At 60.5% G+C, this 57,313-nt stretch carries 54 protein-coding genes (2 of these 54 cut by a window edge); 23 read left to right on the top strand and 31 right to left on the bottom strand.

The window, feature by feature from the left end; translation table 11 throughout:
* Together msrA and BDB13_RS05140 are read right to left on the bottom strand one after the other, a co-directional pair.
* Positions 1-376 carry the 5' portion of a peptide-methionine (S)-S-oxide reductase MsrA gene (msrA, locus tag BDB13_RS05145; protein ID WP_094270692.1) on the bottom strand. The gene continues 338 nt to the left of window position 1, outside the view, so the window shows 376 of its 714 coding nt (coding positions 1-376); the start codon lies at positions 374-376; its stop codon lies off the left edge, out of view.
* Positions 294-1,493, bottom strand: coding sequence for an acyltransferase family protein (locus BDB13_RS05140; protein ID WP_176459530.1), 1,200 nt, complete (start codon positions 1,491-1,493; stop codon positions 294-296). The genes msrA and BDB13_RS05140 overlap by 83 nt, the downstream gene beginning before the upstream one ends.
* Before the next feature lie 224 nt (positions 1,494-1,717).
* Here BDB13_RS05140 and BDB13_RS05135 point away from each other — a divergent pair, with 224 nt between their 5' ends.
* Positions 1,718-2,341 carry a superoxide dismutase gene (locus BDB13_RS05135; RefSeq protein ID WP_094274690.1) on the top strand — a complete coding sequence of 208 codons (624 nt, stop codon included), beginning with the start codon at positions 1,718-1,720 and terminating at the stop codon, positions 2,339-2,341.
* Here BDB13_RS05135 and BDB13_RS05130 read toward each other — a convergent pair.
* The 4 genes from BDB13_RS05130 to BDB13_RS05115 are packed head-to-tail and all read right to left on the bottom strand — an operon-like array spanning position 2,338 to position 6,828.
* Complete coding sequence (locus BDB13_RS05130; protein ID WP_094270690.1) at positions 2,338-3,708, bottom strand: YhgE/Pip domain-containing protein; 1,371 nt, start codon at positions 3,706-3,708, stop codon at positions 2,338-2,340. The genes BDB13_RS05135 and BDB13_RS05130 overlap by 4 nt on opposite strands.
* A gap of 43 nt (positions 3,709-3,751) precedes the next feature.
* Positions 3,752-4,918 carry an AI-2E family transporter gene (locus tag BDB13_RS05125; protein ID WP_094270689.1) on the bottom strand — a complete coding sequence of 389 codons (1,167 nt, stop codon included), beginning with the start codon at positions 4,916-4,918 and terminating at the stop codon, positions 3,752-3,754.
* Positions 4,908-5,480: an HdeD family acid-resistance protein gene (locus BDB13_RS05120; protein WP_094270688.1), complete on the bottom strand. Its 573-nt coding sequence runs from the start codon at positions 5,478-5,480 to the stop codon at positions 4,908-4,910. The genes BDB13_RS05125 and BDB13_RS05120 overlap by 11 nt, the downstream gene beginning before the upstream one ends.
* Positions 5,481-5,496: 16 nt before the next feature.
* Entirely contained in the window at positions 5,497-6,828 is a 1,332-nt protein-coding gene (locus BDB13_RS05115; RefSeq protein ID WP_094270687.1) for a DUF1254 domain-containing protein, read from the bottom strand.
* Between the two features lie 159 nt (positions 6,829-6,987).
* Here BDB13_RS05115 and BDB13_RS05110 point away from each other — a divergent pair, with 159 nt between their 5' ends.
* The 5 genes from BDB13_RS05110 to BDB13_RS05090 all read left to right on the top strand — a co-directional run bounded on the left by BDB13_RS05110 (position 6,988) and on the right by BDB13_RS05090 (position 11,431).
* Complete coding sequence (locus tag BDB13_RS05110) at positions 6,988-7,515, top strand: peptidase (protein ID WP_094270686.1); 528 nt, start codon at positions 6,988-6,990, stop codon at positions 7,513-7,515.
* A gap of 271 nt (positions 7,516-7,786) precedes the next feature.
* Positions 7,787-8,506: a TMEM165/GDT1 family protein gene (locus BDB13_RS05105; protein WP_094270685.1), complete on the top strand. Its 720-nt coding sequence runs from the start codon at positions 7,787-7,789 to the stop codon at positions 8,504-8,506.
* A gap of 32 nt (positions 8,507-8,538) precedes the next feature.
* Positions 8,539-9,261 (top strand): FadR/GntR family transcriptional regulator, encoded by a 723-nt coding sequence (locus BDB13_RS05100; protein ID WP_094270684.1) that lies wholly within the window; start codon positions 8,539-8,541, stop codon positions 9,259-9,261.
* Positions 9,258-9,908 (top strand): sterol desaturase family protein, encoded by a 651-nt coding sequence (locus tag BDB13_RS05095; protein ID WP_094270683.1) that lies wholly within the window; start codon positions 9,258-9,260, stop codon positions 9,906-9,908. Before BDB13_RS05100 ends, BDB13_RS05095 begins: the two co-directional genes overlap by 4 nt.
* Before the next feature lie 110 nt (positions 9,909-10,018).
* Positions 10,019-11,431, top strand: coding sequence for an amidase (locus tag BDB13_RS05090; protein ID WP_094270682.1), 1,413 nt, complete (start codon positions 10,019-10,021; stop codon positions 11,429-11,431).
* 23 nt (positions 11,432-11,454) lie between these two features.
* On the opposite strand, the gene BDB13_RS05085 is transcribed toward BDB13_RS05090, so the two are convergent.
* Genes BDB13_RS05085 through BDB13_RS05065 form a run of 5 tightly spaced genes read right to left on the bottom strand, consistent with a single transcriptional unit; the run spans position 11,455 to position 17,077 of the window.
* Entirely contained in the window at positions 11,455-13,653 is a 2,199-nt protein-coding gene (locus BDB13_RS05085) for an acyl-CoA dehydrogenase (protein WP_094270681.1), read from the bottom strand.
* A 4-nt stretch (positions 13,654-13,657) separates the two neighbouring features.
* Positions 13,658-14,524, bottom strand: a complete 867-nt coding sequence (locus tag BDB13_RS05080; RefSeq protein WP_094270680.1) for an SDR family oxidoreductase — start codon at positions 14,522-14,524, stop codon at positions 13,658-13,660.
* A 24-nt stretch (positions 14,525-14,548) separates the two neighbouring features.
* The gene (locus BDB13_RS05075) at positions 14,549-15,415 is read right to left on the bottom strand and encodes a MaoC/PaaZ C-terminal domain-containing protein (protein ID WP_094270679.1); all 867 of its coding nucleotides are present in this window, start codon (positions 15,413-15,415) and stop codon (positions 14,549-14,551) included.
* Between the two features lie 6 nt (positions 15,416-15,421).
* Positions 15,422-15,853 carry a type II toxin-antitoxin system Rv0910 family toxin gene (locus tag BDB13_RS05070; protein ID WP_094270678.1) on the bottom strand — a complete coding sequence of 144 codons (432 nt, stop codon included), beginning with the start codon at positions 15,851-15,853 and terminating at the stop codon, positions 15,422-15,424.
* A 33-nt stretch (positions 15,854-15,886) separates the two neighbouring features.
* Complete coding sequence (locus BDB13_RS05065; protein ID WP_094270677.1) at positions 15,887-17,077, bottom strand: lipid-transfer protein; 1,191 nt, start codon at positions 17,075-17,077, stop codon at positions 15,887-15,889.
* Positions 17,078-17,194: 117 nt separating this feature from the next.
* On the opposite strand from BDB13_RS05065, the gene BDB13_RS05060 reads away from it, so the two are divergent.
* Positions 17,195-17,893 (top strand): TetR/AcrR family transcriptional regulator, encoded by a 699-nt coding sequence (locus BDB13_RS05060; protein WP_094270676.1) that lies wholly within the window; start codon positions 17,195-17,197, stop codon positions 17,891-17,893.
* A 63-nt stretch (positions 17,894-17,956) separates the two neighbouring features.
* On the opposite strand, the gene BDB13_RS05055 is transcribed toward BDB13_RS05060, so the two are convergent.
* The 3 genes from BDB13_RS05055 to BDB13_RS05045 form a co-directional block, all read right to left on the bottom strand.
* Positions 17,957-19,195 (bottom strand): HNH endonuclease signature motif containing protein, encoded by a 1,239-nt coding sequence (locus BDB13_RS05055; RefSeq protein ID WP_094270675.1) that lies wholly within the window; start codon positions 19,193-19,195, stop codon positions 17,957-17,959.
* A gap of 106 nt (positions 19,196-19,301) precedes the next feature.
* Positions 19,302-19,784 carry an NADAR family protein gene (locus tag BDB13_RS05050; RefSeq protein ID WP_094270674.1) on the bottom strand — a complete coding sequence of 161 codons (483 nt, stop codon included), beginning with the start codon at positions 19,782-19,784 and terminating at the stop codon, positions 19,302-19,304.
* 9 nt (positions 19,785-19,793) lie between these two features.
* The gene (locus BDB13_RS05045) at positions 19,794-20,459 is read right to left on the bottom strand and encodes a DUF6308 family protein (RefSeq protein ID WP_094270673.1); all 666 of its coding nucleotides are present in this window, start codon (positions 20,457-20,459) and stop codon (positions 19,794-19,796) included.
* 145 nt (positions 20,460-20,604) lie between these two features.
* Between BDB13_RS05045 and BDB13_RS05040 the strand changes: the two genes are divergently transcribed.
* A complete protein-coding gene (locus tag BDB13_RS05040) occupies positions 20,605-21,372 on the top strand; it encodes an SDR family NAD(P)-dependent oxidoreductase (RefSeq protein ID WP_094270672.1) in 768 nt (255 codons plus the stop codon).
* Positions 21,373-21,384: 12 nt separating this feature from the next.
* Here the strand turns inward: BDB13_RS05040 and BDB13_RS05035 are convergent, their stop codons facing one another.
* From BDB13_RS05035 to BDB13_RS05015, 6 genes are all read right to left on the bottom strand, one after another.
* On the bottom strand, positions 21,385-23,718 hold the full coding sequence (locus tag BDB13_RS05035; protein ID WP_094270671.1) for a putative bifunctional diguanylate cyclase/phosphodiesterase: 2,334 nt from the start codon (positions 23,716-23,718) through the stop codon (positions 21,385-21,387).
* Between the two features lie 865 nt (positions 23,719-24,583).
* Positions 24,584-24,895 (bottom strand): TPR repeat region-containing protein, encoded by a 312-nt coding sequence (locus tag BDB13_RS33785; protein ID WP_441347175.1) that lies wholly within the window; start codon positions 24,893-24,895, stop codon positions 24,584-24,586.
* Between the two features lie 12 nt (positions 24,896-24,907).
* A complete protein-coding gene (locus tag BDB13_RS31635) occupies positions 24,908-25,690 on the bottom strand; it encodes a hypothetical protein (RefSeq protein WP_141210615.1) in 783 nt (260 codons plus the stop codon).
* The gene (locus BDB13_RS05025; protein ID WP_254922718.1) at positions 25,680-27,671 is read right to left on the bottom strand and encodes a TPR repeat region-containing protein; all 1,992 of its coding nucleotides are present in this window, start codon (positions 27,669-27,671) and stop codon (positions 25,680-25,682) included. Before BDB13_RS05025 ends, BDB13_RS31635 begins: the two co-directional genes overlap by 11 nt.
* 287 nt (positions 27,672-27,958) lie before the next feature.
* Positions 27,959-28,396, bottom strand: a complete 438-nt coding sequence (locus BDB13_RS05020) for a hypothetical protein (RefSeq protein ID WP_094270668.1) — start codon at positions 28,394-28,396, stop codon at positions 27,959-27,961.
* Positions 28,397-28,470: 74 nt separating this feature from the next.
* A complete protein-coding gene (locus BDB13_RS05015) occupies positions 28,471-30,027 on the bottom strand; it encodes a TM0106 family RecB-like putative nuclease (RefSeq protein WP_094274689.1) in 1,557 nt (518 codons plus the stop codon).
* Between the two features lie 124 nt (positions 30,028-30,151).
* Here BDB13_RS05015 and BDB13_RS05010 point away from each other — a divergent pair, with 124 nt between their 5' ends.
* Genes BDB13_RS05010 through BDB13_RS04990 form a run of 5 tightly spaced genes read left to right on the top strand, consistent with a single transcriptional unit; the run spans position 30,152 to position 33,515 of the window.
* Positions 30,152-30,805, top strand: coding sequence for a DUF6474 family protein (locus tag BDB13_RS05010; RefSeq protein ID WP_094270667.1), 654 nt, complete (start codon positions 30,152-30,154; stop codon positions 30,803-30,805).
* A gap of 6 nt (positions 30,806-30,811) precedes the next feature.
* The gene (locus BDB13_RS05005) at positions 30,812-31,330 is read left to right on the top strand and encodes a hypothetical protein (protein ID WP_094270666.1); all 519 of its coding nucleotides are present in this window, start codon (positions 30,812-30,814) and stop codon (positions 31,328-31,330) included.
* Between the two features lie 46 nt (positions 31,331-31,376).
* Positions 31,377-32,036 carry a YcnI family copper-binding membrane protein gene (locus tag BDB13_RS05000; RefSeq protein ID WP_094270665.1) on the top strand — a complete coding sequence of 220 codons (660 nt, stop codon included), beginning with the start codon at positions 31,377-31,379 and terminating at the stop codon, positions 32,034-32,036.
* Entirely contained in the window at positions 32,033-32,569 is a 537-nt protein-coding gene (locus BDB13_RS04995; RefSeq protein WP_094270664.1) for a copper resistance CopC family protein, read from the top strand. Before BDB13_RS05000 ends, BDB13_RS04995 begins: the two co-directional genes overlap by 4 nt.
* Positions 32,570-32,573: 4 nt before the next feature.
* A complete protein-coding gene (locus BDB13_RS04990; RefSeq protein ID WP_094270663.1) occupies positions 32,574-33,515 on the top strand; it encodes a CopD family protein in 942 nt (313 codons plus the stop codon).
* Here the strand turns inward: BDB13_RS04990 and BDB13_RS04985 are convergent.
* Together BDB13_RS04985 and BDB13_RS32050 are read right to left on the bottom strand one after the other, a co-directional pair.
* Positions 33,466-36,687 carry an acetyl-CoA carboxylase family protein gene (locus BDB13_RS04985; RefSeq protein WP_094274688.1) on the bottom strand — a complete coding sequence of 1,074 codons (3,222 nt, stop codon included), beginning with the start codon at positions 36,685-36,687 and terminating at the stop codon, positions 33,466-33,468. The two genes, BDB13_RS04990 and BDB13_RS04985, sit on opposite strands and share 50 nt — an antisense overlap.
* A 141-nt stretch (positions 36,688-36,828) precedes the next feature.
* The gene (locus BDB13_RS32050; RefSeq protein WP_176459529.1) at positions 36,829-38,358 is read right to left on the bottom strand and encodes a hypothetical protein; all 1,530 of its coding nucleotides are present in this window, start codon (positions 38,356-38,358) and stop codon (positions 36,829-36,831) included.
* Between the two features lie 614 nt (positions 38,359-38,972).
* Here BDB13_RS32050 and BDB13_RS04975 point away from each other — a divergent pair.
* From BDB13_RS04975 to BDB13_RS04965, 3 genes are all read left to right on the top strand, one after another.
* Positions 38,973-40,349 (top strand): M20/M25/M40 family metallo-hydrolase, encoded by a 1,377-nt coding sequence (locus BDB13_RS04975; RefSeq protein ID WP_094270661.1) that lies wholly within the window; start codon positions 38,973-38,975, stop codon positions 40,347-40,349.
* Positions 40,346-41,908: a YfcC family protein gene (locus BDB13_RS04970; RefSeq protein WP_094270660.1), complete on the top strand. Its 1,563-nt coding sequence runs from the start codon at positions 40,346-40,348 to the stop codon at positions 41,906-41,908. Before BDB13_RS04975 ends, BDB13_RS04970 begins: the two co-directional genes overlap by 4 nt.
* 73 nt (positions 41,909-41,981) lie before the next feature.
* Positions 41,982-43,211, top strand: a complete 1,230-nt coding sequence (locus BDB13_RS04965; protein ID WP_254922717.1) for a hypothetical protein — start codon at positions 41,982-41,984, stop codon at positions 43,209-43,211.
* 14 nt (positions 43,212-43,225) lie between these two features.
* On the opposite strand, the gene BDB13_RS04960 is transcribed toward BDB13_RS04965, so the two are convergent.
* The 3 genes from BDB13_RS04960 to BDB13_RS04950 all read right to left on the bottom strand — a co-directional run bounded on the left by BDB13_RS04960 (position 43,226) and on the right by BDB13_RS04950 (position 47,226).
* Positions 43,226-44,731: an acyl-CoA synthetase gene (locus BDB13_RS04960; protein ID WP_094270659.1), complete on the bottom strand. Its 1,506-nt coding sequence runs from the start codon at positions 44,729-44,731 to the stop codon at positions 43,226-43,228.
* A gap of 38 nt (positions 44,732-44,769) precedes the next feature.
* Positions 44,770-46,395: an acyl-CoA dehydrogenase family protein gene (locus BDB13_RS04955; protein WP_094270658.1), complete on the bottom strand. Its 1,626-nt coding sequence runs from the start codon at positions 46,393-46,395 to the stop codon at positions 44,770-44,772.
* Positions 46,396-46,461: 66 nt separating this feature from the next.
* Positions 46,462-47,226 carry a PaaX family transcriptional regulator C-terminal domain-containing protein gene (locus BDB13_RS04950; RefSeq protein ID WP_217902117.1) on the bottom strand — a complete coding sequence of 255 codons (765 nt, stop codon included), beginning with the start codon at positions 47,224-47,226 and terminating at the stop codon, positions 46,462-46,464.
* 145 nt (positions 47,227-47,371) lie between these two features.
* On the opposite strand from BDB13_RS04950, the gene BDB13_RS04945 reads away from it, so the two are divergent.
* The 3 genes from BDB13_RS04945 to BDB13_RS04935 all read left to right on the top strand — a co-directional run bounded on the left by BDB13_RS04945 (position 47,372) and on the right by BDB13_RS04935 (position 48,863).
* On the top strand, positions 47,372-47,809 hold the full coding sequence (locus BDB13_RS04945; protein ID WP_094270657.1) for a DUF6325 family protein: 438 nt from the start codon (positions 47,372-47,374) through the stop codon (positions 47,807-47,809).
* Positions 47,806-48,096 carry an SHOCT domain-containing protein gene (locus BDB13_RS04940; protein ID WP_094270656.1) on the top strand — a complete coding sequence of 97 codons (291 nt, stop codon included), beginning with the start codon at positions 47,806-47,808 and terminating at the stop codon, positions 48,094-48,096. Before BDB13_RS04945 ends, BDB13_RS04940 begins: the two co-directional genes overlap by 4 nt.
* Before the next feature lie 125 nt (positions 48,097-48,221).
* Complete coding sequence (locus tag BDB13_RS04935; protein WP_094270655.1) at positions 48,222-48,863, top strand: TetR/AcrR family transcriptional regulator; 642 nt, start codon at positions 48,222-48,224, stop codon at positions 48,861-48,863.
* Here the strand turns inward: BDB13_RS04935 and BDB13_RS04930 are convergent, their stop codons facing one another.
* The 3 genes from BDB13_RS04930 to BDB13_RS04920 all read right to left on the bottom strand — a co-directional run bounded on the left by BDB13_RS04930 (position 48,864) and on the right by BDB13_RS04920 (position 51,193).
* The gene (locus BDB13_RS04930) at positions 48,864-49,319 is read right to left on the bottom strand and encodes a PAS domain S-box protein (protein WP_254922716.1); all 456 of its coding nucleotides are present in this window, start codon (positions 49,317-49,319) and stop codon (positions 48,864-48,866) included.
* 96 nt (positions 49,320-49,415) lie between these two features.
* Positions 49,416-50,150: an ABC transporter ATP-binding protein gene (locus tag BDB13_RS04925; protein ID WP_094270653.1), complete on the bottom strand. Its 735-nt coding sequence runs from the start codon at positions 50,148-50,150 to the stop codon at positions 49,416-49,418.
* Positions 50,147-51,193 carry an ABC transporter permease gene (locus BDB13_RS04920; RefSeq protein ID WP_094270652.1) on the bottom strand — a complete coding sequence of 349 codons (1,047 nt, stop codon included), beginning with the start codon at positions 51,191-51,193 and terminating at the stop codon, positions 50,147-50,149. The genes BDB13_RS04925 and BDB13_RS04920 overlap by 4 nt, the downstream gene beginning before the upstream one ends.
* A 114-nt stretch (positions 51,194-51,307) precedes the next feature.
* Between BDB13_RS04920 and BDB13_RS04915 the strand changes: the two genes are divergently transcribed.
* The 3 genes from BDB13_RS04915 (at position 51,308) to BDB13_RS04905 (ending at position 54,498) form a co-directional block, all read left to right on the top strand.
* Entirely contained in the window at positions 51,308-52,510 is a 1,203-nt protein-coding gene (locus BDB13_RS04915) for a sensor histidine kinase (protein WP_094270651.1), read from the top strand.
* Positions 52,507-53,124, top strand: a complete 618-nt coding sequence (locus BDB13_RS04910) for a LuxR C-terminal-related transcriptional regulator (protein ID WP_094270650.1) — start codon at positions 52,507-52,509, stop codon at positions 53,122-53,124. The genes BDB13_RS04915 and BDB13_RS04910 overlap by 4 nt, the downstream gene beginning before the upstream one ends.
* A 135-nt stretch (positions 53,125-53,259) precedes the next feature.
* Positions 53,260-54,498 carry an HNH endonuclease signature motif containing protein gene (locus tag BDB13_RS04905; RefSeq protein WP_094270649.1) on the top strand — a complete coding sequence of 413 codons (1,239 nt, stop codon included), beginning with the start codon at positions 53,260-53,262 and terminating at the stop codon, positions 54,496-54,498.
* Between the two features lie 80 nt (positions 54,499-54,578).
* Here BDB13_RS04905 and BDB13_RS32810 read toward each other — a convergent pair whose 3' ends face one another.
* Positions 54,579-54,983, bottom strand: coding sequence for a hypothetical protein (locus BDB13_RS32810; RefSeq protein ID WP_254922715.1), 405 nt, complete (start codon positions 54,981-54,983; stop codon positions 54,579-54,581).
* Between the two features lie 171 nt (positions 54,984-55,154).
* On the opposite strand from BDB13_RS32810, the gene BDB13_RS04890 reads away from it, so the two are divergent.
* Complete coding sequence (locus BDB13_RS04890) at positions 55,155-55,505, top strand: proline dehydrogenase family protein (protein WP_141210614.1); 351 nt, start codon at positions 55,155-55,157, stop codon at positions 55,503-55,505.
* A gap of 61 nt (positions 55,506-55,566) precedes the next feature.
* Here the strand turns inward: BDB13_RS04890 and BDB13_RS04885 are convergent, their stop codons facing one another.
* Together BDB13_RS04885 and BDB13_RS04880 are read right to left on the bottom strand one after the other, a co-directional pair.
* Positions 55,567-56,010: an SRPBCC family protein gene (locus tag BDB13_RS04885; protein WP_094270646.1), complete on the bottom strand. Its 444-nt coding sequence runs from the start codon at positions 56,008-56,010 to the stop codon at positions 55,567-55,569.
* A gap of 3 nt (positions 56,011-56,013) precedes the next feature.
* On the bottom strand, positions 56,014-57,313 hold the 3' portion of the coding sequence (locus BDB13_RS04880; protein WP_094270645.1) for a succinic semialdehyde dehydrogenase. The gene runs 254 nt beyond the window's last position; 1,300 of the gene's 1,554 nt are visible here — the last part of the coding sequence; its start codon lies off the right edge, out of view — the gene reads right to left on this strand; its stop codon occupies positions 56,014-56,016.

The raw sequence follows: 57,313 nt of genomic DNA, 5'->3' as shown, positions 1-57,313 counted from the left end.
CCCAGAAATGAGCCAGAATCTGCTCGTACGAGATGACTGCCGGATCAAAAACCACCAGCACTACTTCGGTGTGACCGGTTCGCCCGGAGCAGGTCTCCTCATACGTGGGGTTGGGGGTAAATCCACCCGCATAACCCGCGGCAGTGCTGTAGACGCCCGGAAGCTGCCAGAACTCCTTCTCGGCACCCCAGAAACAACCCATACCGACGACGACGGACTGCATTCCTTCCGGAAACGGCGGCACGAGCGGATGTCCGTTGACGTAGTGGGCGGCCGGCACCGGCATCGCCGTCTCACGCCCGGGTAGTGCGTCCTCCGGGCTGATCAGTGTGGATTTTGCGGACGCTCGCCCGAGGATGTCGTCGTACCAGCTCATTCTTGGATTCTACGCGTGATCGCTTCTCTCGCCACGCTGTCACAGCCCGGGCTCCCGGCAGTTCCACCCATCGGTATCCGAATTCGGCGACAACACCGGTGACAACGAGGAAGAGTCCGACGGCGAGCGTCGGACCCACCGTCGGGGCAGTGTTCTCGACGACGCGATACAAGATCAACGTGTGGACGAGGTAGATGAGGTAGCTGCGCGTCGACAGCCACTTCACGGCAGCCCATCGCGTCGGGGCACCGTCGTAGCGGCCGATCAGGACGACGGCGGCGGCCACCACGGTGATGGTCCACAGGTAATGCTCGCCGGCCCAGTAGACGCGGAACTCGGTGGCCACGAGAATCACCTGAATCTGCGCCAGAACCGCGACGATCAGCCACCGGCCCGGCGCCAACCGCGCCCACGCGAGGTACATGATCTGGCCGAGGAACACCGCCGGTAGTGTCGCGGCGATCTTCGACAGCATCGGAATCGTGTACGGCATCGGTGCGTAGATGTTGTACAGCAGAACCAGCGAGCACAGTGCGGCTCCGCCGAGCGGCATGATGATCGGCCTCACCCGCAGAATCGGCCGAGCCGCGACACAGGCGAGGTAGAAGAGAAATTGGACAGTCAATGTCCAGGTCACGCCTAGTACAGCCACTTCGGGTTTGAGAAAGAATCCGCCGAGAAAGAAGCTCATCAGCGCTTCGGTATTGGAAATTCCGTCTTGCCCGCTGAACATCCCGTTGATGCCGAGGCGGACCAGCAGAATGGCGATCGCGATGGCAACCCAGAAAGCGGGTAGAAGTCGGCTCAGTCTGTTGGTCAGAAACTTTCCGGGGCGATCACGGATCGCGGATCGTGTAACCAGAGCACCGGTCAACATCATGAACGTGGCAACGCCGACAAACGACAGGTGCTGATTGAGCTGGGCCGGTTCGATCAAAGCGCCGTAGACGACGTCGATCAGCCACCAGCCGGACCCGAGGTCGTCGATGACGTAGAACGAGATGTGGGAGTAGATAACGGCCGCCACAGCGAGTGCGCGCAGCAGGTCAGCGCCCGGAAGATTCACCCGAGGCGGGGACGCCTCCGATGACTCCGGGAGAAAAACTGGTGCAGGCATCGAGCAAGTTTAAGGTTCCGTTCACCGGTTGGACGAATTTCCGTGTGTCGGATTGCTTCAGATCACACAGTTTTCGTTTACCCGAACTTTATTTTAAGGTGAACACTACCTGCGCTGAACTGTTGCAGACCGTGTACGAATGTTATTGGGTGGATACCCGAAGAATGATCCATCCGCATTCGCGAAAGAAGCCGGGCTCACAAGCCCACAAAGAAGGGACCCTCGTGTCTGTTTACACGCTGCCGGAACTCCCCTACGACTATGCAGCCCTCGAGCCGCACATCTCGGGCAAGATCATGGAGCTGCACCACGACAAGCACCACGCGGCTTACGTCGCCGGCGCCAACGCTGCACTCGAGAAGCTGGCCGAGGCTCGTGAGAACGACACCATCGCCGCGCAGGCCAACCTGCTCGAGAAGAACCTGGCGTTCCACCTCGGTGGCCACACCAACCACACCGTTTTCTGGAACAACCTCAGCGCTGACGGTGGCGACAAGCCCGAAGGCGAACTCGCCGCAGCGATCGCGGACAACTTCGGTTCGTTCGATCTCTTCCGCGCTCACTTCTCCGCTAACGCCAACGCCATCCAGGGCTCCGGCTGGTCCATCCTCGCGTGGGATTCCATCGGCGCACGCCTCGTCATCGTCCAGCTCTACGATCAGCAGGGCAACATCTCCATGGGCCTCACGCCTCTGCTGATGCTGGACATGTGGGAGCACGCTTTCTACCTCGACTACCAGAACGTCAAGGGCGACTACGTCAAGGCATTCTGGAACATCGTGAACTGGAACGACGTCACGGCACGCTTCGAGCGCGCTCGTACCCAGACCGCAGGTCTGATCGTCTAATCACGATCTTCATGCACTAGTTCTTCATGCTCTACGCGGCGGCGCTCCTGTACCAGGGGCGCCGCTGTTTGTATCAATAGTGCGCCACCCAGGAGCGCAGTCATGGTGCCGAAGATCAAAGCGATTGTGCGGGAATCCGTTCCACCGGTTGTCGTCGCCGTCTGATTGACCGCCACCGGATCCGACAGGACCGACGTCAGTTTGACCTGCTGCGGAGTTGTCATTGCCGGCAGTCCGGCCTTTGCGGTGTCGAGTCCGGTCACCAACGAGGTGGCAACACTTTTCAGGGTCCCGAATCCCTGCGTGATCTGATCCGTCACGCCGGCGAGCATCTGCGGCGCCTGATCCGCGATCGGGATCAGTCCGTCGTTCAATTGCCCGGAGGCACTGCTCAATTGGTCGCTAGCACCCTGCAATTGGCCGACGGCATTGCGAACCAGATCACCCAGCGCGGTATCCGGCCCGACCGATCCGCCCAACATGCCGGGGACAGCACTCAATTGCGCGTTGAGAGCACCGAGATCCGAACTCACACCCGCGAGTTGCGTCGTAACGTCCGGCGGAACCGGAAGCCCGGTCAAGGCGTTCTGCAACGAGTCGATGCGGGCCTTCAAATCTGCGGTCGACGACGTCGCCTCTCCCAAGGTCATACCGAGCGAGTCTGCACGCGTTGCCAATTCCTCTGCGGCGCCCGACGCCTCATCCACCACACCGGAGACTTGACTGGCAACACTACTGAGCTCCAATGCTCCCGATCGCGCCGTTTCCAAGTACGGCAGCAGCGTGTCTGCGCTGGCCTTGACCTGGTCGATCGACTTCTCTGCCCCACTTGTTCCGGCCACCAACATCTGTGCGGTGGTGAGGTTTTGATCGAATGCGCGGCGGGCCGCCGACGTCTGTGCCATCAGCCCTTTGATGCCGTCCGCGCCGACCTGGGCGGACACCGCACGCGAAAGTTCAGCCGATTTCGCACTGTCCGATCCCTGAACTTCGAGATCGACGCTCGCCTGCCTCGGGTCGGTACCGAACATCGAGGCCACCGACTCACTGAAGTCTTCCGGCACGGTCAACGTCGCAAAGTAGTTGCCGCCGGGACTGTCCACGACTTGGAAGTCGAAATCTTCACTCTTACCCAATGTCTCGACCAGTGTGTCACCGGCGCGCAGTTCTTTGCCGTCGAGCATGGTTCCGGCGTCGGCATTCACAATCGCGACTGTCCGCGAGTTGTTCTCACCGCCGGTGAACCACACCCAGCCCGTTCCGACGACCGCACCCAACACCACAGCTGCCAGCCCGCCCACGGCCAGTCTCCGTCCCATCGACGACGGCTGGCTGTGGGCTGGTTCAGTACTGTGCTCGGCGCTCATGGCCGAGACGATAGATGCACAACTTGTAGAAATACTGAGAGAGCTACGGGAGATCCTTCTCGAGGCTTTCCGGGAGGCCTTCCTTGGGGCTCTCCTCGGGGACTTCCGCTGGGACTTCCTTGGGAACTTCCTTAGGACCACTGATCAAGATGTCGGCCCATCGTGTTGTCGGGTCGATATCGAGAAGCACCGCCTTGACCAGCAGCGACAGCGGTATGGCCAGGAGCGCGCCCAAGGCACCCAACACCCACGACCAGAAGACCAGCGACAGGAACGTCATAGTCACGGAGATCCCGACGGCGTCACCGACAAATTTGGGCTGGATGATGGATTGGATGACGAAGTTGATGACGGAGTAGACGACGATCACCCACAACATCAGCCAGGGACCACCTTGGAGCAGTCCGAGTAGCGCCGGCGGAATGACGCCGATGACAAAACCGATGTTGGGAATGTAGTTGGTGATGAACGAGAGCAGTGCCCACAGGACGGGTAGCGGGATTCCCATCAACCACAGTGCGCCGCCGTCCAGGACTGCGACGATGAGCCCGAAGACCGTGGATACCACCAGGTATTTGCGGGTTCCCGATGCGAAAGTAGAAAGAGCGTAGGAGATTTCGGGTCGAACCTCGGCCAGTATGCCCAATCGGGAGCGGATACTCATACCGTCGAAGGCCATGAAGAGCAGCAGCGCAAAAATGAACACGAGGTCGGAGAGCACACCGAGCAAGCTCTGCAGTGCGGTCTCGACAACTGCCAGGACCTTGGTGAGATCGACACTGCTGACTGTATTTTGGATCTGCTGCGTATCAACTCCGAAGTCGGCCAGACTAGTTCGGGCTTGGTTCAGCAACTCGCCCATCTTGTCGGAGTACTCGGGAAGAATTGTCGCCAACTGAGCCGTCGAGACGACCAACGACGCAACCAGTCCGATCAGGATCAGATACACCGTGACCAAGGCCCCGAGCATGCCGATCCACTTGGGCCAGCCGCGCTTCTGCGCCCAATCTTGTATCGGCTGAACGGCAATGGTAAGCATCAGCGCCAAAAATACCGGGCCCAGAATTCCGCTGAAGGACTTCATTCCAGCCACGGCAACAACCGTCGCAGCGGCGCCGAGGAGCACGATCAGGCCACGAGGAATCGACCAATGGCCACTGTCGGAAACAGTCGGAACGACGACCGGCCCAGCCGGGCGCTTAGAGAACACCGGCTTCCTTTGCCCGGCTCCGAATCTGGACTGCGCCCACGATCAACAAAATGCCGAACAATATCGCGTACCAGCCCACCAGCCAGATCAATCCGAGAATGCCTTCCCCCGGCACGATCAGGAGGATGATTCCCAGAATCACGGCGAGCACCGAGGCAGCCATCAGCCATCCCCAGCTTGAACCCGGCAGTCCCTTGAGTTTGAAAGCTCCTACTACGCCCATGATTCCGAAGAGAATGGCGTAGAACGCGATGATGTACAGCAGAACCAGGGCAGTGATCCCCGGCCAGACCAACGCAACAACACCGGCGCCCACTGAAACGACACCGCCGAATACCCACCATCCCCAGGAGCTGAGATGGGTCCGGTCACGGACCGCCCTGATGACGGTGACAAGTCCGTCGATGATGGAGTAGATACCGAACAGGTAAACCAAGGCGACAACCGTGATTCCCGGCCAGACCAATGCCATGACTCCGAAAGCGATCCCGAAGATTCCACGGATCAGGATCATCCACCAGATCTCTTTGCCGTACACCAGGAACGGGCTCTGCGTGACCATCAGTTGCCTCCGAGCATCAGTTCGTCGGACGAATACCAGGTGCAGTCCACGATCCCGAGAGCACCGAAGCCTTGGGCCAATACAGGCGTAAGAATACGTTGAATCCGGCTGCGGGGCTGGGTAACCAGTTGTTCTCCTTCTCCGCGCCTGGGGACTCGTGTTGAATGTAGATGTTCAGGGAACCGTCGTCTTCATACACGAGGTCACTACGGTCACCGATTACGTAGCGATCAATCGGATTGTCTACGAAGAACTGTCGCTCGTTCATCATCGTCAGAGACCAGAATCCCTCGACGGGAGGAAGTTCGCCCTCCTCGAAGCGCAACACATAATTCTTCGCCCCCGTCAGCGCATTGCCGTCGATGTCGGTGGTCGCATGCGGGTACACGGCATCCGCGTCGAGATTCGCGCCGAATCCCAGCCACACGATCAAGGCACGCTGCTCGTAGTGCGTGCCGTAATGCCCGAGGCCGCGGTGCATCGTCCACCCGTTTTTGGGCGTGCTTTCGGATTCTGCGGCGATAGTGTGCAGGACGTTCATTCCTGACCGCGCAGCTCGGTCGAGAGCGTCACGAACTTCCGCCGGCCGCACATCCCAGGCAAGCCCCGAACCGATTCCGATATCGCCCAACAGATGCATGATCTCGGCATCCTCGGGCCGCGGCGGGTTGACATCGAGCAGAGCGTCGAGCGCGGTGAAAAACGTTCGCCCGTCCATTGCGGCAACCTGGTCGACGGGTGGCGTGTGCGTGTCGATTGTCGGATCGACGGAACCTTCCGGCGGCAAATAGTCCTCCGGATTGCCCGTCCACTTCGACAACGGCGTCAACCGAGTCTGATCTTGCAATGTGTGGACTTCGGCGAGATCTGTACCGCCCGAAGTTGCGTAGCGCGCCACGATCCAGTTCATCACCGTCGGTGAGCGGAGCAGCGTCATGCCCTTGGGCACTTCACCTTTCCACGTCGGCCCGGCCACTACATAGGGTCCGCCGGTACGTCCCACCGTCCGCGAACCCGGCACGGTGAACACGTCACTCCATGCATCGAGGATAGGCGCCAGCCAGTACCTCGTTCCGAAATCCGGCAACGTCAGGACCTGCGGTTCCGTCGTCAAATCGAGCCACCCGGACGAATACAACGTATCGGCGTTTGGTGAGACGACGTCTGTGAACGATGCGTCGGGAGTCGTGCGCGCATAGGCGAACTGATTGACGGGGGCCTTCATGCCGGTTGGTGACGACACCGCTGTCATCACGTCCCGTGAAACTGCCGCGATCAACAGTGGGTATCCGAATATCCAGGCTTGTGTTGCCAGATCTTCCAACTGAGAGCGCTTCGAGGCAGCCATGACCTGCGGTTACCACCACGCTCACCTGGACAAACCTTGGCTGGCACTCCGATGGCCTTGTGTGCCAGCACCGGAAGGCGCATATTTCTTCTATACCCAACGAAGTGTGCCGGACCTACCTGTCACCACGTCCAACCAACACCTCGGGGAGGAACAGAGATGAGAAGAAACGAAGCGATTGGCATCTCACCGTTCCAGTCGGCCGGGGCACTGCAAGGTTTTGTCATTTCCGGGCGTTGGCCGGACACCACAAAAGAGTGGGCGCAACTTCTTGCACTGACGGTCCGGGTAGCCACCTTGCCAGGTCTGTTGCCGACGACGACGGTCTTCGGCGTCCGCGAAGACGTCCCGGATGATCCGGAACCGGGAACAATCGGACTGGTTGTTGCCGAGGGGCCCGTGCTCGGCGACTTTGCACTTCCGCCTGGCCGCTTTTCCGACCACCAGCCGCCCGCGTTGATCATGTTGCATCCCCCATCGGAAACTACATCCAGCCTGCCCGAATGCGAGGGCAGCGCCTCCGGCTGCGTGCTGCTTCCGGGCCTGCCGTACCTGGGTTTGGATCACCGCGCTGCCTGGGTGGAAGCGGAGGCCGACGGGACGGTCGTCTCGATGATCAGCCGGGTCGGCATCGATCCGATCAGTGATCCCGACACTGCCGTTTTGGCGATGCTCCTCGCCTGCTGACGGCAACGGTAATGCAAAAGTTCGGATCGCCAAACTTACTGTGCGCTTTGCGAATTCGAGAAACCCAGGCTAACCTCGGTACCAACGAAGGGGAGTAGCCCCCAATCGTCAGGTCGACATACTGGTCCCGACTGTTCGCGCGCCTCGCCGAACACGACGTACCCGGCCTGCGAACCGCAGTTCATGGCCAGACGGCTCATGACCATCGGTGGGCGAGACCTTCGGCCGGACAGGTGTCATCCGCGCCTGCCCAGGACCGGAGGGGTAAACCTTGCTTGCTGCAATACTTTTGAGCTTCGGCGTCATCTTCGTCGCTGAACTCGGCGACAAGTCGCAACTGATGGCAATGACCTTCGCGTTGCGTTATCGCTGGTGGGTAGTTCTCGGCGGCATCACCATCGCCACCACTCTTGTTCACTTGGTTTCTGTTGGCGTCGGCCACTATCTGGGCGTCGCATTGCCGACCGCCGCGATCAGCATCGTCGGCGGTATCGCCTTCCTCATCTTCGGCCTCTGGACCCTGCGCGGCGACGACCTCACCGAGGACGAGCAGAACAAGGCCGGGCGAGTCACCCGATCCGCCTTCATTGCCGTCGCATCCGCATTCTTCCTCGCCGAACTCGGCGACAAGACCATGCTGGCCACCATCACTCTCGCCACCGACAACGATTGGGTGGGCATCTGGATCGGATCCACCATCGGCATGGTGGCCGCCGACGCACTGGCAATCATCGTGGGTTCTGTTCTCGGCAAGCATCTTCCGGAAGGCTTCATCAAGATCGGTGCGGCTGTACTGTTCTTCGTCTTCGGCATCTGGCTGCTTCTCGAGGGCATCTTCCCAGGCTCTTCCGCCGGCATCATCGGCGGCGCGATTGTCCTCGGCACCGCCATAGCGGGCGCACTGATCCGGCTGATGTGGAAGCGCGCCCACCCGGTACAGCTGCCCGAGTCCACCCCCGAAGCCGTGGAACAAACTGGTAAGACCACTTGACCACTAGCGGCTGACGGGTCTACCGTCGATACATGTTCCAACCCGTTGCACGCACCTCGGCATCCGGCGCCGTCTTCGATCAGATCTCGGTAAAAGTGCTGGCCGGAGAGTTGGCAGCCGGCGAGGCCTTGCCCAGCGAACGAAAGCTGGCCGAGGCGTTCGGCGTTTCCCGGCCCGCGGTGCGGGAAGCAATGCAGAAGCTCGCCCAGGCCGGATTGGTGGAAGTCCGGCAGGGAGAGTCGACGTCGGTGCGCGATTTCCGACGGCAGGCCGGGCCGGAACTTCTGCCACAGCTTCTTGTTCGGGGCGGCGTCCCGGATCTGTCAGTTGTCCGCAGCGTCCTCGAAGCCCGCGAGTTGATGGGACCGCAGATCGCTGCCTTGGCTGCCCGACGCGTTTCACCGGAACACGGCATTGAACTCCACGCTGCCGTCGACCATCTTGCCGCCACCGATGATCCCGTGGAACAACAGAACCGCGCACTCGCGTTCTGGGAATTTGTTGTCGACGGTGCCGATTCCATCGCGTTCAGGTTGATCTTCAACAGTCTCCGCACCGCCTACGAACCTGCGATGACGGCCCTGGCCGCGGTCATGGTTGCCGAGGTCGGCCAGACCGAACTGTATCGAAAACTGGCTACTGCCATCACCACACACGACGAGCCCACCTCTGCGGCGCTGGCCGGGGAGCTTCTGCGCTCGGGCACGACGGCGATCGGTGAGGCCCTCACGTTCCTGGAAGGACTGAAACCATGAGCACGCCACTGACACTCTCCGATGCCGCTCGAACCTTCCGCAAGTCGCCCACCCCGTGGATGATCGGGGCAATGTTGGTCGCTGCGACAGCATCACGAATTGCACTGGGCAACTGGCAGATCACCGATGCCCTGGTTCCCCTCGTGATGATTGCCGTATTTCCGTTCGTGGAGTGGACTATTCACGTCGTCATCCTGCATTGGAAACCTCGGAAGATTGCCGGCATCACCATCGATTCGCGGCTGGCACGCAGCCATCGCGAACACCATGCGTCGCCGCGCACGGTTCCCTTGATCTTCATTCCGTGGCAGACCCTCCTGATCGTGATTCCAGTTCTGGCCGCCGTCGCCCTACTCGCGTTTCCTCGCATCGAACTCGCCCTCACGTTCCTGACCTGTATTTCCGTAATCGGACTGATCTACGAGTGGACTCACTTCCTGATCCACAGCGACTACAAGCCGAAAACTGCTCTCTACAAATCGGTTTGGCGAAATCACCGCAACCATCACTTCAAGAACGAGCACTACTGGTTCACCGTCACAACAGCCGGGACAGCCGACCGCGTACTGGGCACCTACCCCGCCCCGAAATCTGTGGAAACCTCTCCCACTGCCAAGAACTTGCATGGCGCCACATCGAACCTGTGAACCTGGCCGCTTTCCTGTCTTCGGCAGCTGATACTCGCATACCGGCACCCTCGGGTCGTCCGTCCAATACCCTGGACGGACGACCCTGCCGCCGTTGATCAAGGAATCCGATGTCTACGAATTTGCCTGTTCACGCATTCACCGACGACGCCTTGGGCGATCTCGACGCCACGGGTGTTGCTGCCCGGATCGCATCCGGTGAGGTGACTGCGCGGGAGGTCATGGAGGCCTCGATCGCCCGCGCCGAAGCGATGCAGGGGCAAATCAACGGCCTTGCGTACACAGATTTCGACCGTGCTCTGGTGCGGAGCAAGAGGCCGACCACGGGAATCTTTGCGGGTGTCCCCACCGCAATCAAGGACAACACCGACAGCGCCGGTCTGCCCACCCAGCAGGGAAGCACGGCCTTCACCGCCCTCCCCGCCATGGCGGACAGCGACTTCGCGAAGCAGTTCCTGTCCACCGGCGCAATTTCCATCGGAAAGTCCCGGCTGCCCGAGTTCGGATTCAACGCTTCCACCGAGTTCATGACCGAAGAACCAGTCCGCAATCCCTGGAACCCGGCCTACTCGGCGGGTGCGTCGTCGGGCGGTTCCGCAGCATTGGTCGCGTCGGGCGTCCTCCCCTTCGCGCATGCCAACGACGGCGGCGGTTCCATCCGCATCCCCGCTGCCGCGTGCGGGCTGGTCGGCCTCAAAACCACCCGTGGCCGGACCGTCGCCGATCCCGCGGACAAGTCCTTGCCGATCCGGATCATCTCGCAGGGCGCCGTCACCAGGACTGTCCGCGACACCGCACGTTGGATGTCGGCAGCCGAAGGTTACTACCGCAATCCACGACTCGCCCCGGTTCGCCTGATCGAAGGCCCCAGTCCCACTCGTCTACGCGTCGGCGTGATCACTGATTCCGTAACCGTCACCAAGACGGATGACGAAACCCGTAAATCTGTTGCAGCCACAGCGGAACTGCTCGCCGAACTCGGCCATCATGTCGAAGACGCCGTGCATCCCGTGGGGCAAGAGTTCGTCGAGGATTTCGGGATCTACTGGGGATTCCTGTCTTTCGCAATATCTACCGGCGGCAAGCAGATGTTGGGCTCCGACTTCGACAAGTCCGCTACCGACAATCTCTCGCGCGGTCTGTACTCGCTGTACCGGAAGAATCTCGCGAAGACTCCGCGGGCATTTTATCGGCTACGCCGCGTCCAGCAGCAGTATTCGGCAATGTTCCAGAAGTACGATGTCGTGCTCTCCCCGACACTCGCCCACACTACGCCCGAGCTTGGATACCTTTCCCCGGCTCAGCCTTTCGAGGAACTGTTCGACAAGCTGATCGCCTACACGTCGTTCACCCCCCTCAACAACATCTCCGGTGGTCCCGCAATCTCGTTGCCGATGCACCAAACCAGCAACGGCCTACCACTGGCTTCCCATTTCTCGGCAGATCTCGGCGATGAGCGCACTCTGCTCGAGTTGGCCTTCGAACTGGAAGAGGCCCAGCCCTGGAATCGAATCCAGGACTGAGCCACCACCTCCGGAAGTAACGATCAGTCGCGCGGCAACCCGAGCATGCGCTCACCGATCACGTTGAGCTGCACCTCGGTGGTGCCGCCGTAGATGGTGGTGGCGCGGCCTGAGATCAGCTGCTCCATCGCCTTGTCGCTGGGCTTACCCGGGATGCTGACCGCTCCGGCAGCACCTAGTTCCGCGACCACGAACTCGGCGATCGACTGGCTGATCTTCATGGCCAGAAGCTTGCCGACGCTCGACGTGGTACTTACATCGATTCCCGAAAGTTGTTTGAGCACAACGCGAGAACCGATGAGATCGATGGCCTGACTTTCGGCAACAAGCTCGCCGACGCGGTAGCGCCCGATCGGGCTGAGGTGTGCAGACTTCGCGAACTTCAGCAGATCCGTGTCCGACGCATAAGCCTCCATCTTCTGACTCAGCGCGACGCGCTCACCGGCCAGGGTTGTACGTGCGACGTTCCAGCCGTCGTTCACTTCTCCGACCACATTCTCGTCGGGAATGAAGACGTCGTCGAGGAATACTTCGTTGAACAGCGCCGAGCCCGTCATTTCACGCAACGGACGGACAGTGATTCCCGGCGTCGACATATCCAGCACGAAGTAGGTGATGCCTTGATGTTTCGGCTTGGCGGCATCCGTGCGGGCAATGAGCATCGCCCAGTCGGAGAACTGCGCCACCGTGGTCCAGATCTTCTGACCGGTGACTTTCCAACCGCCGTCTACCTTTTCGGCCTTCGTCGACAACGAGGCGAGGTCGGAACCGGCGCCGGGCTCACTGAACAGCTGGCACCACACCAACTCGCCCTGCAATGTGGGTACTGCCAGTTCCTGCTTCTGTTTGTCAGTGCCGTGAGCAACAACCGCCTGAACGGCCCAGCCGCCCATCAGGAGTTGCGGCATCGCGATGCCGGCCGCCTTGATCTCCTGCGAGATCACAATCTGCTCGAGCGGAGCGGCGCTGCGGCCGTACGGCTTCGGTAGATGCGGGTGGACCCAACCTCCATCACCGAGAGCGATCAACTGATCGTCCTCGTCCAGATCGACCAGCTTCGCGAGTTCGCTTGCGATCTGGCCGCGAATAACCTCGGCCTCGAGCGGCAATTCGAGAACCGAAGCCCGGCTGATGCCGTCGATCGCCTGCTGCGCAACACGATTGGCACGATCCTCGCGAGTTCCGAGAATGCCACGAATCGACAGCGCCCGACGGTAGTACAAGTGAGCGTCGTGCTCCCACGTGAAACCGATGCCCCCGTGGACCTGGATGCAATCCTGCGCCACCTGCACCGCTGCGTCGGGGACAATGACGGCGGCGATGTCCGCAGCAAAATCTGCTGTGTCGTCACCCTTGTCCAGGGCACTTGCGGCATCCCACACCACGGCACGAGCTTGCTCGAGCGCAATGCCCATCTGAGCACATTTGTGCTTGACACCCTGGAACTGGCCAATGGGACGTCCGAACTGCACACGAGTCTTGGCGTACTCCGACGCCGTGGAAACACACCAGGACATGACGCCGACGTCCTCGGCGCCCAAAACCACGGCGGCGATGGATCGTACGCGAGTTGCGGTCAAACCGTCGAGCACTCGATCGGCGCTTATCTGCACACTGTCGACTTCTAGGCGTGCACTACCGCGCAGCACATCGATACTGTCCTGCACCGTGATCGAGACTGCACTGCTGTCGAGTACGACGTACCGAACGCCCTCGGGTAACGCCGCTGGTACCAGCAGCACGTCGGCATGTTCGCCGCCAAGAACAGCGTCGAGTACACCGGTTATGCGGTAGCCGCCGTCAGCAGCTTCCGCCACCAAGGGTGTACCCAAAGCAACGGCTGCCGTGTGTGTTCCGTCGAGTAGGCCCGGCAAGAACTCCAGTCTCGCCTTCGAATCTGCGGCACCGAGAACTGCACTCGCCAGAACAGTCGAAACAAAAGGTCCGGGAGAGACAGTGCGGCCCAAGGCTTCCAGAGCCACAGCGAGGGTGAGAAGACCCGCGCCGTGGCCGCCCTGAGCCTCGGGGACCGCGAGCCCCAGCAGATCCTGACCGACCAGGGCGGGCCAGAATTCCGGGAACTTTTCCTCGGACCGGGACTCTACCGCCGCCCGAACCTGTTCGGCAGTGATGGTGCGCTCGGCGAAGGCCCGCACCGAATCTGCGAGTGCTGTGTGTTCTTCACTGAGCCCGAGGCCGAGTTCGTACGCATTGCGCGCCATGGCTTTACAGACGCTCTGCGAGGTCTGCGACGGTCCAGGGACCTTCGCTCTCGATGGTGTTGACGTCATGCCAACCGGCCAACTCGGTGATAGCCCCGCCCTGTACGGCATAGACCTTGCCGGTGAGTTTGCAGTCCGGCCCCGCGAGATACGCCACCAATGGCGAGATGTTGGACGGAGCAAAAGCGTCGAACTCGCCCTCGGGAACTTCGGCTGCAAATAGCGCACCCATTCCGGGGGTCGCCAAAGTCAGTCGGGTACGCGCGATCGGGGCAATTGCGTTGACGCGCACGCCGTACCGATCGAGTTCGTCGGCAGCTACCAGGGTCAGGGCTGCGATGCCGGCCTTCGCTGCGCCGTAGTTGCCCTGACCGGCGTTCGGCATGAATGTGCCTGAGGCCGAAGCAGTATTGATGACCGACGCATTGACGGTCTCCCCCGCCTTGCTCTGCGCTTTCCAGTACGCGGCAGCGTGATGGAGCGTCGCAGCATGTCCTTTGAGGTGAACGGCAATGACCGAGTCCCACTGGCTTTCGTCCATGCCCGCGATAAAGGCGTCGCGAAGGATGCCGGCATTGTTGACGAGGATGTCGAGTCGACCGAACTCGCGGATGGCCTGCCTGACCAGACCTTCCGCGCCGTCCCACGTCGCGACGTTATCCGTGTTGGCAACAGCTGCGCCGCCGGCGGCGATGATTTCGTCGACTACCTGCTGCGCCGGGCCGGCATCCGCACCGGAACCGTCGTTGGCACCGCCGAGGTCGTTGACTACGACGCTGGCGCCTTCGCGGGCGAAGAGCAATGCATGCTCACGGCCGATGCCGCGTCCGGCACCGGTGATGATCGCTACGCGACCGTCCAGACTTCCCATAAGTTCAGTTCTCCTCGAGTGGTTTCAGATGTCGCTGATGACGGCAAGACCGTCCTTGATGACGAGGTCACCGACCGCGCTGGTTTCATACGAATACGAGGTAGCTCCGTCGGCCGATCCGGACTTGTAGAAGGTGGTCTCCATGTCCTGTGTCGGGAGCACAGGCTTCGCGAATCGCACTGCGAGACGGCGTAAACGCTCGGTCTGGCCGTCGGCTAGTTCCGTGAGGGCGCCCCACGACGTGAATGCCATCGTGCACAGTCCGTGGTTGATGATTCCCGGAAGGCCGGACAGGCGGGCGATCTCGTCGTCGAGGTGAATCGGCATCGGATCCCCGGAGGCCGGTGAGTACCGGAACGTCTGATCCTCGTCGATGTGCTGATTCACGACTGCGGCGGGAGCGGCGTCCCGAAGTGCTTCGCCGAAGCGATGATTCGGCGCCTTCTCGCCCAGACCGGTGCCGGCGTCGACCTTGCGGAAGAATGCCGTCATCCACTGCTCATTGACCAATTCGCCCTTGTCGGTTTTGGTTTCGACATAGATGACTACGGTTGATCCGTTGTCACGGCCCTCGAATCCGATGGGCTTTGCCCGCGCCACCAGGTGATCGCCGGGGTAGATGGGACGATGGAACAGGAAATCCTGCTCACCGTGCACCAGCTTCATCAGCAGTTCCACCGGCGCCACCGACAGTGCTGCGGGTGCCATCGACATGAAGACCGGCACCACCGCGAACACGGGCGGGGCGATTTCGCCGCGCAAGTGCCGCTCGATGGGATCGTTGGTGGCAGCCGCATATTCGGCAATACGCTCGGCTGTTACCTCGAAGTGTTCCGGATCAGTCCAGACGTCCAGACCGGAAGTATCGAATTGGACGGTGGGTGTTGTCATAGTGCTTTATCCGACCAACTCGGCGAACTTCGCCAGCGAAGCCTCGAGATCCACCTTGGCATTCTTGGCAACTGCTTTGCCGATCGGCCCGACGATCATGGCGCCCTTGAAGCTGGCGTCGACAGTGGCACGAGATCCCGTGCCGTCAGCTTCGACGGAGAGAACGAATTCTACAGTGACACCTGCCATTCCGGTGCCCCCGATCTTGACCATCTTGGGAACCTCGACCTCTTCGACGGTCCACTCGATCTTGTTGGCCATACCCATCACGGAAACAACTTCGGTGAACTTGGCGCCCAGCGAGACCGTGGTGGGCAGTTCACTCTTCCAGCCCTGGTGGATAGTGAGCCATTCTTCCCAACGCGAGAGATCAGAGAGTGTGTCCCAAGTCTTTTCGGGAGAAGCGGGCAGTACGGCTGAGACGGAAACGGAAGCCATGGTGAAACTCCTTGAAGGTAGTGGGTTTTCGATTCAACGCATGTAGGGCTTGTAAGCCGTGACGACAACTGCGCCGCCGAGGCCGATATTGTGCTGCAGAGCAACTTTCGCGCCGTCAACCTGACGCTTGTCGGCAGTTCCCCGGAGTTGCCAGGTGAGTTCGGCACACTGGGCGAGGCCGGTAGCGCCCAGTGGGTGACCCTTGGAAATCAAACCGCCGGACGGGTTGACGACCCATCGGCCGCCATACGTGGTGTCGTCGGCGTCGACGAGCTTGCCACCGTCTCCTTCGGCACAGAGACCGAGTGCTTCGTAAGTGAGCAACTCGTTGGTGGAGAAGCAGTCGTGCAGTTCGATGACGTCAACGTCGGCTGCCGTGATTCCGGCTTGCGCATAGACCTTTTCGGCGGCCTTACGAGTCATGTCGGCACCCACGAGGCTGATGGCACTCTTGTCCTCGAAAGTGCTGTTCATGTCGGTGACCATGGCCTGGCCGACAATCTCGATGGCGCGGGCGGCCAGTCCGTGCTTCTCGACAAATGCTTCGCTGGCCAGAATCGCAGCGCCGGATCCGTCGGAAGTGGGTGAGCACTGGAGTTTGGTGAGCGGTCCGTGGATTTTCTTCGCTTCGAGGATCTGCTCGAGCGTGTACTCGTCCTGGAACTGCGCGTACGGGTTGTTCATCGAGTGCTTGTGGTTTTTAACTGCGATCTTCGCGAACTGCTCGACTGTGGTGCCGAAGCGTTCCATGTGCTCGAGGCCGGCGGCGCCGAACATGTACGGGGCGGGCGGCATCGCAAATTCCTGAAGCTCAGCCAGCGCGAGCAAGTGACGCATCAACGGCTGTTCGCGGTCGTCGTACATGGTGCCCAGCGAGCCGGGGAGCATCTTCTCGAAGCCCAGAGCCAACGCGCAGTCTGCCTGCCCACTCTTGACGGCTTGCACTGCCAGGTACAGAGCGGTCGAACCCGTCGAACAGTTGTTGTTGACGTTGACTATGGGAATGCCCGTCATGCCGAGCTCGTAGACAGCGCGCTGACCTGCCGTGGACTCGCCGTACACATAGCCGACAAACGCCTGCTCAACCTGGCTGTACTCGATACCCGCGTCTTCGAGCGCCTTGGTTCCGGACTCCCGCGCCATGTCGGGATAGTCCCAGTCACGGGCTCCCGGCTTCTCGAACTTCGTCATGCCGACGCCGACGACAAAAACCCTGTTGCTCATTGCCACTCCTGAAGAGACGGTATCTGTGTGTGACACGCTGTCCCACCAAAGTATGTGAGACATCATGTCCAGTCAATGGTTGGTAGGTATCGGGGCTCGGTAGGTATCGTTCGACAAATGACGAATACAGCTGAGTCGGCGCAGCCCGACGGGCGCAGCACTCGCTGGAACGATCACAAGGAGCAACGCCGAGCACGGATCCTCGACGCGGCCCTCGACGCCGTCAACGAGGGCGGCGCCGACATCGGCGTTCAACTGATCGCGGAGCGCGCCGATGTACCCCGTTCGGTCGTGTATCGGATCTTCAAGGATCGTGCCGATCTCGACGAACAGTTGCGGGTCCGGATCCTCGACATGATGATGAGTGATCTGACGCCCACCCTCACCCCGGCGGGCACAGTGGGCGACACCATTTCGCGGGCAGTCCACACCTACATCCAATGGATCATGAAATATCCACGGCTGCACCACTTCTTAGGCAAGGGTTCGCCGAGCACACGGACAACGGGCTCGAAGGTAGTCGGTTCCAAAGTTGTCACCGGAACGAAGACCGCCATCGCCGTTCAGTTGGGCAATCTGTTGGGCGCAATTCTGGCGAGCCGCGGAAAGCCGTCAAAGATGGCTGAGCCGTTAGCTTTCGGGCTCATCGGACTGGTCGACGTCAGCGTCAATCGATGGCTCAGCCAACCGGGATCCGACGTCTCGAGCACCGAATTGGCCGACTTCCTCGAACTTTCCATCTGGCAGGTCCTCGACGGCAATCTCCGCCGGATGGGTATCGATATCACCCTGAAGACCCCCATTTCGGAGTTGTAAACAGCAGCGCGTGCACACCGGGGCATGTTTCTTTCCCGGTGTGCACGTTGCGTATTCGGCTGTTCAGGCTGCTGTCGGCGGACTGTTCCCCGATATCGGAACCTGATACGGATCTACCGACATCGGTGGATAGAACCGAGTTTTCCGATCATCCCCGATCTCGACACTCCACTCGGTATGGTGCAGCAACCGATGATGGTGACCGCACAAAAGTATGAGATTGTCGAAATCCGTTGGACCACTGTCTATCCAATGAACAATATGGTGGGCGTCGCACCATCCGGGCGGAGTGCCGCAGCCGGGAAACGCGCATCCGCCATCCCTGACAGCCAAAGCTCGCCGCTGCGGGACCGTCGCGGTTCGCTCGTCGAGCCCATGATTGAGCGGAACACCGTTCTTATCGAGCAGGATTCGGGTGACCATACAATCGCAGGCCAGCATGCGGGCGCTGTCGAGGCTGATAGGCCCGGCCCAGTTGGTGATCGCATACCCGAGTTCCTCAGTGGACGGCAAAAGGTCTTTCAATGCCTGCAGGTCCGTGAGGTCTTTCGCGGTAGCAGTAATCGTCAGGTGCGGTTTGACGCCACCTTCGACGGGGCCGAGGCCGGCCATCTCGAAGCGGCGCAGTAGTTCACAGAAACCGTCAGCCCGTCGAAGTGCCGGGGTGCGAAGATCTTTCACACCGTCGATTTCGGGAGTCGGCTTCGAGAGTCCGGACAGTAGGGCAATGAGGCGGGCTCCGTTGACGGCGTCGAGGTCGCCTTTGACGCTGACGCGGCCGTACAAACCTTTCGAGGCATAGAACTCGTTGCGCTCGGAATCCTCTCCGATGGGGACGCCGTCGTCGCGGTTGCCGTACTTCTTTTCGATGCGCCGGATGGCTGCTCGGACTGCCTCGCAGTCGGAAACTTTTTTCGAGGCGAGGTCCAGAAGGATTTCCCGAGCCTTTTCGATGTCCGCGATATGCATATTCTTGGGTGGGCGCTGGCAGAACTGTGCCACCTGACGGGCCTTCTGCATATCGATGTCACCATCGTGAAAGGACTGTGCGACTACAGGTTCAAGCATGAACAACCGTGCGAGGCTGACCAGTTGGCTGCATTCGCCGATCTCGAGATTGGTGGACCGGTGCAACCACTGGGCGATAGCCCGAAAGCCCGTATCCGGGAGAGCATCACGCGTGAACATCTCGACAACGAGGTGCACCATGCGCGATTGCATGTCATGGCGGGCGCGGACCAGGTCGAGAACCTCCGCCTTGAGACCCTCACCGTCCAGTTGCCACGCTTCCCGATTTCCCATGCTCCAATTCTAATCGAACAGGATTTCGATTCCTAGGGACATTTCGGACAGGTTTTCGAGCACTTGTGCTCGAGAGTTGTTGATATACAGAGCAATTAGACTCAGACTACACGGCACCCAACCTCATTCTGACCCCCATGAGGATGATGCCGAGTGCGTTCTCACCCGGAATGTCTCGATGCCGCGAGCAACTACAGCTCCCCCAGATCTGGTCATGCCAGATGTTGCCTTCGACGAGCAGTGAGCCTGATGTCGTGCGGAGCTGATCTGCAAGTTCAAGATTGTAGGTGAACTTTGCACCGACAACAGATTCCATCACCCGAAACTTCATTGCTTCCCAGTCAGCAATCAGCTCGGCACTGCGACCGAGCTTCTTTGCCTCAGCTGGATCATCGGTGGAGAGAATCGCCCGGATCACCCTCTGATCCAACGTTTTCGCCGCAGCATAGGCATGCTCGCTCGAAGGGAAAAGTTGACCCCGATAGAGGGTAGGTGCGGGATACAGGTTTGACATGTATTCGTGGTCGCCGACGAAAGAATTGATGACCGGGGTCGGAAGCTCTCCCAGCTGCCACTGACGTTGCTCCATCGGGTCTCCCTACGTCAGATTCGGCTTGTAGCCCTTACCTTGCATCCAGGCCAGCACGTCCAGGATCCGCACCGCCGGCACTGACTCGTCGATCTCCGCACGGTTACGCAGGTCGAGCAGCTTCCGATGCAGTTCACCGTCGCGCTCCCGCATCGCCTGTCGCACCGGTTCCACGTGAGCAGATTTTGTCCGGAGTTCGCGGCCCAAGACATCGTCGTAAATCGGGTAGAGCCTGGGGCGCTTACGTGCAATGAGCTTGGACGCCACGATGCGGCCGACGCCATGGATGTCCCGCAAGGCTGTTTCCAGCCGTCCTGTCGGGGATTCTTCCGTCATCGGCTCGGACTCGTCGACCAGGTCGCGGTCCGGACCGACAGCAGCCAGGAGTTGGTTCAGTTTCGCGTTCTCGTCTCCGAGCAGAACGAATACACCTTGCGCGGGCACCTGCACAGACAGGAATGTCACGGCGACAAGATCTTCCGCAGTGAAAACATCGGTATCGCGCGCACGGGTACCGCTGGGATCCCATGAATCCCACAGCGCACCGGTCCGCAGATAGCCGGTCTTCGGGACTGCCCTCGTGAAGTACTCCTCGAGCACGTCGAGCGCCCCGGCGTCGTCGCCATCGCGCAAAACTCGCGGCAACCGGATCGACACCTGATCAGCCTCGTCCACAGCCGTTCACTCCCTCTCGTTGCATGAGGTCCAAAGTACTCAGGACTCCCGCGAACTCACACGTTCGCCCTCACATCCCCGTCCGCGTTATGGTTCTCACCACGCACCACCGCCCTACCGATCGCTAACTCGAGGAGTAAACGAAGTGGAAATCAAGGGAACCGCAGCACTGGTCACCGGCGCAGCGTCGGGCCTCGGCGCAGCAACCGCCAAGCGCCTCGCCGAGGCCGGAGCCACCGTCTTCGGCTTGGACCTGCCCGCCTCCATCGAGCGTGCCGGCGACAATGTCCCCGCAGGTGTCACGCTCATCCCCACGGACGTGACCAGCGGCGAAGAGGTCGAAGCTGCAATCAAGCAGATCGTCGAGTCGGGTTCACCCCTGCGCATTGTCGTCAACTGCGCCGGTGTCGGCTGGGCCGGTCGCATCCTGTCCAAGAACGGCCCGCATGACCTGGAACTGTTCCGCACGGTCATCACCGTCAACCTGCTGGGCACGTTCAACGTGATGCGCCTGGCTGCCGACGCTATGTCCAAGACGGACACCGTCGACGAGTCCGGTCAGCGCGGCGTTGTCATCAACACCGCTTCCGTTGCCGCGTTCGAGGGCCAGATCGGCCAAATCGCGTACTCCGCCTCCAAGGGCGGCGTGCACGGCATGACGGTTCCCGCTGCCCGCGACCTCGCGCAGTTCGGCATCCGCGTCAACACGATTGCTCCCGGCATCATCGACACCCCGATGCTCGCGGGAGTCACGGACGAGTACCGCAAGGGTCTCGAAGCCGGCGTTCCGTTCCCGTCTCGTCTGGGCCAGCCGTCGGAGTACGCGCAGCTCGCGCAGATGATCGTCGAGCACGATTACCTCAACGGTGAGACCATCCGCATGGATGGCGCTCTCCGCATGACGCCGCGCTAGTCAGACAGCGGACTAGGGGCCACTGCCAGGGAAACCTGCAGTGGCCCTGTTGTTTTCCAGGTAGTCCGCAACTTTGGATTCCGGAAGCGGACGGCTGATGTAAAAGCCTTGGATGAGTTCACAACCGGCAGAACGAAGTTGATCGAGTTGCCCTACTGTTTCTACTCCTTCGGCGAGGGACCTGATCCCCATCGAACGGGAAACTTCGACAAGCGACTCGACGACGGCGGAGTCTTGGTGCAGTTCCGAGACGAATAGTCGGTCGATCTTCAGCACGTCGAGAGGTAGTCGCCGGACGGTCTCGAAAGATGAATAGCCCGTACCGAAGTCGTCGAGTGCAATCGATATTCCAGATCCGCGGAACGCGACCAGCTGCGCGACAGCGCGATCGTCGACGGTACCGGTTTCGGTGATCTCGAGCTGTAGTCGGGACCCCGGAAGCCCTGATTTGGCAAGTGCTTGCGCCACTTCCGCACCAAAATCCAAGGACGCCAATTGCATTGGTGAAACATTAACCGCGACCAGAATGTCGTCGGGCCAGGTCATAGCTGCGGCACAAGCCATTTCCAATACCTGCACACCGAGCGGGACAATCAGTCCGGTTTCTTCGGCGACGTCGATGAAATGACCCGGTGCCAGCATTCCCCGGTCCGGGTGGTTCCAGCGCAGCAACGCCTCGAACCCCTCGATTCGGCCTGTTGCCGCATGGATTTGAGGTTGGTAGTACAGCTCGAATTCACGCGCCTCGATGGCCCGCCCCAGCTCTTGCAACGCAACCGCCCGCTCGCTGGCCCGCGCTCGAAGGACCGCCGAAAACCTGCCGACGCGATCCCGGCCCGCAGCTTTTGCGTCGTACAACGCCAAGTCAGCGAACATCACCAAACCATCCGATTCTTCGGAATCAACTGGGCTGCTGGCATATCCGATGCTTGCGCGCACTTCGATTCTGTTGCCATTCACCAGGAACGGTTCACGCAATGCCTCCAGATAGTCTGCAAACCGAGCTGTGCTGATGTCTTCTGCCGGGGAACGGTGAATAAGCCCGAACTCGTCTCCACCGATGCGAGCACAGAGACCTTTCTCGGCTACTTCATCCAACCTCGCCGCGACTGCGATCAGCAGTTTGTCACCGACCGAATGCCCCAGTGTGTCGTTGACGGATTTGAAGTTGTCGAGGTCGAGAATGGCGACGTGAACATGCTGGTCGATCCGAGTGCTGTCGAGCGCAGCGTCGAGTTCTTCGCTGAATGCTCTCCGGTTCGGCAGCCCGGTCAATGCGTCGGTTGCCGCGAGCCACAAGATCTTCTGTTCAAAATTGTATTTTTCCGTTATGTCCGATCCAATTCCACGCCAGCCACGGTTCGAACCGTCTTGGGCAACTAGCGGATTACCTGACAACGACCACCATCGATCGCCGTCGTCCACACGAACCGGAACAACCACGTCACGGAACGGAACCAGTGCTTCGAGGTGGCCAACCAGCGCCTCCAGTGCCTGTGCTCCACCCCGGGTGGATCCGATCTCGAGCCGTTCGAGGAGTCTGCGAAAGGTGAGCTCCCGCAACTCCGCGACAGGAATTCCTGATACCTGCGACAGTCGCGTCGAAGCGCGCGACATTTTGCCGTCGATGCCGACTTCCCAGAGCCAATCGCGCGATCCGCCCTCAAAGTCATCGAGGAGCAGTCCCACCGTTTCGCGCTCCGCCGCAGCCTCGAATTCTGCAAGACAACGAGCCCGGAACGAAGACGAGAGATACACCGCCGCAACACACAATGCAAACGTGTACATGACGAGTTGGAATGCCAGATAACGATATTCCACTTCAGGCCTCAGGAGTATAACGAGCAGGAGGCCTAGCCCGTGCACGAGGATCCACGCCAAACTAATGGATCGAACCGTCGACAGAGCCACGGCGCCGGCGCCCATGAGCCCGGCTATCGTGGCCGTCAACACCATTCGGCGAGGGCCATCCACGACCGGAAGCATTTTTGCGGCAAAGATGGTCATGAGAACCCCGAGAAGGATCACCTCGATCATCAGCGCCCAGTAGTCGTACCGAGTTGTGTGCGCCCGTGCACGCCACACGGAGACATACTTACTCCGCGGCAGCCATACTCGAACCGAATTTCCTGCCACCAAAATGGCGGCGGCTCCCCAGAGTATTCGGAAGTTCTGATGGTCCGACGGTACGACGTACATCAGCAGCGCACACAAGCTGAAGATATTGGCAATGTTGGATAGTGGTGCAACAGTTGTCGCTTGGCCCATTTGCCTCGCAAAGAGATCTTGCTGCTCGATTTCCGACAATTCGGATACGGCTCCACCGGTGTCCACGTTGCTCGACATTCAACAGCCCTCCCCTACGCAGCTACCAACACAGGCGCCTACGGAAGTAGTGTTCCAGACCTCTGACCAATTGCGGTCCCGAAAGTTACATCTATACCCGAAACCCGGACATATCAACCAAATTGAGACCTTTGGCGGTCTCGGTACACACTGCTGTCGAAAGCCGCCGCGATCCGGCTTCCACTATCAGAGCCCACGAATTCCGCCATCAGGGCAGTCCGTCCTTGCACTCGGATCAGCCGACCGCACTGTTGTGTACAGAATCTCCGAAATACGCGGCATCAGGCCCAAGCGCCGGAGTTTCATGTCATGGCTACTACTGACGAAATCCCCACCCTCGAAATCATTTCGGGCGCCAAGCTCGCCGCGCCCCGGATCGGAATCGGTCACACCCGGCAGACCCGCGGCCTCTCACCGATCCACTTGTGGCAGTCGTGGTACGGACCCAGTAGATGCAGATCGTGCCGGAGACAGTGGTATCGGTTGCCGAATAGTTGGTGATATGAGTAAATTCCGTCTGCTCGACTGGAGCTAAAAACTCCGATCTGTTTTCAAATCTGGTGTTGCCGAATATATTACGACCATGTCCGAGCGATTTGGTTTACCCAGGGAAAAAATCATCGACCTCGTGAATGACAGGCCAGTAATAGCCCGCCTCGTACGCAGTGCGCAACAACTCCGATCCGCGAGAGAACAAGTCGATATCAGCATCCTCAGACCACACATGCGGCGCAAAGCGATCGGACACCGGAACTCTGTCGGCCGTATCGACACCGCCGGAGTCTGATGTACCACAGGAAGATACGATCAGAACTACGGAAATTGACAGAGTCGCCCAAGCCGAACATGTTTACCTGCTTACCACTCAGCATCTTGAGCATCGTTGCGGCACAGCACTCGGCTTCTTCCCAATAATGGACTGCTGCAAGGAATCTCCCGATCCATCAAGCCGTGCAGTATGCCTGCTCTCATCAGTTCCGCCCCGCGGCCGGACAAGATGCGTGAACGCCCGCGCATCCGGTGGCAGTTTCGAGAGCAGGTCCTCGATCTGCTGAGGCGTTTTGCCGTCCAGCGACCGACTGAGTTGGTTGAGGTATTCCATCTGCGAAGCCGGAATTGCCGCGGTATCACCACATTCCAGCCGAGAAGCCGACGAAATACGTACCTCTGCAATCACTTTCGCAGCCGACTACGACACATCAGTTGGACCGATCCACTCCGGATACTGCACGGCCATCGGCATCGTCGGCATGACATAGCCGGGAGGTGACCTCAATGCTCTGCTCCCGGAAAAACTTGTGGTAAACATCGGAAATTCCAGTTTCCACCAATCGATACACTGCTGCGGGATCGCGTCACTCCGAATCGATGTGTACTCGGTGATTTTCCAGTTTCCGAAAACATTCCACACCGGCGGCCGTTGCGCACGAGGATCATGACCATCCACATCGGTATCTACAATCCCCGGCTTGCCCGGAAGTTCCGCAGCATTCACCAAAGTGATCCGTACAGAATCAGAAAGAACGGCCTCCCCTGGCCTTTCGCTCGGTTTCTGAAATAACCGATAGCTACACACTGTGGCCGATACTGAATTCGAATTCACCGAGTAATCAACTACATGCCGAAACCAGGTATGTACGCGTCCATAGTTCGTCCCCCCTTCGGTGCGGAAACCTGGATTTCCGGGAGTAATCCAGCTATTACTGTCACGAACCGCATCAAAATAACCCGGATAGGTAGTTTCAGGCCCGGCAGCGAAAGTGTATTCAATAGATTCCTCGGCAACACGAATCAATTCCGCACCGCGTCCGATCAAATCGATACCAGGATCAGCCGACCACACAGTCGTGTAGGGAAATGGCAAGACCGTCGCAATATCGACAGAAACTGCAGGTGAGTCACCACCACATGCTGTTGTAGATGCCGCACATACCAGGGCTACGGCCGCCGCCATCACACGTCTAGTGATCATAGAATGTCGCCTTGTCATAGCTGTCCTGCATTCTCGAATAATGACTATCGCTTGGACGACCGAACGTCGAGAACATCGTGTTGATGTCACCTAACTTAGCCTTATTATTCCCGGCCGAAACCTGAAGATCATCCCATGACTTCAAGGTTCCGTCATGATTGAATGCCCAATCGTAGGTCTTGAATTCAGGCGGCAATTCTGGCGCAGCATTCAAAATATTGTAAGCCTGTTTAGCTGAATCGAAACCTGAAAGTTTAGCCGAATCAGCACCTGTAGGTTGCGCACCGATTATCGACTCCTTCAACGGATCTCCCCCGGCACCGAGCATGGCATTGATGTAATCCCCGCCGGATAGGTTGCCGATCCCCAACGTTCCGAGGCTCATCAAAGCACCGTACGCATTGTTCTTACGCGCATACATTTCGGCTGCCTGCGCTGCCGTATCGTCGTAACCATCCTGGGTGCCGCGAAGCAACCCGACATCAGCCAGTCCGGCAAGGGTTCCAGCAGTATCCAAATTGTTGACTACGCTTTCACCCATAGGGTTCAGCGCATACTCACCCTGCTTCGCGAGCATCTCCTGATACGCCGCTTGCGTAAAATTCGTCCCAGCTGTTTCATCGGTATTCATCAACGCGAACACGTTTGCCGAACCAGTGTAATGCTGCATCCCGTCCGGATCAGCCCATCCATCAGTGTCGAAACCGGGAAGGTTCTCAGGAACTGCCCCAGCCAGATGGGACACATACGGGCTCATACTGCTCGAAACTGTCTGCAACAAATCAGGATTGAGCTGACCAACCGACTGACGATCAGCTTCGGGAACATTCGACAACAGTTTCCACGCATCGCCGGTACTGACCGCCTCACCAACAGCTGACATGATGCTGCCGGAACGAGTTGCCGTCGCCACATCCGTCGGGTCATTCGGATTCTCCACCGTGGCATCACCATCCGGGAAATCGAAGAGCGTCGACGCAGCCTTGCCGTCGTCAGTCCAGTTGTGCGACAGCACATCCTTCACAAAATCACTGCCGTTCTCGGGATTGTTCACAGCAGCATCGACAGCAACCTTGTCATCTCCCACAGCGGCGAAGATCCGCTCGGTGAGCCCCTTGTCCGGACTGCCCCCGTCGGCAAAGAAGCCGGCTCGCTCAGAGGGCCTGAGCTGCTCCTGAGCGACCTCCGCATTCAGATACTGCCTACCAACCTCCAACAGCGACTTATCGAGTTCACTGCCGGTCTTGTATTGATCGTCACCCATCGCGACGATGTCAGCGATAGCCAGATTGTCGGCAACACCATTGAGTTCGACTGTACGGATGAAGCTCTGGCCACTGACCTGGAAGTCGCCCGTAACCAAGTCATCCCGAGTCAACGATTCACGCATCTTGTCCGGCAGTACGTCCAGTCCGCCCTTCGTCGGAATTTCGGAATCACCTTCCACCGACGCGGTCACGTGCTCGTTGGAGAGAATCTGCAACGAGTTGGCGACCGACGCCCGCGCATCCGGTGGCAGTTTCGAGAGCAGGTCTTCGATCTGCTGAGGCGATTTGCCGTCCAGCGACCGACTGAGTTGGTTGAGGTATTCCATCTGCGAAGCCGGAATTGTCGCGGTATCACCGCGTTCCAATGCAGCAGCCTGCTCCGGCGTCAAGTGCCCGCTTTCCGAAATCCGCTGCAGTTGCTCCGGCGTCATCGACTCCGGATGCTTGGCCATCGCATCAAAATCACTCTTACCCTGTTGTCCACCCGACGTAGCTGCCGAAGTGAATTTCACCCGCAATCCGTCACGCGCAGCTGCCAGGGAACTTCGGAGGTCGTTGTCGGCTGTTTCTGCCGCATTTGCCTTGTCGGTAAGTTCACGTTGACATTCCTGCATCAACGCCACGCGAGCGGCGTCCGGTTCTGCGCTCGAGTCAGTGAGCACAAGGGATTCAGAGACCGAGAAATTGTTGCTAGCCGCTGTATCGATTGCCAAACGGGCATCCCTCAAGGGAGATTCGATCTCGTAGTAGCCGTTCCTCGCTGTAGCTGCGAGAGCCTCGAGTGCGTCGGCAATCTCCCCGGCCGTCTTTTTGTCCGCGGCCGCTCTGTCCTGAGCTGCTTCGGCAGTCTTCCCTTCCCAGTAGTTACCGTTGATCATCGTCACACTGCTGAGATACCTGGCGAACAGGTCCTCTGCCTTGCTGCCCAAAGAAGTCCATGAATCGGCAATAGTGTTCAGGGCGGCCGGATCCCACGAGTTGAGCTGCGCGCGCGTCGGGGTCATTCGATGGAATCCTGAGTGTTCCAGTCACCGGTTGCAGAGGTGTACGTAGTGGCCAGATCTGCAGCCGACTGCTCGTCGCGGCTTCGAAATTGTTCAGCAACGTTGACCATGATGTCGCCGGCCTCGCCGAGCCGCTCTGTCAACGAAGGAACCAATACACCGTCGATGAGCTCAGACGAGATGGATGAGGCTTCGAGATAGGAGCTGAGCACACTCGAGGAAGACCCAGCCGATGGGTCTCCGAACATCGGTGTGAATGGCAGAGGCTCGGACGGCATCGAATTGCTGTTGAACCAGGAGCCGAATGAACCATTCACGCCCGAGGCGCCACCGGCTGGCGGACCCACCGACAGCTGCGCTGCTTCGTCAGCGAGCCCGTGCAGAACACCGCCCAGCTTTTCGAGTTCCGCGATATCTGCCGCAAACGTACCCACAAGCCCCCCTCGGACTTACGAGCCAGACCCCCCGACTCGCACAATGTCGCCCAGTATAGGACGAACGGTCGAGTTCAGAGATCCGACGCCAAGGGAATCTCCTTCACCGCACGATCAGTCATCCATTCACGTAGGACCTTGGTGGCGATGACGTCGTCCTCGTTGTACTGCAGGATCCGTGTCCGTTGCGACTCGTCGGGCTCTCCGTCGTAACCGACTGCTTCGCGGTACCAGGCCATGGACGCCTCGCCGCCGGCCTCGGCGTCACGCCAATTGAATCCTGCAACCGGAGCAACCTTCTTGAGCCCCTTACCTTCTGGGCAGATGAACTGATCGCTGACTGCCTGATAGATATCCACCCATTGTGGGCTGTCGATGAACTCTCGGATCTCGTCTTTGGTTGGTATGCCCGGTTCTCCGGCAAATCTTCGAGCCGAATCCAACAACCACTTGTCCTCAGCTGATCGCGAATAGCAGTATGCGGCAAAGGTTTTACCGGAAGCAGCAGCAGCAGCACGCTCCGCCATCAACCAACCCCAGAATTCGGCGAACGACCGCGCCTCGTCACGCGTCGGCAACGGATCCCACGTCGCGAAACCTCGATACATCGAGAAGCCACCAACATTGAGCAAAGTCCCCCACAGGTAGGCACCGTGCTCCTGGTAGCTCTCCATGTCGACATCGATTTCGATATCGGCGCGAGTCACCGAAATTTCCTCGAAGCGTCGCACCAACGGAGCGCCCACCAGCCAGGCTTTCGCGATCACGACGGCGTCGTCGAAGTTCCCGTGCGGCCAATCCTCGAGCGGCTCGCCTTCCCACGCGGCAAGTTGATCGATGGTGTTGCACCCGGCGTCACGCAGCAGCTCGGCCCGCGAGCCGACGGCCACCAGACTGACATCCCGATTGCGAACCAATTCTTGCTTGCATTCCGTCCACCACGGGCACGATTTGCACTCACTGATCTGCGAAGGCGAGGTCAAGATCTCACCGCGCGCCACGGCAATTCTGTCGTCGTAACGCTCGTCGTAGTCCTCGAGAATCGCACTCAGGTCGTACACGAGAATGCAGTCGCCGTTGTAGCCGACGGCACCGGCTTGCAACGACGGACTCGCCAGTCCCCGGCGCTCGAGCATTCGATAAACCTGGGCGACACGCATCTGGTCGCGGACCTGGCTTCGGACCTTGCGCTTCGGATCCGTCTCGGGCTCCCACTCGAACAATCCCGACGTGATTGCGCCCTGCCCGGGATCGGTGACTTTGTGGTTGACGACGATCACCGGGATGTAGCCGCCACCGTCGACGTCGCGGATGAGCATTTCGCAACGACCCTTGCGCCCGGTGTCGCGCTCGACGGGCAGCACCGCGCCCCAGATTCTGTCGGCGCCGGCCTCACAGGCCGCGAGGGTGTCGCGGGCCTGCGCTGCCGTGGACTGGTCGGAATCGATGCGCACCCACCGCTCCGGATCCGCGCTGATCACGAGATCCGCGATCTCGGCGCGCTTGGCGATCGCCGATTCCTGACGTTGCTTGACTCCGGTATCGACAGGTTCCGACGCCGACTTCCCCGGAAATAGTCCGTCGAGACGGACCCGGTGGCGGCAACGAGTCAACGCTCCCGAATCGATCAGCGGGAGCTTGGGCGCGAGGTTGTTATCGGAACACACGATGACGAAGATTATGTGCTCCCCTAGGCTGAAGCCGAAGCGCAGGTACCTGGCAGCGCACAAACACCTGGAAACGGGGTCCTTTTCGATGGGGTTGTTCAAGAAGCGGAAGTCTCGTGCCACCCGCAAGGCAGAGGCGAAGGCTCTCAAGCACAAGGCTGAGGTCGAGGCAAAACTCAACGCCAAGAGCCAGCGCAAGCGCGATAAGGTCGAGACCAAGTCGATCAAAAAGCTGGAAAAGACCGAAATCGACTCGACGCACAAGATCGAGAAAGCCCAGCTCGCAACACTGAAAGCCCAGGAAAAGGCTGCCGCGAACCAGGGCCTGACCGTCGCCAAGGTCCGTAAGTACCTCGGTGTCGCTCGCCTCTTGGCACCAGTTCTGCTGCCGATCGTTTATCGAGCGGCAACCACCATTCGTGGCCAGTTGGACACTGCTCGAGCTCAGAAGATGGGCATTGCCGTCGACCAATTGGGCGATTACACCGGGCACGGTGCCAAACTCAGCGCCCGGATCGCGGGAGCCGAAAGTTCGGTCACCGAAATCCTGAGCCACAAGCCGAACGATGCCGAGACACAGCGTTTTGCCGCGGCAATCCGTGAGCGTCTGAGCGATCTGAGCACCGCAGTTCGGGCATCCGAGCAGATGCCGCAGGCACGACGCAAGGCTGCGCACCACGCCATCGCTACCGAACTCGACGGCGTCGAAGCAGATCTGCTTGCGCGCCTCGGCGTGCGCTAGAGAAAAGTGTCTTCACTCGGCGCGCCCGCGACAGCACCCCTTCGGGGCAGTGTTGTCGGGGCCGCGTCGGGTGCCCTGGCGATAGCAGCGCACGGGATGGGCGGCGGTGAAATTCCGCCGGCGTCGGCGATGACTTTGCTGATCGCCGTCAGCGTGGCGGTTGGCGCGATCACCGCAACACTCCCGGCACTGACACGAGGCCCGTTGCCCCTGATTGCGGCACTCGGTGCCGGTCAACTCGCGGCGCACGCTGCCATGACCGTCTCCGTGCACTCTCATTCATCCGCTCCCGGCCTCATGATGCTCGGGGCGCACGCAGTGGCTACCGCGGTGTGCGCGGTACTCGTCCTCGCCGCTGAGCAGTTTTTCCGCGTCGTCACCACGGTCATCCGAGACGTACTGGCTCCGATTGGGCCGATTGCCCGAGTTCGCCGACGCATCTCCTACAACGGCACCCACCCCAGCACCGTCGACGCTCTCCTTCGCGCCAGCATCTCGCGGCGCGGTCCTCCTGTTCTGGTTTGAAGAACTCGTCACTCATCGAAACCTTCACCAGAGGACACAACCCAACATGAAGAACACCCTGATTTCGCGTGCACTTTTCACGGCAACAGCCACCGGCGGAGCCCTTCTCATCGCCGGCGGAATTGCGTCGGCGCACGTCAGCGTCGTAGCTCCCGGGGCGACGCAGGGCGGATACACCGTTCTGACCTTCCGCGTTCCCACCGAATCCGACGCCGCCTCCACCACCAAGGTGACGGTGGCACTGCCCGACCTGAAGTCGGCTCGCACCGAACCGATGCCCGGTTGGACATCCGTCGTCGAGAAGGATCCGACGTCGTTGGTCGCCAAGTCCGTGACCTGGACAGCAGATCCCGGCGTCGGAGTCGGACCCGGCCAGTTCCAGCAGTTCGTCCTTTCTGCCGGCCCTCTCCCGACGCAGGACGAGGTCGAGTTCAAGGCAGTGCAGACGTACAGCGACGGCAAGGTCGTCAACTGGGATCAGGAAGCTCTCGCCGACGGCAGTGAGCCCGACAAGCCGACACCGACGCTGACGTTGGCAGCTTCGACCGGCGACGCCCATGGGGCAAACACCGCAACTGCGACGGAATCTACGACAGAATCAGCGAACGACAACACAGCCCGCTGGCTCGGAGGAGCCGGACTGGTGCTCGGCGCCCTCGGCGCCGCACTCGGTCTGGGCGCACTGGTGAGGAGCAAGCGTTCATGAGTACACGCATCAAGGTAATTACGGTCGGTCTACTCGCCATGCTCGCGTCGATGATCGGAGTGGGCACCGCCAGTGCACATTCCGCCGTCACCAGTTCCAACCCCGAGAACGGAACGTCGATCCAGGTCGCCCCGGACAACGTCTCCGTCAGCTTCAACGAGGCCTTGCAGGCGCAGTTCGCCGCGTTGACGGTCACCGGCCCCGGCGACAGTCGCGACCAGTGGACCAAGGGCGACCCCTCGGTGGAGGGTGCAACGGTAAGTGTGGATCTCGGGGATCTGGGACCCGCCGGTGTGTACACGATCGCGTATCGCGTGACCTCTGCCGACGGCCACCCGGTTCAGGGAACGTTGAACTTCACGCTCACCGAAGCCGGCCCGGGCACTCCCACCACTCCGACGGCGGGTGGCGGTGAGAGTTCGTCGTCATCCTCGTCGTCGAACAGCATTCCAGTGTGGGCCTTCATCGTCGCCGGTGTAGTCGTCTTCGGCGGCGCACTGTTCTTCGTGCTCCGCAAGCCCAAGTCGAGCTGATCCGATGACCGGTACGGCAAACAGATGGTGGTTGCTGTTTGCCGTACCTACAGCTCTCCTGGGAGTGCTGATCGCCTGGGGGTTGGCAACTCCCGCCGGCCCCGAGGCGTCCAGCACCGTCCGCGCCCTCGCCATCGGTAGTGGTTCTGTGACACTGGGAATCGCGACCTTGGCGTGGATGGGACGCGGGGAGCGTCGACCCGCAGCACCCGCAGCCACCATGTGGACTCAACTCACCGCCCTTGCTGCAGTGTGGTTCGTTGCCGAAATCGCCCTCCTCGCATTGGGGGCCGCGGCCGCCGACGGAACGCCGATAACGTCGTTGACAGTCGGCAACTTCGGAACATTTGTCAGCGAAGTCAACGTCGGCCGCGTCGGTGTCGCCATCATCGTGTGCGCGTTTTCCGTCGTCTGCTACGGCGTCTACGGGTTCAAGAACCCTGAAACAGCGCCTGTGGCACCGGCATTGGTCGTCACGGCGCTCGCCCTCGCCGCCCGTCCCATCACCGGCCACATGGCGCAGCAGAGCTTCGGTTCCATCCTCGACGCCGTCCATGTGCTCGCGGCCGCACTGTGGTTCGGTGTCCTTGCCGCCCTCGCCCTGGCAATGCCCGCTCGCGGCGCCTGGGCACTCTGGTTGCCCAAATACTCCGAACTCGCCTGGCGATGCGTTCTCGCACTTGTCATCACGGGAACGGTCAACGCTGCCGTGCGCCTCGGATCTGTGACCGCCCTCTATGACACCGCGTACGGACGCGTCGTACTCGCCAAAATCGTTGCCATCGCCTTACTGGTCGCCTTGGGGTGGTGGTGGCGTCGAACGTGGGTGATCGCGAGTGCAGCTCACCGAATCAGCGCGGACGGATCCTTGCGCCGCGCGATCAGTGAAGTTGCCTTTATGGCAATCGCTTTCGGCCTTGCTGCGGCGCTGGCGACAACTGCCTGATCCACTTTCGGGTGTCTGCCGGATCGATGACGTCATCCAACTCGAATATTGTTGCCGCCATCAGAGCTTTACCCTGCGCATACGCCAACTCCACGAACTGGCCGAACAGTGTCTCCCGAGCAGCGGGGTCTTCGATCGACTCCAGTTCCTTCCGGAAACCCAACCGCACAGCGCCTTCCAAGCCCATGGGGCCGATCTCGCCGGTCGGCCAGGCCACCGTGAACTCCGGAGCCTGGAACGAACCGCCGGCCATCGCCATGGCGCCCAACCCGTATCCCTTACGCAGGATGACGGTTCCGAACGGCACGGTAAGTCGCGCACCCGCCACGAAGAACTTGCCGAATCTCCGAACCGTCGCCTCTTCCTCCGAATCAGGCCCCACCATGAATCCCGGTGTATCGCACAGGGTCACCAGCGGCATGCGATGGGCTTCCAACAATTCCAGGAAGTCCGACGCCTTGTCCGATGCCTCCGCGTCGATAGCTCCGCCGAGATGCTCACTACTGTTGGCCAGCACTCCGTACGCGACACCTTCGACGCGAATCAGCGCCGTCACAATCCCGCGTCCGTAGTCGCGCCGCAACTCCAAGACCGAACCGACGTCGGCGATCGACGTGATCGCGGCGCGCACATCGTAGGAACGTAACCGGTTCTCCGGCACCACATGCCGCGACAGACGCGGATCCGGAGCGGTCCACTCCGCCGATGCACCCTGGAAGTAACCCAAATACTTCTTGGCCAGGGCAACGGCCTGAGCGTCGTCGTCCGCTACCAGATGTACGACGCCGTTACGTCGTTGCACGTCGACGGGTCCGATGTCCTCGGGGCGGAAGTTTCCGAGACCACCGCCCTCGACCATTGCCGGTCCACCCATCCCGATGTTGGCGTCGGGGGTTGCGATCAGGACGTCACAGGCGCCGGCCAGTGCCGCGTTGCCGGCAAAACAACGCCCCGATACGACGGCCACCAGGGGCACTCTGCCGCTCAGCGCCGCCATCGCACGGAACGTACCCAGTTCGAGTCCCGAACCCGCTCCGGCATCCGTATCACCCGGGCGGCCGCCGCCGCCTTCCGCGAAGAGCACCACCGGAACTCGCTTGCGGCCTGCAATTTCGAGTAGTCGATCGGTCTTCGCATGATTGCGCATACCTTGCGTACCGGCAAGAACCGAGTAGTCGTAGGAGATGACGACGCTCTCGCCGCCGCCGATGGTCGCGACGCCGCCGATCAACCCGTCAGCCGGAGTGTTGGCGATCAAATCTTCTTCACTACGTCGACTACGTTGGGCCGCCAGAGCCAGTGCACCGTACTCGACCAAACTGTTGTCGTCGACCAAATCGTAGACGTTTTCGCGAGCAGTTCTGCGCCCCAGCTTGTGGCGCTTCGCCACTGCCGTGGGACGTGCTGCGTCGAGCGTAACCTCATGGCGGGCAATGATTTCAGCAAGATCAGGGCGCACAGCGTCGAGGTCAACCATATCGATATCGGCCAGTTGCGCGCCGGCGGTCGCACTGCGAACGACGAGCAGGGGTTCGCCGGCACTCACCGACCTTCCGACTGACGAGAGCACCCGAACCACTTCGAGATCCCCTTCGGCCGGCAGCACATGTTGCATCTTCATCGCCTCGAGTATCACGACCTGGCCGCCGGCGTGCACACCGCTACCGACGGCAGCAAGTTCGACAACGATGCCAGCCATCTGCGCTCTCACCACAACTTCGTCGGATCCGACATCCACACTAGGCACACGGCCGGGCGCACCAATTTCAGGAACCAAGTCCGCCAGGCGCGAGCCGAGCCAGTCGACGTCGATCAGAGATTCACGGAAATCCTTGTCGGACAGTATCGCCCGCAGGAACGCTATATTCGTCGGAACTCCGTCGATAGCAAAATCATCCAGAGCTGCGATCGATTTACGCACTGCTGCAAGAAAATCCGATCGGCGGGTATGTGCGATTACCTTCGCCAGCAGGGAATCGTATCGGACGCTCGGCGTCAGCCCGGGCACACCGAAGGTGTCCACCCGCACCCCCGGCCCACTGGGCGGAGCGAACACGTCCAGCGTCCCGGACGCCGGCAGCGCATTGCCGTCGCGCGTCATGGTTTCCAGGTTGACCCGCGCCTGAATCGCAACTCCCGACGCCTTTGCCAACGCGCCGTGATGCTCGAAATCTCCTTCTGTCCACGTGATTCCACCGGGAAGATCCAGATCGTCGAAATCCATGCCGTCCGCAATCATCAATTGCGCGGCTACCAGATCGACGCCCGTAACCTCTTCGGTAACCGTGTGTTCTACCTGAATTCGCGGGTTGACCTCGAGGAAAACGAATCCGCGCTCTTCGAGCAGAAACTCGACGGTGGCAATCCCGCGATACCCGACCGCGGCACACAAGCGCGCCGCCGCCGAATGCAGGCGCTCACGCAGCGGGTCCGAAAGTCCTTGTGCCGGAGCGATCTCTATCAACTTTTGGTGGCGTCGCTGAACACTGCAATCTCGATCACCCAAGGCCAGAGCACGCGTTCCCCCGCTGCCTGGCGCCGCTACGACCTGCACCTCGATATGACGTGCACGTTCACTGAGCACTTCCGCGAACAACGCCTCGGTGCCGAACCCGGCCAGCGCTTCGGCAGAACAGACCCGGTAGGCCTCGTCCAGAGATCGGGCATCGGTAACCGCCCTCATGCCGCGGCCACCGCCGCCGGCGAGTGCTTTGATCATGATTCCACGCGGGTTGCGGGCAAAGAATTCTCGAACCTCGTCGAGGTTTACGCCGCCCGCGGTTGCGGGTAGTACCGGAATGCCGGACCCGGCGGCGGTCGCTCGTGCGCTCGCCTTGTCACCGAAAGTACGGAGCACGCCGGCGTCCGGGCCGACAAAAACCATGCCTGAATCAGTACATCCCTGCGCGAAGTCTGCATTCTCACTCAGAAATCCGTACCCCGGATGAATGTGCGTAACACCGGAATTCGTCGCAATCTCCAACAACGAATCCTGATCCAGGTAGGCGGCCGCGCCACTGCCCTGCAAGGGGTAGGACTCGGTAGCGGCATCGACATGCGGACTACCCGCATCGTCTTCGGCATACACGGACACTGTTTCGATGCCGAATTCACGAGCAGTGCGAATGATGCGCAGGGCAATCTCGCCTCGGTTGGCGATCAGCAGTCTCATTCGAAAACGTCGCATCCAGTCACCGCCACAGTGTGTTTTGACATCGCCGTCAAGTCAAGCAATAGCGACGCCCGGTGCCGAAGTGGGGGTCTTCGGCACCGGGCGTCAACTCATGCGATCTGGGTCAGGTCGTCGTACTACTTATGCACGGTTGCGTCGGACTGCGATAGCTCCGCAGGCCGCCAAGCCGATCAGACCCAGCCCACCGAGAGTGAGCGCCAGATTCGGGCCGGCACTCTCGTCGGCGCCGCCGCCGTCAATGGCGGTGGGGCGTGGTCCCGTCGGAGCCCGCGGTATTGACGGCGCATCCACCTGCGGCGCGACCGGTGCCGGCACGTTCGGCGCACCCGGACTGACGGGCGCTCCGGGGGGCGCCGGAATGATCGGGATGATGGGAATGATCGGAATGATCGGGATGACAACCACATTCGGCTGCGTAATACCCGGCACAGTCACGGTGGTAGTCCGAACCGTAGTCGTCGTCGTCGTCGGTGCAGTCGTCGTAGTCGTCGGTGCAGTCGTCGTATCGAAGGTCACCGTTGCGTCGCCCGCGAGTTTGTCTTGTTGCACGGTGTCGAAGGTTGCGAAGACCTGGCACTCGGCACCGGCGTTGTTCCAGTGGATGCTCTCGTGCGAACTGGGAGTACCCGACACGGAAACCTTGACGTTGCCACCCGCGGAAGACGTGACACAGAGTTTCACGTCGGTCGAATCATTGCCGCTGCCGGTGACAACGAGGGTATTGCCGGTCAGCTTCGCGTTTGAGCTGGGCTCACACAGTTCGACCTTGGCGCCGGTCGGAACATTCACCGTGAGCCGCTTGCCGTACAGATTGGTCGATACCGTGAAGGTGGCCGTGCCGCCGTTCGCGACTGTTCCCGCGGTGGGGCGTGTCAGCTCGATTCCCAAAATGGGTTCGGCTTTCATGATCTCGAGAATCCGAGACTGCTCTGCTGATCCGAGGTCGGCGTCGCAATCGACCATCTCGGTGCCGTCGCCGTATTTGTGTTGGCCGCCCTCCCAGTCGGAAATACACCACACCAGCAGCTGCCGATTCACCCGATTGTTGTCGGTCGAATCGTCGGCGACACCGTTCGGCGTGAGGGCCGTGAACGGATGTGGATTTTGGAGGAGGTAACTGATGACGAGTTCCTGATCGTCGTTCAGGCGGTCATTACCGGCAACCGGGATTGTCGGCCCCACAGTCTCGAAGGAGAGTTCATTGTGGCGATCGTCTTCAGGGGTATAGCCCGGCCGGCCGCCATTGACCTCATCGCAGGTATCCAGGTCGATATCCGTGCAGTACATCCATTCCGACCGCGGACCCACGCCGTCAACTTCGCGCACACCACAGACCGGGGCGACTACCGACCTACCGTCGACGTAGCCGTTGTTGTAGAGGGGCACGACATTTCCGTCGTTGTAGTTCTCCAAACGCTGACCGTCGATCACCAGTTCATTCGACCCGGGAACGATGTCGGCGGTATCCGTTCCCTCACACGCCGACGCGGTGAAAGCTGCCGTCGGCAGTGCCGCGCGAGCCGGCGCGGATGTTGCGGGTCCCGCAAATCCGGCGACAATTCCACCGACCATCACACACGTCGAGAGTGCGGACACGGAAGTTAGTACGATCGATTTCCGTTGCGCAACGGCCGATGGCGATGTGCTCATTTGTTGATCTCCTCGAAAAGTAACCAGACGGGCAAGCTGAAGACCGCGCCAGTCGATAACTGATAGATTGCCGACTGATTGCGATGATTAGAAACCGTAGAAATATTCATGTCAACCAAGCCTTAACCGGCAAAGGGTTACATATCGTCACCCGCACCCAGTGATGGAAGACGATTTTCGGCCATTGCACCGGGTAGACAAAAACATCTACTACGCAGCAGGTTTTCAGAAAAGATCCAGTGGCGGCCAGGCCGATTCGGAAACCTGAACACCCATTGCTAATCCGTCCGATTTATTCGAACTCAATACCGCTGACTGAACGATCAATTAGCGGAATAGTTACTAATCGGCCTTTGGGTAATCCGAATATCGAACTGAACGCCTCCGGATACGTCACGGAAAATAAGACTCGAATTCATCAATTCGGACTATTCGCATAATTCACCCAGGCGGGTTGGTGATCGGGACACACAATTCGCATACCGGACGCGCCGAATCAATGAGACAACCGTAATCTTTCCGACGACGGACTGACCGGTCCGAACAGGTGCTCTGCTCGTCTCTTCGGGAGCTCGGTATCCCTGTCAATAGTGCTTGCAGAAGGAGATCACCTTATGCCTGAAAACTCAGGGCCGATGACGCCTCTTCAGATCAAGAGTGCTGCCGCGGATTTGATGCCGGCACTCAAATCCGAATTGATCGAACTGGTACGGATACCGTCGGTCGCAACAGACGGCTACCCCGCAGCGCCGCTCTTCGAAGCTCACGATCTGATCGTCTCGCTCTTGGAGAATGCCGGTGTCACCCAGATCGACCGTCTGGAGATTCCCGGCAAGACGGCACCCGTCATCATTGCCACCGTTCCCGGCCCGGCAGACGCTCCGACAGTTCTCATGTACTCGCACTACGACGTCGTTCCCGCCGAAGATCTCGAACTCTGGGACTCACCTCCCTTCGAGCCGACAGAACGCGACGACGCCCTCTACGGCCGCGGAACGGCCGACTCCAAGGCGAACGTGATCGGCATGATCGGCGCGCTCCGCGTATTCGACGGAAACCCGCCCGTGACGGTGAAATTCGTCATCGAGGGTCAGGAAGAATTCGGTAGTCCCTTCGACAATTACCCGCCCGAAGCGCCGGAGCTTTTCCAGTCCGACGCCATGGTGATCGCAGACGTCGGCAGTGTTCGTCCCGGCTCCCCCACTTTGACGGTCGCGCTACGTGGCTCCGCTCAGGTGATCGTGGAACTGACAACGCTGGGCGCGGACAAGCACAACGGCCTCTACGGCGGCGCTGCTCCGGATGCGCGACTTGCTCTGATCCGTGCGCTCGCGACCCTGCACGACGACAACGGTGACGTGGCCGTCGACGGTCTACTGCGTGAGCCCTGGACCGGAATCAGTTACACCGACGAAGAATTCCGCACCCTCGCCGAGGTTCGCGACGGACTTCCCTTGCTGGGTACCGGCGGAATCGGTGAACGAATCTGGTCCGGGCCGGCAATCACCGTCACCGGTATCGACGCGCCTCCCGTCGACGGCGCGGTCAATGCCGTTGCCAGTACGGCTCGCGCAGTGATCAACCTTCGGGTGCACCCCCGTCAGCCGGCCGTAGAGGCTCAGGCCGCGCTGGTCGAACACTTGCAGGCGCTTCGCCCGTTCGGCCTCGAGTTGGACGTCAAGGCAGGCGAGACCGGCGACGGATTCGCTGCTGCCCAAGGTGGTCCGGCATTCGACGCCGCAATGTTCGCGCTATCCGAATCCTGGGGCGAAGAAGCCGGCCAGATGGCCGGCGGCGGGTCTATCCCCATCGTCATGGCTTTGGACACCGCTGTTCCTACCGCCGAAAAGCTGCTGTTCGGTGCCACAGACGGGTACGCGAACATCCACGGCCCCAACGAGCGGGTCCTTCTCGACGAACTCGAGAAGGCCGTCGTCGCAAAAGCACTGTTCTTCCAGGAGTACGCCCGCACATTCGAAGGGAAGAAATGAGCACCAAGACCGAAGAAGGCGCCGCGCAGTCGCCGGTGAAGAAGAAATTCGAATTTCCCGGCGCCGTCACGATGCTGGCCATCGTCACGGTTCTGGTGTGGGTTGCCGCACTGTTCATTCCGGCCGGCCAATTCGGCGTCGACGCAGATGGATCACCGATTCCCGGTAGCTTCGAGACAGTCACGTCTCCGCTGACATTCTGGGAACGCGTCCAGCAGTTGATCCTCTCCCCGGTCAATGGTCTCTACGGAGTGCAGGATTCTCTCACCGGATTTGTAGACACCGACAACATCGGACGGCTCTTCGGCTCCGTCGGCGTCGTGCTTTTCATCATGGCGCTCGGCGCCTTCATCTCGGTCAGCTTCGCGACGCGAAGCCTGGAAACCGCTGTCTCGCAGCTTGCTACGAAGCTCGGCGACAAAGGCTGGCTGCTCATCACCGTCATCATGGTGCTGTTCTCGCTACTCGGATCGACCATGGGCTTCTCCGTCGAGACCTTCGGTTTCTACGCCCTTCTGATCCCCCTGATGACGGCACTCGGCTACGACCGCATGGTCGCCGCCACCATGATCATTCTCGGCGCTCTTGTAGGAAACTTGGCATCGACGGTCAACCCGTTCTCGATCGGTGTTGCTTCCGGCGAGGCCGGCGTGTCCATCGGTGACGGTATTGTTCTTCGCGTGATCCTGTGGATCATATTGACCACTGTTGCAGTGGTATTCGTGCTTCGGTACGCAGCTAAGGTCAAGAAGGATCCCAGTGCATCCATCGTCGGATTCGACGTCGACGAAGACGACGAGGAAGAGCCGGCCGAACCTGTCGACGTCGACGGCAAGCTCACCGGCATTCAGAAGCTGGTCCTCGCCATCACCGGCCTCACCTTCGGCCTGATGATCTTCTCGGTCATTCCGTGGTCGAGCATCTTCGGAGCCACCACCGGCCCCGCCGAGTACGACGCCTACCACGTCACCGCGACCGAGCCGTACTGGTTCGAATTGAACTGGTGGTTCCCGCAACTGGCGATGCTCTTCATTCTCGCCGCAGTTCTCGTGGGCATCGTCGCCAAAATGGGCGAGAAGAAGATCGTCTCACTGATCACCCGCGGCGCCGGCGACATGGTCGGACCGGCCATCGTCATCCTGCTCGCGCGTGGCGTCTCGGTCATCATGACCAACACCGAAACCCTCGATACCATCCTCAATGCGATGGAGAGTTTGGTGAACGGCGCGTCTGCCGGCGTTTTCGCGATTCTCGTGATGATCGTCAACATCCCGCTGGCATTCCTCATTCCGTCCAGCTCCGGCCATGCCACCCTCGCGATGCCGCTGCTGGCTCCCCTGGGTGACTTCGCCGGAGTCAGCCGGTCTCTGGTGATCACCGCCTGGCAGATGGGCCACGGCCTGATGCTGATGGTTGCGCCCACCAACGTCGTTGTCGTCGGCGGCCTCGCAATGGCCAAGGTCGGCTACGACAAGTTTCTACGCTTCGTGTGGCCGCTGTTGGCGATCAACTTCGTCATCGTTGTCGTCGTGATCGGTGCGGCAGCGATACTCGAATAGCGGGGCAGCCCAGTCAGGCGTGGGCGACCACGCCTGACTTTCCCCTCCCTCAACTACCAAATGGAGCGAGCAGATGACTGCGGTCGAGGACCTGGCCGAGGTTGCATCCCGCGCCGTCGCGGCTGAAAGTGAAGCGCGTTCGGTCCGGTGGCAGAGCCGAACCGCCGTGCAGAAAGCGGCGATGTCGGTTCGAGCAGCGTTGGACGACGAACGCTCGGCACTGAGCCAACCGACGTACAGCGGCCTTTCTCCGTCGCCGCACATGGCCCGCCAACTCGAGTTGATCACCCGTCTCCAACCGCCGTTGCCGGCCGAAGCCACCATCGGCGCCGCAGCCCAAGCCGAAGCCGACGCAACCGCTGCGGTCACGACGGCACGGATCGCCTTGCGGGCAGCGCATCTGGCAGTCCTCGAAGCGCGAGTGGCCGCACTCGACGCCGGCGACACCGATGACGTTGCCGCGGCAATCCGCGGCTATGTCCCTCTCGCAGCGGGCAATCCGGTTGTGCGGCACTTCCAGGATCTCGGCCGGCGAATCGGCGAGGAATTCCGGCATGTCTTCGTCGGCAAACCTCGATCCATCGCCTTCCGGCTGGGACTGAGTCTCGGACTCGGTTTCGGTTACCTCGCGTTCATCCGTATCTTCCAGTGGGACAGCAAGGAAGACCGCCTCCCCTACCTTGCGCTGTACGCGTTGTCGGGCGTGATCGGAAGCGTCGTGTGCACCAACGCCCTGAGTTTCGACGCTGCCCGCGTACGGGCCGCGCTCTCGGGTGGTACGCGCTTGTGGCATGTACTGGTAGCCAAGAACATCGTCATGCTGATCTTCGTAGGTGCAGCCGGATTCCTGCTCAGCGCAGTCCTGTCGTGGCGCGCCGGAACCAGCACCGAATTGGTGAAAGCCTGCGGACAAGTCCTGACGATGATCCTGCTCTGGCTCGGTGTTGCCAACGTGATGTCGGTGGTCTTTCCGCTGCGCGCCGAGCCGATGCTCGAACGCCGCTACGACGGCACCTGGAAGCCGTTTCTCATGTCCTTCGCCATCTCGTACGGCGTCGGCCTGATCGTCAATCTCATGCTCTACTGGCGTGTTTGGGCCAAGACAACTCTGCTCGAGCAGATGGGTGGACCGTGGATTCCGGTGGCCATGCTTATTGCGAGCGCCGCCGCGACCTGGCTACTGCTGACCGTGATGGCCGTGTTGTTGGCCGAGCAACCTCGGTTCCGTCGGGCACTACAGCGCGAGATGATCGTCTACCGCGCCCGTAGCGCTCAGGAATCCGTCTCCGTCACGGAATCCTGAGCGCCAGAGCGGTATCAGCTAGCCGAGACCGTCAGATCTCGGAGCGCGTTCTTGCGTACCTTGCCCGTCGCTGTCGTCGGAAGTGCCTCCAGGAACTCGACTCTGGTGGGAATCTTGAACGTCGCCAGGCGTTCTCGACCGAATTCGATGACGTCGGCTTCACTGAGTTCCGCATTGTCCACGAGAACCACGAAAGCTACCGGTGTCTCGCCCCACTTCTCGTGCGGCGCAGCAACTACAGCCACGTCGCGCACCTGGGGCATCGAGGCGATCACCAACTCCACCTCGCGGGAGTAGACGTTCTCGCCTCCACTGATCAGCATGTCTTTCTTGCGATCGACCAGCGTGATGAACCCGTCCTCGTCCACGCGGCCCATGTCGCCGGTGTGGTACCAACCGCCGCGCATGACCTCGTCGGTCTCCGCAGGACGCATCCAGTATCCGACGAACACGTTGTCACCGCGTACGAGCAACTCTCCGACAGTTCCCACCGGCACGTCGTGGTCATGTTCGTCGACCAATCGTGTTTCGATACCGAACAGTGCCCGACCGATGGATCCGGCCTTCTCACGAATCGACTCGGCCGGGAGCAATGCCACCGACGGCGCGCACTCCGTCATTCCGAAGCCCTCCTGGAAGGGAATGCCCAGCTCGGCAAAGTATTCCAGCACCGCCATCGGCGCCGGCGCCCCGGACGTCAGTGCCGAGTCCAGTGAGGACAGATCGTATTCCGCGAGATTCGGAATCGACATGATCGCCTGCCACATGGTGGGTACCAACAGCAGTTGCGTCGCACGTTCCGACTGCACCAGATCGAGGACCTTGACGGGATCGAACGCCGGCAGGATCACGTTGGTTCCGCCGACGTAGATGAACGGCAACGTATGCAATCCCAGCCCGCCGATATGGAACATCGGCAATGCCGTGATGGTGACATCGCGTTCGCGCAATCCGAACGACGCCGTCACTGCCGCGGCGTTGGCACGTAAATTTTCGTGAGTGAGCATGGCGCCCTTGGGATGCCCTGTCGTGCCCGACGTGTACATGATCACGGCGACGTCGTGCCGCTTCGCCTGCGGATGTACCGGCTCCGGACTCGAGTCGGCCAGCAGGGTTTCGTACTCGTCACCGACTGTGATCACATCTCGAATGCGTACTCCCGGTTGCGTCAACGCATCCGAAACCTGCGGGAACATCGGGTGCACGAAAAGCGTCTGTGCCCCGAGATCGGAGAGGACATAACCGATCTCGGGTGCCGTGAGGCGGACATTGATCGGCGTGAAGATGGCCCCGATCTTCGCGCTGGCAAAAAGAATCTCCAGGCATTCCACCGAGGTCGCGACTACGGCTGCGATCCGGTCGCCGGCCCGGATCCCGATTCCGTCACGGAGATGATTGGCCAGTCTGTCTGTGCGCTCGTTGAATTCGCGATACGTCCAGGATTTTCCCGCATAGACAAACGCTGTCTTGTTGCCACTCAACTGAGCTCGACGGACTGCCCAGTCACCGATTCCCTGCATTGATCGACTCCTTTTCTCAAAGTGTGCCTGGAGGTATCTCAGACCTTCGGGGTAACGCGATCGAGAATTGCTGCGAAATCTACACTGCGCGGGAGGGTTCCGTAGACACTTCCCCGATCACCGTTCAACCGGGTGGCGATGAATGCGTCGGCTACAGCCTGGTGCCCCTGACGAACCAGCAAGGACGCCTGCAAGACCAGCGCCATCTTTTCGATCACTCTGCGTGCCAATACTTCTGCGCTCGCCACATCGGCAAGCTCGACGCGAATTTCACGCACCGTCCGCGAGATGCTCGGCTCGTCGCCCGCCAACTCGACCTCGGCAAAGAAGGCTTCGACTGTTTGCGGACTCTTGTTCATCGCACGCAGGACATCGAGGGCGGCAACGTTGCCACTGCCTTCCCAGATTCCGTTGAGCGGCGACTCGCGGAACAGACGCGGCATCTGCGATTCCTCGATAAATCCGTTGCCACCGAAGCATTCCAGCGATTCCGCAGCATGTGCCGGCCAGCGCTTGCAGATCCAGTACTTGCCGACGGCCAATGCCAGTCGCAGGAATTCGGCTTCGGCTTTGTCGCCACGGGTGGAGCGGTCGTGGGCTCCGGCCAGTCGCATCATGAGCAACGATGCGGCTTCCGATTCTATTGCCAAGTCGGACAGTACGTTTCGCATCAAGGGCTGGTCGATGAGATAGCTTCCGAATGCCTTGCGGTACGTCGCGTGGTGCGCCGCTTGCGTGACTCCGCGGCGCATTCCGGATGCCGCACCGATCAGGCAATCCAAGCGCGTCATGTTGACCATCTTGATGATGGTCGGAACCCCGCGGCCCTCTTCGCCGATCCGCCAACCGATTGCATTCTCGTACTCGATCTCACCCGAAGGATTCGAGCGGTTGCCCAGCTTGTCCTTGAGTCGCATCAGACGAATGTTGTTGTGGGTGCCGTCGGGAAGTACGCGGGGAACCAGGAAGCAGGTGACGCCGGAATCCGTCTGCGCCAGAGCAAGATACAGATCGGCCATGGTTGCCGAGGTGAACCATTTGTGGCCGACGATCAGGTAGCTGCCGTCGGACTGTCGTGTAGCGCGAGTGGTGTTGGCGCGGATGTCGGAGCCGCCCTGCTTCTCCGTCATCGACATCGTCGCCAACAGTCCGGCCTTGCTCAGCGGCGCTTTCAGCCCGGGCTCGTAAAGCCGGTTGGACAGCAATGCCTCGTAGGTGTCCGCCAACTCCGGAGTGTCGCGCAACGCCGGAATCGCGGCGTACGTCGCGGAGATCGGGCAGGTGTGGCCGGCCTCGACATTGCTCCAGACGTAGAACTTTGCCGCGCGCGCAACGTGGCTTCCCGCGCGGTCGTCACTCCACGGGGATCCGTGCAATCCGTTAGCGACTGCCGTCGACATGAGGTCGTGCCAGGCCGGATGAAATTCGATGTCGTCGATCCGGTGACCGAAACGGTCGTACGGCTTCAGGATCGGCGGGTTCTCGTTGGCGAGCCGGCCCCAGTCCTGCACCTTCTCGGTACCCGCCAGGATTCCGAGGTCGTTGACCTCGTCCGTTGCCCACCCGGCTCCTTCGCGAGCCAGTCCGTCCAGCAGCGTCCGATCGTCCGCGACGTTGTGACCGAGAAGGGGGTTGGCCTGATTGAAAACCTCATGTGTCTGCATGACTGTCTCCTTCGACTGTTTCAATGGACATTACAGATTCCAAACAGTCGATGTCAATATGCAATATCAATCCTCGCTACTGCCTCCGACCTCGGGAATTGCAACAAACTCCTCCTGATAATTTGCCCACGCCAAGTGCACTCGCGCCGCAGACCACGCCGGCGGCAACATCTCGGAAGGCAACACCGGATCGGTCAGCAGGTGACGCACGATTGCCGTCGCGACCGTGAACCGATCCACCGTCGTATCGGCTACGTCCATCAGAGCCAACAGACGACGCGACTCCGCGTCCCATCCTTCGAGGTCCCACAACTGCGCAACCAACGCGGCGCCGTCCTCCGCGGGAACAGCGCGAAATCGTTGCACCGGCTGATCGGCCAAGTCCAACGGCCGAATCAGGTTCGCGGGCCGCATCCACACACCTTCACGCAATTCCGCCAGACGCAATCGCGAAAGCCGAGAACGCAGAATCGCTCGATCGCCCGGATCACGACCGACCCCCGTCACCACCACGATTTCCCAGTCCCCGTCCCACGGACGGGTCACCTGCTCGACCTCGTGCAGCACCCGCTGGCGGCGCTCCAGAAGCGGCGCACTCAACGTGAAGCCGTCGTCGACGCGAATCAGGTCGCCACCGGTGACCATGCGACTGAGCGCGGCGCGCGCCGCCGACTCCTTGATGTCGAATGCACCAGCCGCTCGAACCACCTGCGCCGGTGTAGGGCGTGCCGGATGGTTGCTGACAAGCAAACTGAGGATCACTCCACGAGCAGTCAATCGAGGTAGGTGTGACTCCAGATCCAGCTCGGGGGAATGAGTGGTGCCGTCCACAGGTCGAACTCCTAGAGGTTGCGGACGCCGCTACCCGGCGTCTACGGACTATCGTTACTGACGATCATTCCAGCAGGCCGGATGCCGAACGAAGTTACTACATTCGTGAAGAACACCGACCCCCACGAAGGGCAAGAAGTAGCTGATGGCCAATCAAGACCAGTTCGGTCCAGTCGAATACATCGCTGTCGAATTTCCCGACGGTACAGTCACTGCCGACGGTTTCGAGCAGTTGCTCGCAGCCGTCGACAACGGGACCATTCGCATCCTCGATCTCGAGTTCGTCGCCAAGGCTGCGGACAGTTCATTGAGCGTGGTTCCGGCATCCACATTCGACCTCGCAGATTTTGATCTGTCCCAGTTCGACGGCGCCGCTTCCGGGCTCCTCGACGCGGCGGACATCGCGGCCGTCGGCGAAGATATCGCAGCCGGAAGTGTTGCAGCAGTTCTCGTTTACGAAGAAATGACTCTGCTGCCGGTACTCGACGCGTGGGCACGAGCCGGTGGCCGCGTGATCACCGAAGGCCACATCTCACTCGACGAGTTGGCAACCGCACTGAACGAGACGGAGAACGAAGCATGAGCTTTATCAGGCGAGCCAGCCGCGTAGCCGTCGCAAGTTCCATTCACGGAAATGTTCAGCGCCGTCAGCGAACCCGTTGGGCCGAAGCAGACCAGCGCGCAGAGCAGGCTCAGGTCCAGCAGGTCCCGGTGGTTCAGCCGATTCCCGATCTGCCGCCGCTACCCGTTGCGTCGGAAATTTCCATGGACGCCAAGATCGAGCAGCTCACCAAGCTCGGCGAATTGAAGGCTGCGGGCGTCCTCACCGACGCCGAGTTCGATGCGCAGAAGGCTCGCATTCTCGGGTAGTCGAAGCCCCGAACTGAACAAACCCACCACAAACGGCCCGAAATCCGCGCTTTCGGGCCGTTTGTTCTGCCCAACTCGTTTTGTCCCAGTCGCTGGAGCTTTGCTCTAGAGCTAAGCTCCAATTTATGACGGGGGCAACAAGAATTACCGGGGATATTTCAGCGCGGACCAAGATCATCGAGGCAGCACGACGCGTCTTCGTGAATCCTGGTTATGCGGCAGCGACCATCAAACAACTCGCCGAGGCAGCCGAAGTTTCGGTGCAAAGTGTGTACTTCGTATTCGGCAACAAACCAAGTGTCTTGGCGGCGTTACTCGATGTTTCGGTCAGCGGCGACGAGGCACGAGTGAGCACTCTCGATCGGCCCTGGGTGGCAGCCGCGCTCGGCGCCCCACACCCGCTTGGACAACTCCGAATTCAGGTACATCACGGACGGCTCATCCTCGAAAGAACTGCGGATATCCTGCTGGCCTTGCGGGCTGCAGCATCCGCCGACGAAGACGCAGCGCTTCTCTGGCAGATCAATCGCGAACAGCGTCGAACTGTGCAGCAGCACCTCATGATCGGACTTGTCGAGAAAGCTCCGACCGTCGACCTCGAGACTGCGGTGAATACCGCACTCAGCTTGTCCAGCGCCGAAACCTTTACCGATCTGGTGATCGATGCGGGCTGGAGCGGTCAACGCTACGAGGAGTGGGTAGTCGACACTCTCTCGGCAACCCTCGGCCTGGACCGACAACCGAAATCCAGGCCGCGAAGCGGCTGATCAGCCGTTTGGGTTGTCCAAGGTGTGACGCGGGTTGTTCCACAGACGCTCGGTCAGATCGTGCAGAACCGCGAGGGTGATCGTGTCGTCGTCGCGGCGAAGCAACGACTGACTGACCGTCGCCCGCACCAAGGTGCTGTCGGCGTGCACAAATTCCTTGATGGAACCCGGCTCCGAACTCAACTCGCGGTGGGCCTGCTCAGCACTGACGTCGTCGGCATCCTTGTCATACAGGATGTCCTGCAAACGCAGTGCTGAGACGGCCTTTTTGGGGTAACCCATCATGTCCGCGAACGACGGATTGGCAAAGACGATGCTTCCGTCACGGTGCACGGCCATCACCGGCACGGGCAATCTGTCGAGCAGGATCAGAGCCGGCATCTGCTCCAGATCAGCTATCGGTGATTGCGTCGGCGGCGCAACATTGCGGCGGCGTTCCATAACACGTCCTCTCATGTTGCCCAAGTCGACAACAGTCTAGCGTCCCAGCAAATGATCGGTTGTCTATCGGTTCCCAGGACGTGTCGAGGCGTGACGACGCAGCCGCCACGATCAGGCTGCGAACACCGACTGATCTGTTGTCAAAGCTCCATCCACCACACGATAGACAACATCCATCCGATGCAGATGGCCGCGATCGTGAGTGACGAGAAGGGTTGCCGCCTCACGTTCTCGTACTACCCCGATGATCAGATCCATCACTGCGGCACCACGCTCCTGATCGAGGGCACTCGTCGGCTCGTCGACCACCAAAAGCTGCGGATCGTTCATCAATGCGCGCGCAAGATTCACTCGCTGACGCTGCCCACCCGACAGTTGCGCAGGCCGCTTTCCGCTCTGATCCGCCAATCCGACGGCATCGAGCAAATCCATCGCTTTCTCTTTTACAGCCTTGCGCTGCGCCCGGGGCGTGAACACCGACTGACCCAGATGCGCCATCACCTCGAGCTGCTCCAGAGCCGTCAACGACGACACCAGATTGGACTGCTGGAACACGATCCCGATCGAATTACGTCGCAACTCGGACGCCGCCTTACGGCTGAGCGCAGCGATGTCGGTGCTTCCCTCCGGCGTACGGAAGTAGACGTGACCCGAATCAGGACGGATGAGCGTCGACGCCACCGCGAGCAGGGTGGACTTGCCCGAGCCCGACGGTCCGGTAATCGCCGCAATCTCGCCGCGGCGCAAGCTCAACGACACATTGTCGAGAGCCGTGATCCGAGACTGGCCGTCGGGGAAAGTGAGGTTGACGTTCTGGAGATCGAGAACAGTGCTGCCGATTGTCATCGTGTGCTCCCTAGGGCTGTGAGTGGATCTGTGGTCACGAGGAAACGGAGGGCGAATGCTGCGCCGACCAACCCGAGGCCGATGAGCGCCAACGCCGGGACCAACGTGGTGGAGAGACTCAGCACGAACGGCATCGCGTCACCCATGAGAGTTCCTGCGATTGCCGTCAATCCGATACCTATCGACACGCCGATCAGCAGAACGATGAACGCCTGTCCCAACGCATCGCGCACAAGCGAACCTGTTGTTGCACCAAGCGCTTTCAGCGTCGCAACGTCGGGCATGCGCTGGATGGTCCACACTGTGAAGAACGCGCCGATCACCAGAGCCGAGATCGCGAAGAGCATGAACGTCATCAGCGTCAACGAGCCGTTCTCAGCTGCGTAGGACCCGATGGCCTGGAGCGAACCGCTCACCGTCGTCGACGTAGTGCCTGCTGCAGAATTGATCGCCGAAGCATCCGAAGCACCCGAAACCGCCAGGATTGTCGCTACCCCGCCGCGCGGATTTGCATCCTGCCAATCGCCGAGTGTCATCCAGACAACAGGAGTGTGGCTGTACCAGTCGTCGCCGCGAACAGCGGTAACCGTGAACTGGTTGGCACCCACACTGATGTGGTCACCGGCAGCGGCACCCAAGTCACGGGCTGCGCCTTCACTGAGGATTACCGTTCCGGGTGCGCTCGGCGTCAAGTCACCGAAACCGCTGTCCGCGCCGAACAGCGACACCGACTGCTGGTTGGAACCCACCAGTCCGGCTTTTCCGCGGGCGATGCCCACCGGATCGACAGTCTTTGCGCCCGCCGTCCAGGCCTTCAGCTGATCTGCGGTGATCGCCGACTCGTCGAACGACGCTCCCGAACCGGTATCAGCGAAAACGACGGTATCGGCCTTCATGGATTCGATGGCAGACACGTTCTGATGGCGCAGCCCAGCGGTCAAACCGCTGAGAAAACTGACCAGAAGTGCAACCATCAGAACCACTACCGAGATCAACGCGAAACGACCTCGCGCTGCCCGTAAGTCCCTCATTGCGACAAACACTGTGAATTCCTTTCCTGTGCTTGCCTCTACACTCCCGCTGATTCACACTCTTTCCATCACACCTCGGACGGACATCGCGGCCACCGAAAGAATGACACTTCGTTACAACTTTTGATGGATGGCGAGCGCCCGAATCTGGTTATGCTGGGCGGGATGCATCGATCACCGCTCACACCCGTCTTTGCCGGCCTTCAGCTCGGCCTGCATGTGCTTGTTGTCGCGCTGACCGGTGTCGTGTTCCTCCGGGCAATCGTCGACGAATCCACCCTGACGCCCTATATCGTTTCTCTGTCGGTGATCTTTGCCGCCGTCTACCTGTTCGGGGTGTTCAAGCGCCTGCGCGGCAATGCTGCACGCTGGTGGCTGGCCGCACTGACCTTGGTGTGGATTGTCCTGATGGGGTTGTCTGCCGAAGCCGCCTATCTCGTTTTCGGTCTGTTCTTCCTCTACATCCACCTACTCCGACGCCCATGGAGCCTGATCGCGGTAGTAGTTGCGACTGCCATCTCCGTGACCGGGACCGGTCTGCACCGAGAATGGTCTTTGGGGGGCGCAATCGGACCGATGATCGGCGCCGCTGTCGCAGTGGCCATCGGACTCGGCTATCAGGCTTTGTACCGCGAAGCAGCCGAGCGTGGTCGCCTCATCGACGAATTAATGAACACCCGTGAAGAATTGGCGGCAACGTCGCGAGACGCCGGTAAATTCGCGGAGCGAGAAAGGCTGGCAGCCGAGATTCACGACACGGTGGCACAAGGACTTTCAAGTATTCAGATGCTGCTGCACGCTGCCGAGCGGGCCGATCCGGATAGCCCCGCAGTCAGGCAGATCAGCCTCGCCCGCGAAGCCGCCGCCGACAGTCTCGCCGAAACCAGGCAACTGATAGCGGAATTGACGCCGGCAGTTCTGGACGGGCAGTCCTTGGCCGAGGCATTAGGCCGGATCTGCGATCGCGCGGCCAGCGCTCGGCTCGAAGCCCACGCCGTTATCGAAGGTGAAGCAGTAGCGTTGCCGATGCCCCTCGAAGCCACCCTGGTCCGCATCGCCCAGGGCGCAGTAGCCAATGTGCTTCGGCACGCCCAAGCCACCAGGATGGCCGTGACCCTCACCTACTCCGAAGACACCGTGAGTCTCGATATCGTCGACAACGGAATCGGTTTCGACGTAGCGGCACTCGACCGGGGACCAGCCGAATCCTTCGGACTCAATGCCATTCGACGACGCGTCCAACTACAGGGCGGCACCTTCGATATCGAATCCGAACCCGGCCACACGGCCGTCACCGTAACTTTCCCCCTCCAAGACGGTGAAGAATGATCCGGTTGCTTCTCGCCGACGACCACGCCATCGTTCGTGCCGGCTTGCGTGCCTTGCTCGAGAGTGAAACCGACATCGCAGTAATCGGCGAAGCCGGGACAGCCGAAGAAGCAATCGCGTTCTGTGCTACCACTCCAGTCGACTTGGTACTCATGGATTTACGCTTCGGTGGCGGCAAATCCGGAGTCGACGCCACCCGCGCCGTCTGCGCCTTGCCGAACCCGCCCCACGTTCTGGTAGTGACCAACTACGACACCGACGCCGATATCCTCAGCGCCGTCGAGGCCGGAGCAAGTGGCTACCTCCTCAAGGACACCCCACCTTCCGAACTGCTCGCGGCCGTCCGCTCCGCAGCCGCAGGAGACAGCGTCCTGTCCCCCTCTATCGCATCCAAACTGATGACACGCGTTCGGAAGCCCGAAACCAGTCTCAGCCCAAGGGAAATCGAAGTCTTGAAGCTGGTTGCCGCCGGCAAGTCGAATCGCGAAATCGGCAAGGAACTGTTCCTCAGCGAGACCACGGTGAAATCGCATCTCGTCCATATCTTCGGCAAATTGGGTGTGAAATCTCGAACCTCGGCCGTCGCCCGGGCACGGGAGCTCGGCTCGATCTGAGGCTACGGCGAAGATCGGCTCGACCCTGTTGTCCGGTCGAATATAGTTGCTTGTCAACAACTCTCGGGTAGAGCTCTCTCAAATCTGTCCGAAATGTCCCTAGGAATCGAAATCCTGTTCGATTAGAATTAGCGCATGGGGAATCGGGAAGCATGGCAACTGGACGGTGAGGGACTCAAAACGGAGGTCCTCGACCTAGTCCGCGCCCGGCACGATATGCAATCGCGCATGGTGCACCTCGTTGTCGAAATGTTCACCCGTGATGCTCTCCCGGATACGGGCTTTCGGGCTATCGCCCAGTGGCTGCACCGATCCACCAATCTCGAGATCGGCGAATGCAGTCAACTGGTCTCGCTTGCACGGTTATTCATGCTCGAACCTGTAGTCGCACAATCCTTTCACGACGGTGATATCGATATGCAGAAGGCGCGGCAGGTAGCCCAGTTCTGCCAGCACCCACCCAAGAACATGCATACCGCGGACATCGAAAAGGCCCGCGAAATCCTGCTGGACCTGGCCTCGAAAAAAGTTTCCGACTGCGATGCCATCCGTGCGGCAATCCGGCGTATCGAAAAGAAGTACGGCAACCGCGACGATGGTGTCCCCATTGGAGAGGATTCCGAGCGCAACGAGTTCTATGCGTCCAAAGGTTTGTACGGCCGCGTCAGCGTCAAAGGTGACCTCGATGCCGTCAACGGCGCCCGGTTGATCGCCCTGCTGTCAGGCCTCTCGAAGCCGACTCCCGAAATTGACGGCGTGAAAGATCTTCGTACCCCGGCACTTCGACGCGCTGACGGTTTCTGTGAACTGTTGCGCCGCTTCGAGATGGCCGGCCTCGGGCCCGTCGAAGGTGGCGTCAAACCGCACCTGACGATCACCGCCACCGCGAAAGACCTCACAGACCTTCAGGCCCTCAAAGACCTTTTGCCGTCCACCGAAGAACTCGGGTATGCGATCACCAACTGGGCCGGCCCCATCAGTCTCGACAGTGCCCGCATGCTGGCCTGCGACTGCACGGTCACCCGAATCCTGCTCGACCAGAACGGTGTTCCGCTCAATCATGGGCTCGACGAGCGAACCGCGACAGTCCCGCAGCGGCGAGCTTTGGCCGTCAGAGATGGCGGATGCGCCTTCCCGGGGTGCGGTACTCCGCCCGGATGGTGCGATGCCCACCATATTGTTCATTGGACGGACAGTGGTCCAACGGATTTCGACAATCTCATACTTTTGTGTGGCCATCATCATCGGTTGCTGCACCATACCGAGTGGAGTGTCGAGATCGGGGATGACCGGAAAACCCGGTTCTATCCACCGATGTCGGTAGATCCGTATCAGGTTCCGATACCGGGGAACAGTCCGCCGACAGCCGCGTGAACAACCGAATAGTCAACGGGTGCACCGGGGCAGAAACATGCCCCGGTGCACGGCGGCGTGCGAGAGTGAAAGCACCGTGATCACTTAGCTGTTGTGTCAGTGGATGTTTCAGTCGGGGTTTCGGTCGGCTCAGTTTCTGCGGGCTTCTCGGCCAGCAGCTCGAACAGAGCGCGTCGCGCTTCGGCAAGAATCGCCTCGGCCTTGGCCACCTGCTCGGGCGTTCCACCGGTGGCTACCGCGATAACGGCACCTCGGAGAAGTCCCATCTCCGGATGCAATGCTGCGCCGGATTCAGTGAAGTCCGGGCGACCGAATCCACGATGGCCAGGGCCTCGATGATCGGGGCGACCGCGCCGGCCTTCGGGACGGCCTCCGAATCCGCGACCTCCGCGCGGTTCAGATCCACGGCGTCCACGACGCTCGTGGTCACGTCCGCAGTCTTCGCGGCGTTCTTGCAGTTCTGGGTTGTTGTGTGGGGCGTACATGTTGTCCTCCTGGACTGTTTGTGTTTACTTGACGTATCGACGATATATCGACAATAGATCGAACGCAAGGGTTGGGAGAAGAATTCCCGCCATCTCACGAACGTAGGCTGAGGCCGTGAACATGGACCTGCAAGCCCAGGCTGCCGACGTACTTCGGCGTCTGGCGCTCGATTGACGACGGCTTCGATCGCCTATCCGCGCGGAAGCGCGCAATTGCGCAACGCCTACCTGAAGTACGTGTCACAGATCGTGGACGCTCGTCACCCGATTGCGATTGCGACGCATGATCGCGACATCATCGAAGCGCTATGCACAGAACATGATTCGGCACTCAAGGCCGACCATGTCGAGTTCGAAATGTTGCTGGGCCTTGGAACCGAACAACTCGATGCCCTGAGCGCAGCGGGCTTCACCACTCGCGAATATGTGCTCTTCGGAACCGAGTGGTGGCTGTACGTACTCAATCGTATTGCCGAAGAACCGGAACGGATCTACACAGCACTCATCGACGCCGCCGGCTGATCAGAACACCAGACAAAGCGGGGCCGCACTCGACATGAGTGCGGCCCCGCTTTTGTGGGTACTACTTTTCGAGAAAGCCCTTGATCCGCGCCAGCGTGGTTTCGATCCCGCTCTGCATCAGCTGATCTCGGTCCCGCCCCAGCACTCCACTTCCGGACAGAATTCGCACGTGGAGTGGCGCCGACGCAAAGACCTCGCGGGTCTCGGTGAGCAGAGTTCCCGCATCGGAGGGTTCCACGAGAAACGTCCACCGAGCCTTCGACTCGTCCACTTCGAACGAAAACTTCTGACCGTCAACAACTTCGGTGACAGTGCAGCGAGTACTCCAGCGAATCAGACCATGCTTGTTGGTGCCGGTGAACTTCGCACCAACGGTCCCCGGTTTTCCGGAAGTCCACTTGCCGCCCGTGTTTTCGGGACTGAAGCGACCCATTCCTTCGAGGTCGCTGACCACTGCCCAGACCGCTGACGGTGTTGCCTCGATATATGCGCTTGCGCGTTCCACCCGTTACCGGCCCGGAACCCAGGACATGATCTTGATGGCGTGAGGCATGAGCTTGGCCCACATCTTGGCCGGAATTCCGCGCGGCCCACCAAGATTCATGATGCGGGTGGTTGCAATCGTCTGCGGTTCGGTGTACTTGGTCAAACCTTCGGGTCCGTGACGGCGTCCGATACCCGAGACACCCATGCCGCCCATCGGCGCTGCGGTGCTGCCCCAGGTGGGTGCGTAGCCTTCATCGACGTTGACGGTGCCCGCGTGAATACGTGCGGCAATTGCCTCGCCGGCGGCCTTGCTGCCGGCCCAGACGCTGGCGTTGAGACCGTACTCGGTGTCATTGGCCTGGGCGATGGCCTCTTCGACATCCTTGACGGGGTAGATCGACACGAGAGGCCCGAAGGTCTCGTCGCGGTAGCAGTCGGCGTCGGCGGGAACTCCGGTGAGCAGGGTGGGTTCGTAGAACAGCGGTCCGATGTCCGGGCGGGCCTTTCCGCCGGCAATAACGGTGGCGCCCTTCACAACTGCGTCGTCGACATGGGCGGAGATAGCCTTGACCTGAGCCTCGGAGACGAGGCTGCCCATCTCGATGCCGAATTCGTAGCCGGCTGCGATGTTCATCTTCTTGACGCGGTCACCGAACATACGAATGAACTCGGGTGCGATGGACTCTTCGACGTAGATGCGCTCGATCGAGATGCATAGCTGGCCGGAGTTGGAGAAGCACGCACGCACGGCGGCGTCCGTAACCTCACGCAAATCAGCACCCGCGGCGACGATCATCGGGTTCTTGCCACCGAGCTCGGCGGAGAAGCCGATGAGACGGCGTCCCGCCTGCTCGGCCAGCAGCTGGCCGGTCGCGGTGGAACCGGTGAACATCAGGTATTCGGTGTTCTCGACCAGCGCGGTACCCACAACGGAGCCCGGTCCGGGAACAACGGCAAACAGGTCGCGCGGCAAACCGGCTTTGTACATCAGTTCTACGCAGGCGAGCGCGCAGTACGGCGTCTGGCTGTCCGGCTTGAGAACGACGGCGTTGCCGGCGATCAGCGCAGCGATGGCGTCGGACACCGCCAGTGTCATCGGGTAGTTCCACGGCGAGATGACGCCGACAACACCCTTGGGCTGGTAGCGGACGACGGTCTTCGTCAGACCCGGAAGCATGCCCGAGACGCGGCGCGGACGCAGCAGCTTCGGGGCAACGCGTGCGTAGTGGCGTGCCGTCATCGAGATGTCGAGGACTTCTTCCTGCGCCGCAGTGCGCGACTTGCCGGTCTCGGCCTGAGCCATGTCCATGAGTGAGTCGCGG

Origin of the sequence: Rhodococcus sp. OK302, assembly GCF_002245895.1 — a bacterium.
Lineage (GTDB): Bacteria > Actinomycetota > Actinomycetes > Mycobacteriales > Mycobacteriaceae > Rhodococcus_F.
Note: the sequence above shows the minus strand (reverse complement) of the source record. Positions and strands in the feature narration are given on the sequence as shown.

Bases quoted from the DNA above. Each gene is read 5' to 3' on its own strand.
- BDB13_RS05070 (WP_094270678.1), bottom strand. From the start codon at position 15,853: ATGGCTTCCGTTTCCGTCTCAGCCGTACTGCCCGCTTCTCCCGAAAAG.
- BDB13_RS05110 (WP_094270686.1), top strand. From the start codon at position 6,988: ATGAGAAGAAACGAAGCGATTGGCATCTCACCGTTCCAGTCGGCCGGG.
- BDB13_RS31635 (WP_141210615.1), bottom strand. From the start codon at position 25,690: ATGATCACTAGACGTGTGATGGCGGCGGCCGTAGCCCTGGTATGTGCG.
- BDB13_RS05120 (WP_094270688.1), bottom strand. From the start codon at position 5,480: ATGGTCACGCAGAGCCCGTTCCTGGTGTACGGCAAAGAGATCTGGTGG.
- BDB13_RS05080 (WP_094270680.1), bottom strand. From the start codon at position 14,524: ATGGGAAGTCTGGACGGTCGCGTAGCGATCATCACCGGTGCCGGACGC.
- BDB13_RS04940 (WP_094270656.1), top strand. From the start codon at position 47,806: ATGAGCTTTATCAGGCGAGCCAGCCGCGTAGCCGTCGCAAGTTCCATT.
- BDB13_RS05095 (WP_094270683.1), top strand. From the start codon at position 9,258: ATGAGCACGCCACTGACACTCTCCGATGCCGCTCGAACCTTCCGCAAG.
- BDB13_RS04945 (WP_094270657.1), top strand. From the start codon at position 47,372: ATGGCCAATCAAGACCAGTTCGGTCCAGTCGAATACATCGCTGTCGAA.
- BDB13_RS04995 (WP_094270664.1), top strand. From the start codon at position 32,033: ATGAGTACACGCATCAAGGTAATTACGGTCGGTCTACTCGCCATGCTC.
- BDB13_RS04930 (WP_254922716.1), bottom strand. From the start codon at position 49,319: ATGAGAGGACGTGTTATGGAACGCCGCCGCAATGTTGCGCCGCCGACG.
- BDB13_RS05130 (WP_094270690.1), bottom strand. From the start codon at position 3,708: ATGAGCGCCGAGCACAGTACTGAACCAGCCCACAGCCAGCCGTCGTCG.
- BDB13_RS32050 (WP_176459529.1), bottom strand. From the start codon at position 38,358: ATGAGCACATCGCCATCGGCCGTTGCGCAACGGAAATCGATCGTACTA.
- BDB13_RS05010 (WP_094270667.1), top strand. From the start codon at position 30,152: ATGGGGTTGTTCAAGAAGCGGAAGTCTCGTGCCACCCGCAAGGCAGAG.
- BDB13_RS04905 (WP_094270649.1), top strand. From the start codon at position 53,260: ATGGGGAATCGGGAAGCATGGCAACTGGACGGTGAGGGACTCAAAACG.
- BDB13_RS05090 (WP_094270682.1), top strand. From the start codon at position 10,019: ATGTCTACGAATTTGCCTGTTCACGCATTCACCGACGACGCCTTGGGC.
- BDB13_RS04910 (WP_094270650.1), top strand. From the start codon at position 52,507: ATGATCCGGTTGCTTCTCGCCGACGACCACGCCATCGTTCGTGCCGGC.
- BDB13_RS04985 (WP_094274688.1), bottom strand. From the start codon at position 36,687: ATGAGACTGCTGATCGCCAACCGAGGCGAGATTGCCCTGCGCATCATT.
- BDB13_RS04990 (WP_094270663.1), top strand. From the start codon at position 32,574: ATGACCGGTACGGCAAACAGATGGTGGTTGCTGTTTGCCGTACCTACA.
- BDB13_RS05000 (WP_094270665.1), top strand. From the start codon at position 31,377: ATGAAGAACACCCTGATTTCGCGTGCACTTTTCACGGCAACAGCCACC.
- BDB13_RS32810 (WP_254922715.1), bottom strand. From the start codon at position 54,983: ATGTACGCCCCACACAACAACCCAGAACTGCAAGAACGCCGCGAAGAC.
- BDB13_RS04975 (WP_094270661.1), top strand. From the start codon at position 38,973: ATGCCTGAAAACTCAGGGCCGATGACGCCTCTTCAGATCAAGAGTGCT.
- BDB13_RS05100 (WP_094270684.1), top strand. From the start codon at position 8,539: ATGTTCCAACCCGTTGCACGCACCTCGGCATCCGGCGCCGTCTTCGAT.
- BDB13_RS04955 (WP_094270658.1), bottom strand. From the start codon at position 46,395: ATGCAGACACATGAGGTTTTCAATCAGGCCAACCCCCTTCTCGGTCAC.
- BDB13_RS04965 (WP_254922717.1), top strand. From the start codon at position 41,982: ATGACTGCGGTCGAGGACCTGGCCGAGGTTGCATCCCGCGCCGTCGCG.
- BDB13_RS04960 (WP_094270659.1), bottom strand. From the start codon at position 44,731: ATGCAGGGAATCGGTGACTGGGCAGTCCGTCGAGCTCAGTTGAGTGGC.
- BDB13_RS05050 (WP_094270674.1), bottom strand. From the start codon at position 19,784: ATGGAGCAACGTCAGTGGCAGCTGGGAGAGCTTCCGACCCCGGTCATC.
- BDB13_RS05115 (WP_094270687.1), bottom strand. From the start codon at position 6,828: ATGGCTGCCTCGAAGCGCTCTCAGTTGGAAGATCTGGCAACACAAGCC.
- BDB13_RS05140 (WP_176459530.1), bottom strand. From the start codon at position 1,493: ATGCCTGCACCAGTTTTTCTCCCGGAGTCATCGGAGGCGTCCCCGCCT.
- BDB13_RS05075 (WP_094270679.1), bottom strand. From the start codon at position 15,415: ATGACAACACCCACCGTCCAATTCGATACTTCCGGTCTGGACGTCTGG.
- BDB13_RS05060 (WP_094270676.1), top strand. From the start codon at position 17,195: ATGACGAATACAGCTGAGTCGGCGCAGCCCGACGGGCGCAGCACTCGC.
- BDB13_RS04935 (WP_094270655.1), top strand. From the start codon at position 48,222: ATGACGGGGGCAACAAGAATTACCGGGGATATTTCAGCGCGGACCAAG.
- BDB13_RS04915 (WP_094270651.1), top strand. From the start codon at position 51,308: ATGGATGGCGAGCGCCCGAATCTGGTTATGCTGGGCGGGATGCATCGA.
- BDB13_RS05085 (WP_094270681.1), bottom strand. From the start codon at position 13,653: ATGGCGCGCAATGCGTACGAACTCGGCCTCGGGCTCAGTGAAGAACAC.
- BDB13_RS05065 (WP_094270677.1), bottom strand. From the start codon at position 17,077: ATGAGCAACAGGGTTTTTGTCGTCGGCGTCGGCATGACGAAGTTCGAG.
- BDB13_RS05035 (WP_094270671.1), bottom strand. From the start codon at position 23,718: ATGTCGAGCAACGTGGACACCGGTGGAGCCGTATCCGAATTGTCGGAA.
- BDB13_RS04970 (WP_094270660.1), top strand. From the start codon at position 40,346: ATGAGCACCAAGACCGAAGAAGGCGCCGCGCAGTCGCCGGTGAAGAAG.
- BDB13_RS04925 (WP_094270653.1), bottom strand. From the start codon at position 50,150: ATGACAATCGGCAGCACTGTTCTCGATCTCCAGAACGTCAACCTCACT.
- BDB13_RS05055 (WP_094270675.1), bottom strand. From the start codon at position 19,195: ATGGGAAATCGGGAAGCGTGGCAACTGGACGGTGAGGGTCTCAAGGCG.